The sequence below is a fragment of the Streptomyces capitiformicae genome (assembly GCF_002214185.1).
Lineage (GTDB): Bacteria > Actinomycetota > Actinomycetes > Streptomycetales > Streptomycetaceae > Streptomyces > Streptomyces capitiformicae.
Genome location: NZ_CP022161.1, coordinates 1,432,187 through 1,489,857, shown reverse-complemented (window position 1 = coordinate 1,489,857; position 57,671 = coordinate 1,432,187). Strand labels below are relative to the sequence as shown.

Below are 57,671 nucleotides of genomic sequence, written 5' to 3'. Positions count from 1 at the left end.
GGGTCCTGATGGAGACGTTCTCCGATGCCGTCCACCTGCGCAACGACCTGTTCTCGTACCAGCGGGAGGTCGAGGACGAAGGGGAGAACAGCAATGGCGTACTCGTCCTGGAGACCTTTTTCGACTGCGGCACGCAGCGGGCCGCGGAGACGGTCAACGACATCCTCACCTCCCGTCTGCACCAGTTCGAGCACACCGCGCTCACCGAAGTGCCCGCGCTGGCCCTGGAGAAGGGCCTCTCCCCGGCCGAGGTCGCGGCCGTAGCGGCGTACACGAAGGGGCTGCAGGACTGGCAGTCCGGCGGCCACGAGTGGCACATGCGGTCCAGCCGCTACATGAACAAGGGGGCGGCGGGTGCGCGGGGCCCGCTCGACCTCGGCGGCGCGGTGCTGTCCGGCCCCGCGCTCGTCACCCGGGCCGGGTTCGGCACGTCCGCCGCCGACATGGGCGCGTTGCTCGCGTCGGCCGCCGCGGAGCGACTGCGTGCCCACAGTCATGTGCCGTACCAGAAGGTCGGACCGTCCCTGCTGCCCGACTTCTACATGCCCTTCCAGGTGGAGCTCTCCCCACACCTGGACGGTGCGCGCGACCGCCTCGTCGGCTGGACGCACGCGATGGGCATGCTGAGCGAGGGAGTCTGGGACGAGGAGAAGCTCGCCGCCGCTGACCTCCCGCTCTGTGCCGCCGGCATCGACCCGGACGCGACCCCCGAGGCGCTCGACCTGAGTTCGCGCTGGCTGGCCTGGGGCACCTACGGCGACGACTACTACCCCCTCGTCTTCGGCCAGCGCCGCGACCTCGCGGCCGCACGCCTGACCACGGCCCGGCTGTCGGACTGCATGCCCGTCGAGGGCGAGGCGGCCCCCGTTCCGGTCAACGGGATGGAACGGGGACTCATCGACCTGTGGGCACTGACGACGGCGCGGATGACCCCCGACGAACGACGCACGCTGAAGGCGTCCGTCGACAAGATGACCGAGAGCTGGGTGTGGGAGGTGATGAACCAGCTCCACCACCGCGTCCCCGACCCGGTCGACTACCTGGAGATGCGCCGCGCCACCTTCGGCTCCGACCTCACCCTGAGCATGTGCCGGATGGGCCACGGCCCGCAGATCCCGCCCGAGGTCTACCGCAGCGGACCCGTCCAGTCGCTGGAGAACGCCGCGATCGACTACGCGTGCCTCATCAACGACGTCTTCTCGTACCAGAAGGAGATCGAGTACGAGGGCGAGGTCCACAACGCGATCCTCGTCGTGCAGAACTTCTTCGGCTGCGACTACCCGACCGCGCTCCATGTGGTCCACGACCTGATGACCCAGCGCATGCGGCAGTTCGAGCACGTCGTCACCCATGAACTCCCCGTCGTCCACGACGACTTCGAGCTGTCCGAGGAGGCGCGCGAGATCATGGCCGGCTATGTGACCGACCTGCAGAACTGGATGGCCGGCATCCTGAACTGGCACCGCCGGGTCGACCGCTACAAGCCCGACTTCCTGGCCCGCCGCGCCCACGGTTTCGTCCCGGACGTGCCCCCGGCTCGCCCCTTCGTGCCGGCTCACGCCGGCTGACGTACCGCCCGGGCCGCGTGCTCGACCGCGGCCCGGGCGAGTGCCCGGACGAACGGGTGCGGGCGGCAGCCGTCGCCGGAGAGCTCGGGCTGGAAGAGAGTCGCGAGGAAGAAGGGATGGCCGGGCAGTTCGACGATCCGCACCTGCCCGCCCTCGTCGTGCCCGGAGAACCGCAGGCCGTGTGCCCGCAGGGTGTCGAGGTGGCGGGACGGGCCGTAGTGACATGAGTACCGCTCGACCGACCGCTCGGCGCCCAGCACGGACTGCGCGAGCGAGCCGGGCTCGACCTGGACCGTCGCCTCATGGCCGGCCAGGGAGCAGGCGAGCGGCTCGATGAGGAAGTCCCCGGCGTCGGGGTCGTTCTCGGCGTGCGCGACCTGGGTGAGACCGCACACGCCGCGGGCGTACTCCAGCAGCGCGTGCTGGAAGCCGCCGCACGTGCCGAGGAACGGGATGCCCCGCTCACGGGCGGTGCGGATCGCGGAGAGGACACCGGCCTCGCTGCGGTACGGGCTGCCCGGCACCACCCACACCGCGTCGAAACCGCGCACGGCTTCCGGGTCTGCCGCGGCGTCCTCGGAGTGGATCCAGTAGGCGTCGAGGACGAGCCGGTCACGCTCCGCGAGAGAGTCCAGGAAACGCGGGATCCGGGTGTGGGACACGACGTCGGGGGAGCGGTCGCCGACCAGGGCGAGCCGGGCGGTGCGGGAGGCGGGTTGGGCCGCGTTGTTCGTCATGTCCGTCATCCTGGGCTCGGACCCGCGATCACGTCCAACGATGATTTATGCACTATCGATAAGCGATGCTGATGGAGTACGCGATCCTGGGCACCATGGATCCGCATCTGCTGCGTACGTATGTCACCGTGGCCCGCCTCGCCTCCTTCTCCGAGGCCGCGCGCGAGCTGGGCTACACCCAGTCCGCGGTGTCCCAGCACATCGCCGCGCTCGAACAGGATCTCGGCGCCCCGCTGCTGACCCGCCGCCCGGTCGTCCCCACGGCCGCCGGCGAGCGGCTGCTCGAACATGCCGGGCCCCTGCTGCTGCGCCTCGACGCGGCCCGCGCCGACGTCGTCCGGATGGCGGCCGCACCCGAGCACGGGCTGACCCTCGCGGTGACCCCTACGGCGCTCGGTCCGCGTACGATCGCCGCGCTGCCCGCCGCCGGCGTGACCCTGCGGATCCTCGCCCGCGACGAGATCCCGGCGGCCGTCGCCACGGGCACCGCGGACCTGGGCCTCGTCGACGGACTCGCCGCCCCCAGCGATCCCCTCCGGCTCCCCGACGTGGCACCCCTGACCACCCGTGGCATCGGCGAGGAACCCGTCTGCGTGCTCCTCCCCGCCACCCACCCGCTCGCCCGCCGCCCGGGGCTCCGCCTCGCCGACCTCGTCGACGCCCGCTGGCTCGACGCCCCCGGCGCGGGCCTCCCGCTGGACCGGCTCCGCACCACGAGCGGCACCGGCGTCGTCCGTACCGCCCTCCGCTACGAGGGCACCGACCTGCGCACCCTCACGACGCTCGCCGCCGCCGGACACGGACTGACCGTCCTGCCCCGCGGCTTCGCCGCCGACGTTCCCGGCGCGGTCGCCGTCCCCCTCGTCGAGCCGCGCCTCGTGCACCGTACGGAACTCGTGTACGGCGGCACGCCGAGCGGCGCGGCGGCGGCACTGGTACGGGAGCTGACCTAGGGGTGTGGTGACACCGAGGCACTGGAGGCACATTGCGCCGAAGCCCTGCGAACCCTACGAAGCCCTGCGAACCCTACGAAGCCCTACGAGCCCTACGAAGCCCTACGAGGCCCTACGAAGGCCTACGAAGCCACCCTGAAGTGGCTCGTCAGCCGTCCCTCGTCGTCGAGCACATGGAACGCGAGTCCGGGCGGCGCCTCACGGTCGGCGATCTGCTCGCCCTCCCAGGGCAGTCGCAGCGTCCACGTCACCCCCGGCCCGACGACGAGCGGGCGTCCGGCGAAGGTGGTCGCGGCGGGTGTGTGCGCGTGTCCGGTGACGATGCCCGCGATCTCCGGTCGGCGCTCCAGCAGCCGGGCCAGTGCGGCGGGCCGGCCCAACCGGTACGCGTCCGGCTGGGGGCACCTCCCACGCCCTTTAGGCAGTGGGGGAGGGTGGTGCAGCGCCACCGGCGGATGGTGGAAGGCGAGCAGTGCGGGCCGGTCGCCGTCGAGGTCGTCGAGGGTCTCCTCGATCCAGGCGTACGTCTGGGCGTCCAACTCGCCCTCGTCCCGGCCGGGAATGCTGGAGTCGCACATCAGTACGGCAGCGTCCGTGAAGACATGCACGCTGTTGACCGGCCCGTCGGCGGCGGGCTCCGCGAGGAGCGCCTTGCGATAGGGCGCCCGGCTGTCGTGGTTGCCCGGGCAGGTGAGCACCGGGAAGGGGGCCCCGCCGTCCCGCAGGCCGAGGACGCGGGCCGCCTCCTCGTACTCGTCCTCCGTGCCGTGGTCGGCGATGTCCCCGGTCACCAGCAGCGCGTCCACCCGCCCCGGCAACCCCCACAGCAGATCCCGTACCCGCTCGGCCCGCCGTGTCGCCCGTTCGGTCCCGTCCAGATGCAGATCACTGATGTGCGCGAGTACGAGCATCGTCGTACGCCTCCTGTTGGCCCGCTGGGGCCGCTTGCCCGGCCTTACTCTAATGGAATGATCGAATCTAAGCATTAGGAATAACGGATGGGCAAGCTTCAACCATTAGGAGGTCGGCAGGTGTGCCGGGTGCGCGGCACACCGCAATCGGCTCGCGTGCGGTGCGGCGGAGGGGCAGGATGCTGCCCGTAGCCACTCCGAGCGCACGGAGGCATGGATGACCGGCACGTCCAGCACGAGGTCCGAGCCACTGGCCGACGGCTCGCCCACACCGCCGTTCACCGTCGACGACTACCGGGCCCGGATGCGGCGCGCGGCACGGGCGGCGACGGACGCCGGGCTCGACGGCCTGCTGGTCGCGCCCGGCCCGGACCTGGTGTGGCTGACGGGGTACCGGCCGCCGGAGACCGAGCGGCTCACCCTGCTGGTGCTGCGGGACGGCAGGGACCCGGTACTGGTCGTGCCCGCCCTGGAGGCCCCGGACGCCGAGGAGGCACCCGGCGGGCCCGCGCTGAGCCTGCGCGACTGGGCCGACGGCAAGGACCCGTACGAGGCGGCCGTCCCCCTCCTCGGCCCGCGCGGCCGCTTCGGCGTCAGCGACAACCTCTGGGCGCTGCATCTGCTGGGCCTGCGGAAACGGCTGCCGGAGACCGGGTACGTCGCGCTCACCGAGGCCCTGCCGATGCTGCGGGCCGTCAAGGACGCGGCGGAGCTGGCGCGGATGGCGGCCGCGGGCCGGGCCGCCGACGCCGCGTACGAGGAGATCCGCAAGGTGCGCTTCGGCGGCCGCCGGGAGACCGAGATCGCCGCCGATCTCGCCGCTCTGCTGCGACGGTTCGGGCACTCCCAGGTCGACTTCACCATCGTCGCCTCCGGCCCCAACGGCGCCAACCCGCACCACGAGGCGGGCGACCGCGTCGTCGAACGAGGCGACATGGTCGTCCTCGACTTCGGCGGCCTCAAGGACGGCTACGGCTCCGACACCTCCCGCACGGTCCACGTCGGCGAACCGACCGCCGAGGAGCGCGAGGTGCACGACATCGTCCGTGCCGCCCAGGAGGCGGGCGTCCGCGCGGTACGGCCGGGCGCCGCCTGCCAGGACGTGGACCGGGCGGCCCGCGCGGTCATCACCGAGGCCGGCTACGGTGACCGGTTCATCCACCGCACCGGGCACGGCATCGGCGTCACCACCCACGAACCGCCGTACATGGTCGAGGGCGAGGAGCGGCCCCTCGTGCCCGGCATGTGCTTCTCCGTCGAACCCGGGATCTACCTGCCGGGCCGCTTCGGGGTGCGGATCGAGGACATCGTGACGGTGACCGAGGACGGCGGCCGACGCCTCAACAACACGCCGCGCGAGATGGCGACAGTGGACTGAGGAGCAACGGCGCGACCATGACCCAGGCACCGACACCCACCGCGGACACCGTCCGCCGACTCGTGCGTTCCCTGCTGGAGAGCGGGAGTGGGGGCGGCGCCGGCCCGGAGGTGCGGCCCGTCACCGAGCAGGGTGGGCTGGACACCTGGTGGGTCGGCACCCGCCATGTGCTGCGCCTCGCCCCCGACCGGCACGCCGTCGTACGGCAGCGGCGCGAGCTGCGGCTGCGGGACCTGGTCCGGCCGCACGTCGGTGTCGCCGTCCCGGTGAGCGTCGCGCAGGGCGAGTGGTCCGGAAGGCTCACCTGCACGCTCGACACCAGGATTCCGGGGACGACCGCCGCGGTGCACGATGTGTCGGCCGTGGGCGAAGACGATCTCGCGGGGCTCCTCACGGGGCTGCGCGAGGTACCGCTGAGGCAGGCGGAGGCGCTCGGCGTGCCACGCCTGGCGGCGCGCTCGCTGGAGGCCCTGCGTGCGGCCGCGGGGCGGGCGGGGCGGCGGCTCGCCGAGGCGGACGAGTTCGACGCCGCGCGGCTCACGCAGCTCACCGCGGCGAATGCCGCGCAGCTGACCGCGCCCGTGGCGGTCCTCGTGCACCACGACCTCAGGGGCGAGCATCTCGTGGTCAGTGCCGACGGGCGGGTACGCGGGGTTCTCGGCTGGGCAGACGCGGCGATCGGTGACCCCGCGGAGGACATCGCCGGCCTCGCCACGGCGGTCGGTTCCCCCGCCGCCGTACGCGCCGCCACCCTCGCGGGCTACGGCGCCCGCCCCTGCCTGCGCGGCCTGTGGCTGGCCCGCGGTGACACTGTCGTTCGACTGGCCGAAGCCCTCGACCGCGGCGGGGCCGCGCCGCTACCGGTGCTGCGGGAACGGCTGCGGCGGGCTTGGGAGCCGATTCTGCTGGAGAGGGTGACGGACGCCTGACAGCTCGGGAGCGCGGGTCGTTCGGCGACTGCGGGTGGGTTGTTGGTTGCTCGCGCAGTTCCCCGCGCCCCTTACGGGGCCCGGCTCGCCGTACCCAGCTGCGGGCAGTCGTGCCGCTGGGGCGATGGGGGAGGGTGCGCACAGCGGCACCCTGCACGCGCCGGTAAGCGAAACCCACCCCCGGCCGGCCCCAGGCGCCGGGTGCCCGGGTCACGCCACCGTCAGCACCACGCACGACTCCCCGCCCAAGGTCAGCACTCCATCCGCCCCCGGCACCGGCACCGGCTCCCAAGCCGCCAGCACGCGCGCGTGGGGCACGCCCACCGGGATCGCGGCCGGCTCCTGGCCGAGGTTCACGGCCACCCGTACATCCCCCCGCCGGAAGCCGATCCACCGGGCCTCCTCGTCGAACGCGACCTTGACGTCGGAGAGGTCGGGGTCGGAGAGGTCGGGATGGGCTTGGCGCAGGGCGATGAGTTCGCGGTACCAGGCGAGCACGCGCGCGTGGGGGGCGCGTTCGGGCTCGGACCAGTCCAGGCAGGAGCGGTCGCGGGTCGCCGGGTCCTGCGGATCCGGTACGTCCTCCTCCGCCCAGCCGTGCGCCGCGAACTCCCGCCGCCTGCCCCGTCGTACGGCGTCCGCCAGCTCCGGATCGGTGTGGTCGGTGAAGAACTGCCAGGGCGTACCGGCCGCCCACTCCTCGCCCATGAACAGCATCGGCGTGAACGGCCCGGTGAGCACCAGCGCCGCCGCGCAGGCCAGCAGCCCGGGGGAGAGGGACGCGGAAAGGCGGTCGCCCTGGGCGCGGTTGCCGACCTGGTCGTGCGTCTGGGTGTAGCCCAGCAGCCGGTGTGCGGAGACGCTCGTACGGTCCAGGGGCCGGCCGTGGTGGCGGCCCCGGAACGACGAGTACGTGCCGTCGTGGAAGTAGCCGCCCGTCAGGGTCTTCGCCAGCCCGGCCAGCCCGGCCCGCGCGAAGTCCTCGTAGTAGCCCTGCGACTCGCCCGTCAGGGTCGTGTGCAGGGTGTGGTGGAAGTCGTCGTTCCACTGCGCGTGGAGTCCGAGGCCGCCCTGGGTACGCGGGGTGACCAGCCGCGGTTCGTTCAGATCCGACTCGGCGATCAGGAACAACGGCCGTTCCACCGCCTCGGAGAGCGCGTCCACGGCCGTCGACAGCTCCTCCAGGAAGTGGCACGCGCGCGTGTCCCGCAGCGCGTGCACCGCGTCCAGGCGGAGCCCGTCGAGCCGGTAGTCCCGCAGCCACGCGAGCGCGCTGCCGAGGAAGTACGCCCGCACCTCGTCCGAACCGGGCGCGTCCAGGTTCACGGCAGCGCCCCACGGGGTGTGGTGCGTCTCGGTGAAGTACGGCCCGAACACCGGCAGATAGTTGCCGGACGGCCCCAGATGGTTGTGCACCACGTCGAGCACGACCCCGAGGCCCAGCTCGTGCGCCGCGTCCACGAACCGTTTCAGCGCCTCGGGGCCGCCGTACGGTTCGTGCACGGCCCACGGCGAGACGCCCTCGTACCCCCAGCCGTGTGTGCCCGGGAACGGGCACAGCGGCATCAACTGCACGTGGGTGACGCCCAGTTCGGCGAGATGTCCGAGCCGCCCGGCGGCCGCGTCCAGCGTGCCCTCGGGGGTGTACGTGCCCACGTGCAGCTCGTACAGCACCGCGCCCGGCAGCCCGCGCCCCGCCCACGGCACGCGCCACGCGTACCGCTCGTGGTCGACGACCGCGCTCAGCCCGTCCGGACCGTCCGGCTGGCGGCGCGAGCGCGGATCGGGCCGTACCGGGCCGTCGTCGAGCGCGAAGCCGTAGCGCGTCCCGTCCGTCGCCTCCGCCTCGGCGATCCACCATCCCGCTCGCTCCGGATCGCGCCCCATCGTGTGCGTGACGCCCGCGCAGTGGAGCGTCACACGGTCGGCCTGCGGTGCCCACACCTCGAACTGCACGGAACGGTTCTCCCTCGGCTGTAGCCCGTCCATCCGGCCCGTCCATCGTGCGGCAAACGAGATCAATTCGCCTTCGGAACGGCGCTTTTGCCGCGCGAGTCGCACTGTTCCTCGGAGTGTCCGAGGATGGTCACCGTTTACGGGATTTCTGGACACCCCGGCCTCGCTGACCGACAATCACGTGCGTGACGTCGTCTTTCGAGTTCCACACATACCCCGCGCGGCTGTCGGACGCGGAGCGCGACCGCGCGCTGAGGGTGCTCCGTGACGGCGTCGCCCTGGGACGGCTGTCGCACGACACGTTCATCCGCCGCATGGAACTCGCGCTCATCGCCCGCCGCTCCGACGAACTCGCCGCGCTCACCGCCGACCTGACCACCGAGAACCGCTGGTCCCGGCTGGTGCTTCGCACCGTCGGCGCGATCTCCGGCTTCGGCCCGAAGCTGCGTCGGGCCTGGCAGGCCGAGCGGCTCCCCAAGCTCCAGCTGCCGCACCCGGCGAGCGGCCACTCACTGCGCATAGGGCGCGACCCGGCGAGCGGACTCCGGCTCACCCACGAGACGGTCTCCCGCGTCCATGCCGAGTTGACCCGGCAGGGCGGCATGTGGATCCTGCGCGACCTCGGCTCCACCAACGGCACCACCGTCAACGGACGGCGGGTGATCGGCGCGGCCGTCGTCCGTGACGGCGACCAGGTGAGTTTCGGCCGCATGGCGTTCCGGCTCTCCTCCGACTGAGCCGACACCGAACCCGCCGCAAAGCTCTGGCCTGGGATTTACGTAGCGAGTTTCTCAACGTCCCTTACCTTCCAAGGTGTTGACGTACATTCTCGGCCATGACTGACTGTGCGTACCGTATGCACAACAGGTGACCGACGGCACCACACAGGGGAGGTGTGCCCTGCCGCCACTTCTCCGCTACCCGACCGTGGACGAGCTGTCCGCCCGCGCCGCGACCCTCGTCGCCCGACATCCGCACCGCGCCCGACTGCGTCGCGTGGGCACCTCACGGGCGGGCACGCCGATGTGGCTGCTGTCCGTCGGTCACGGCAGCCGCCACGCCCTGATCGTCTCCGGTCCGCACGCCAACGAACCCGTGGGCGGCGCCACCGTCCTCCGCCTCGCCGAACGTGCCCTGGCCGACCCCCGGTTGAGTGACGGCGCCGACACCACCTGGAACCTGCTGCTCTGCCTCGACCCCGACGGCTCCCGCCGCAACGAGGGCTGGCTGTCCGGCCCGTACACGCTGCCGCACTACTTCCGTAACTTCTTCCGCCCCGGCTTCCTGGAACAGCCCGAGTGGCTGCCCGACGGCGCCGCCGGGGCCGTCCTGCCGGAGACCCGCGCCCTGCTCGACCTCCAGGACGAGCTGCGGCCCTTCTTCCAGTGCTCGCTGCACGGCGTCGACGTCGGCGGCGGCTTCGTCGAGCTGACCCGGGAACTGCCCGGCCTCGCCCAGCGCGTCGCCGACACCGCCGCCCGCCTCGGCATCCCGCGCGAGCTGAGCCCCTACGACGCCCTGTACTGGCCGCGCCTCGGCCCCGCCGTCTACCGCATACCGCCCCCGCGCCGGGCCGGCCTCGCCGCCGCCATCACCGAGGCCGCCGTCGAGTCCACCTGGTACCACCCGCATCGCCACGGCACGGTCACCGCCGTTGTCGAGGCCCCCATGTGGGGCGTGGCCGCCGTGGAGGACGCCTCCCCGGCCCCCGACGCCGACGCCGTACTGCGCACCATCAGCCGGACGCTGCGCCGCGAGACCCGGCTCCTCGCGGGCCTCGTCGCCCGTATCCGCCCCTCGGCGAGCACCGGCCCGGACGCCGCCCGACTGCTGGCCCCGGTCGACGACTACCTGATGGTCGGCCCCGGACTCGCCGACTCCTGGGACCCCGACGTCCACGACTCGGCCGCCCGGCCGCTGCCCCCGTTCGACACCGCCCGGCTCACCGCCCTCGGCATATCGGCCCGCCGGGTCACCCTGCGCACCGCCGGGCTGCTGCACCAGCTGGTGACCCGCGCCGGCCGCGACCCGGCGGGCGCGCTGCCCGAGTTGAACCGGCTCATGGGGGAGTGGTGTGCCGAGTACCGCGACGGCTACGGGGCACGCTGGATACCCGTCGCCCGGCAGGCGGAGTACCAGGCCCGCGTGGTGCTCACCGCCTTCGAACTGACATCGGCCCGGCACACATGCGACGAGGACTCCCATTCGGGTGAGCCGGAATGGAGTTCCGAGCCCGCCGTGCCGATGCACCGGGAATGACGAACACCACCCGAGCGGTACGAGGCGGTCTGCTGGCGGCGCTCGTACTCCTCCCCCTCGCCTCCTTTGCCCCCGCCCAGGCGACCTTTCCGGACAACTGGCTCTACGTCACCGTCGCCCGCGGCGACGCCCGCTTCGGCGACGCCCGCGGCTCCCTCCTCCTCTGCGACCCGCCCCAGGGCCACACCCGGGCCGCCGAGGCCTGCGCCGAGCTCCGCGCGGCCGGCGGGGACATCACCCGCATCCCCCACAAGGACGGCATGTGCGCGCAGGTCTACGCCCCGATCCGCGCCACGGCACGCGGCGAGTGGAACGGCAGACCGGTCGAGTACGAGCAGACGTTCGCGAACGGCTGCGTGATGACGGCGAGAACGGGAGCGGTGTTCGCCCTGCCGGACTGACGGCTCCCGGAGTCGCCACGCCACCGGAGTCGCTACGTCACCGGAGTCGCTACGCCACCACGTCGTCCCGCGCGTGCAGTGCCGCCGCCAGCACCGTACGGGCCTGGTGCTCGACCTGGTCCGCCAGCGGCACCCAGCGGGCCCGGAAACGGTCGGCGAAAGCCTCGCACCAGTCGGCGACCAGCCCTTCGAGATACGGCACCGCCGGGTCGCCGGCCTCCCGCAGAACCCGTAGCAACATCGCCGCGGCCCGCAGCGGGAGCCGGCGCCCGAAGGCGTCCACACTGGCCACGTACGCCATCGAGACATCCGGCGGCGGCCCCCCGGTCCAGTCCCGGGCGAGCCCCGGCACCAGGTCCAGCGCCCACCGGGCCGCCCGCAGCAGTGGTCCCCGAGGCCCCGGGAGCCGGGGCAGCGCCTCGGCGAAGACCCGCTCCACTTCGCCTGCCTGGACCAGCAGCCGCCGCGCCAGCTGCCGCAGCGCCGCCGCCGGGGCGGGGTGCGGGGCGGTGTCGTCGACGAGGTCGCTCGCCCACATCGGTACCTCGACGACCGCGGTGAGACCGCCGTACCGGTGGGCGTGGAACCAGGTGCTGTCGCGCGCGTCGTCCGGCATGCCGGGGTACGCCGTGCGGTGCTCGGGCCGTGGCATCACATACACGCCGGGTCCGGAGGCGGGCCAGCCCGCGGCGTCGGAGGGGCCCATCTCCACCGGTATGCCCAGCTCCGCCGCGGACTTGGTGAACGGCTCGGCGAGCCCCGGGACGTCCTCGGTGAGCTGCACCCAGCTGCCGCCGAGGTCCGTGCCGTGGAGGGTCACCTGGAGATAGGGCCGCAGCTCGTCGATGACCCGCAGGAGCGCGAGCGTCTCGGGCGGCAGACGGTCCGGCGGCAGCAGGGAGGGGGACCACTCCGGCTGCTCGGGACCGGCGGGCCGGAAGAACCCGAGGTGGTAGTCGAGCAGGGTGCGCGGCGCCGGCGCCGTGTGCAGGCTCGCCCCGTCCGGGTCCGCGCAGAGCAGGAAGTGCCACGAGGTGTCGGCCCGTAACTCCCGCTCCAGGACGACCCGTTCGGCCAGCGCCAGCACCGTCGAGCCGCCGTTCGGCTCGTTGGAGTGGGCGCCCGCGACGACGAGAACGGCACGTCTGGCGTGGCCCACGGACAGCAGGCGCAACGGCCGGCCCTCGCGCGAGACACCGATCCGCCTGAGCGTGCACAGGCGCGAGCCCGGGCCCACCAACGACCGCGCGTACGACTCCAGCTCCGCCACCGTGGGATACCCGAGCTCCATCAGGAGACCACCCGCCGTTCAGTCCGACAGTCCGACTGAATGCAGTGTCCGTCCCTGAAAGGGGCGGCTCCCAGGGGCGCCCAGTGGCATTCGCCGCCATCCCGGGACGGCAGCCGCCGCTACCCCTCGTCGACCCGCTCCAACAACGCCACCGGCAGCCCGTCGAACAGCTCCGCGACCCGCACCTGACCGTCGAACTCCCGCTCCCCACCGAGCACTTCGACCCATCGCCCCTCGGGCAGGACCAACCGCGTCTCCCCCCATCCCCCCGCCTCCGCGAGCCGCAGCGACAACCGCGTGACAGCCGTGACCACCGCCCCCGACCGCACGAACGCCACACAGTGCCCGGCCGCCGCCCCCTCGACCGCCAGCGGCGCATACGTCGCCGCGTCCCCGAAGACCTCGGGCCGCCGCCGGCGCAGCCGCAGCGCGCCCGCCGTGAGCCGGAACTTCTCCGACTCCGCCGCGCCCTCCTCCCGAGGCGCGAAGGGCAGCCGATTGTCCGGATCCACCAGCGCCCGGTACTCGCCTTCCGTCCCCTGGTAGACGTCCGGAACCCCCGGCATGGTCAGCTGCACCAGAGCAGCGCCCAGCGCGTTCGCCCGCACATGGGGCTCCAGCGCGGCCCGCAGCCCCTCCGCCACCCGAGCGTCCACCGCCGGCCCCCGACCGACGAAGTCGGCCACCGCACGCTCGTACGCCGGGTTCTGCTCGGTCCACGAGGTGTGCAGCCCCGCCTCCCGCACATGCTTCAACAGCGCCCCCTGGAGCCGCTCCTCCGCCGCGGGCCCGAGCCCGAACGCCGTCTGCCACGCCGCCCACGCCAACTGCGGATCCGGCACACCCGCACCGTCCCGCGTCACCTCCGCCAGCGCGTCCGCCCACCGCCCCGGGCACTCGCTGAGCACCGCGATCGCCGCCCGCACATCCGCGCTGCGCTTCGTGTCGTGCGTCGACAACACCGTCCCCGTCGCCGGCCAGTCCCGCTGCACACGCGCGCAGTACGCGTGGAAGTCCTCCGGTGACACGGCCGGACTCCCCGGATTCCCGCCCACCTCGTTCGCGCTCAGCAGCGGCACATAGCGGTAGAACGCCGTGTCCTCCACCGACTTGGCCCGCAACGCCGACGACGTCTGCGCGAACCGCGCCCGGAACTCCACCTGCTCGGCCCCGTCACCGAACCGCCCCAGCAGCAGATCCCGTACGGCATCCACCGACCGCGCCTCCTCGGGCACCACGAACGCCGTACGCGCCTCGGCAGCGGCCTCCTCGGTGACGACCAGGGAGGCGTCCTGTGAGGCGTACGGCCGATAGACCTCCATCCGTACGAGGAGCTCGCACAGCGCGGTGCGCAGCGCCCACGGCGCGTGATCGCGCAACGCGAGCTCGGCGGAGCGCTCGCACAACCGGTGCGCCACCCGGGTGAGCCGGTCCACCTCCGTGGCCAGCTCGTGCGTGAGCACCCGGTACGCGGCCCGCCGCACCGTCGACTCCCAGTGCCCGCCCCGGTCGCCCTGCGCGTCCGTGAACCGCCGATACTGCCCCAGCAGCCCCCCGGCCCCCGCCGGATCCACGAACAACCCGTCGACCTGCCGCAACGCGTCGTACCCGGTGGTCCCCGCGACCGGCCAGGCCGCCGGCAGCGGCTCGCCCTCCGCCAGGATCTTCTCGACGACCGTCCATCGCCCACCCGTGGCCTCATGCAGCCGCCGCAGATACGCATCAGGATCGGCGAGCCCATCAGGGTGATCGATCCGCAGCCCGTCGATCACTCCCTCGTCGACCAGTCGCAGAATCTTCGCGTGGGTGGCCTCGAACACCTCCGGCTCCTCCACCCGCACCCCGATCAACTCCGAGATGCTGAAGAACCGCCGGTAGTTCAACTCCGTACGCGCCAGCCGCCACCACACCGGCCGATACCACTGCGCGTCCAGCAGCTGCGGCAACGGCAGCCTCTCGGTGCCTTCCCGCAACGGGAACACATGCTCGTAGTACCGCAGCTCCCGCCCATCGACCACGAACTGCTCGACCTCGTCACCCAGCGGCCCTCCGAGCACCGGCAACAACACCCGCCCGCCCCCGGCCTCCCAGTCGATGTCGAACCACCGCGCGTACACCGACCCCGGCCCCTCCCGCAACACCTCCCACAGCGCCCGGTTGTGCCGGGGCGCCATGGCCATGTGATTGGGCACGATGTCCACGACGAGCCCAAGCCCGTGCTCCCGTGCGGTCCGGGCCAACCCTCGCAGCCCTTCCTCACCGCCGAGTTCGCCCCGCACCCGCCCGTGATCGACCACGTCGTATCCGTGCGCCGACCCGGGCACGGCCTCCAACACGGGGGAGAGATGGAGGTGCGAGACCCCGAGAGAGGCGATGTATGGCACGGCAGCCGCGGCGGCGGCGAAGGGAAAGGAGGGCTGAAGCTGAAGCCGATAGGTGGCGGTAGGCACGACAGGCGTCATGCAGACCTACGTACCCGCCGCACCGCGTTTCGTGCGCTGTGACACGCAAGGGCACCGCCCGCTCTTGAGGGGCGTGCTCATGCCGGCCGCTGCAATACCGCCAGACTCCGATCCACCAACCTCACCCGATCGCCGGCCTGCACCTTGGGCCCGTCATCAGGCACCGGATCCCTAGCCCCCGTATCCACCACGACCTGCCACTGCCGCCCATGGTTGACCGGAACCACGAACTCGAGCGGCAGCGCCGACGCGTTCACCATCAACAGAAACGAGTCATCGGTGATCCGCTCGCCGCGCGAACCCGGCTCGGAAATCGCGTTCCCGTTGAGAAACACACTCAACGCCCCCGCCTGCGCGGAATCCCAGTCCCGCTGAGTCATCTCCCGCCCCTCGGGCGTGAACCACGCGATGTCGGACAGCTCGTCATGCGTCCCCTCCACGGGCCGCCCATGAAAGAACCGCCGCCGCCGAAAAACGGGATGGTCCTTCCGCAGCCACACCATCGCGCGCGTGAACTCCAGCAGATCTCCGAAGGTCTCGCTGTCGTCGTCGGCGGCGGGCCAAGGAACCCAGGACACCTCGTTGTCCTGGCAGTACGCGTTGTTGTTGCCGCCCTGCGTCCGCGCGAACTCGTCCCCATGGCTGAGCATCGGCACACCCTGCGACAGCATCAACGTGGCGATGAAGTTCCGCATCTGCCGGACCCGCAGCGCCAGCACATCGGGGTCGTCGGTGTCGCCCTCGGCCCCACAGTTCCAGGACCGGTTGTGGCTCTCCCCGTCCCGGTTGTCCTCCCCGTTCGCGTGGTTGTGCTTGCCGTTGTAGGAGACGAGATCCCGCATCGTGAAGCCGTCGTGGCAGGTCACGAAGTTGATGGAGGCGAGCGGGCGCCGCCCGTCGTCCTGGTAGAGGTCGGACGAGCCGGTCAGCCGGGACGCGAACTCCGCGAGCGTACGCGGCTCGCCCCGCCACAGGTCCCGCACGGTGTCCCGGTACTTGCCGTTCCACTCGGTCCACAGCGGCGGGAAGTTGCCCACCTGGTAGCCGCCCTCGCCGACGTCCCAGGGCTCGGCGATCAGTTTCACCTGGGAGACCACCGGGTCCTGCTGGACGAGGTCGAAGAACGACGACAGCCGGTCCACCTCGTGGAACTGCCGGGCGAGGGTGGCGGCGAGGTCGAAGCGGAACCCGTCGACGTGCATCTCGGTGACCCAGTACCTGAGCGAGTCCATGATCAGTTGCAGGACGTGCGGAGACCGCATGAGCAGCGAGTTCCCGGTCCCGGTCGTGTCCATGTAGTAGCGGGGATCGTTCGTGAGCCGGTAGTACGAGGCGTTGTCGATGCCCTTGAACGACAGCGTCGGCCCCAGATGGTTGCCCTCGGCGGTGTGGTTGTAGACCACGTCGAGGATGACCTCGATCCCGGCCTCGTGCAGCGCCCGTACCGCCGACTTGAACTCCAGCACCTGCTGCCCGCGGTCGCCCCAGGAGGCGTACGCGTTGTGCGGGGCGAAGAAACCGATCGTGTTGTAGCCCCAGTAGTTGCTGAGGCCCATGTCGACCAGACGGTGGTCGTTCACGAACTGGTGAACCGGCATCAGCTCCAGCGCCGTGACGCCCAGCTCGGTCAGGTGTTCGATGATCGCCGGGTGGGCGAGCGCCGCGTACGTGCCGCGCAGTTCCTCGGGCAGGCCCGGGTGCCGCATGGTGAGGCCCTTCACGTGGGCCTCGTAGATGACGGTGTGGTGGTACTCGGTGCGCGGCCGCCGGTCGTCGCCCCAGTCGAAGTACGGGTTGACCACGACCGAGGTCATCATGTGCGGCGCCGAGTCCAGGTCGTTGCGCTGGTCGGGCGCCCCGAAGTGATAGCCGTACACCTCCTCGCCCCACTTCACGGAGCCGCTGATGGCACGCGCGTACGGGTCGAGGAGCAGCTTCGCCGAGTTGCAGCGCTGCCCCCGCTCCGGCGCGTACGGGCCGTGCGCGCGGAAGCCGTACCGCTGCCCGGGCATCACACCGGGCAGATACGCGTGCCGTACGAACGCGTCCGTCTCGCGCAGCTCCACCGCCGTCTCGGAGCCGTCGTCGTGCAGCAGACACAGCTCGACTCGGTCCGCGGCCTCCGAGAAGACCGCGAAGTTCGTGCCGGCGCCGTCGTACGTGGCACCGAGTGGATACGCCTGTCCAGGCCAGACCTGCATGGATACGACTCTTCCAGTTGTCGCGCGCCGCCGGGGCCCACTTCGCGGGGAGTCTCCCCCGAAAGTGATGGAACCACCACTCCCTTCTGCCCAGGGCCATGAACCAGCTCACCCCCGACGCGGTAGCAAACCGGAACGGCCGCGTCACGTGCGGTAGTTGAGAAACGACCTGTCCATCGGGCTGCACCGTCGGCCGCTCGCGGAGTACCCTTCCTTGATCGTTGAGTAGGGGTGAGCTCGGGGGAGCGGAAGGCGGTGCGTGGGTGGGCTCGGGAGGGCTGGAGTTGCCTCCTGGTGACGCGGGCGATGCGGGTCACGAGGGGAACTCCACAGATGTCCCACCCGGCGCGGTGTCCCTGGCACGGCCGATGGAGATGGGTTCCATCGGTCCGGAACTGGACTGGAACGCCGACGCCTGGCTCGAGGTGCGCACGCGCGCCCAGCGGGCCGGCCGCGCCTACATCTGGCTGAACCTGGTGGAGCAGCGGCTGCGCGCGGTGGTGGCCGCCGTACTGCGGCCCGTCTACGAGCCTGTCCACGGCGACGACTGGGTGGTCGCCGCCGCCGGTCCCGCCGGACAGGAGTGGGTGCAGCGCGCGGTCGCGGTACGCGAGGTCAGCCGCCGCAAGGGCTACCTCCTCGACCCGGCCGACGACAACGTCCTCAGCTTCCTCACCCTGCCCCAGCTGCGCGAGCTGATGGTGCAGCACTGGCCGTGCTTCGAGCCGTACGTCGACGAACGGCGCGATGTGGAGCTGGCGCTGGACGAACTGGAGGTCACCCGGAACGTCGTCTCCCGCAACCGGGCCCTGTCCGAGGCCGTCCTCGCGCAGGCCGAGCGGGCCGCGGCGAAGCTGCTGGAGATCCTCGGCGCGGGCAGTGACGTCCCCTCCGCGCGCCGGCTGCCCGTCGACGCGGTCGAGGACCTGGTGGGGGACCGGTACGCGGACGTCGTCGGCGTCCACCCCGACCGGGTACGGCTGCTGCGGCAGTTCCCCGCCGAGGACCTCTTCGGCGGCGCCCGCCGCCTCGACGCCATCGGCATAGGCCTGAACCTGCTGGTGCAGAACTTCTCCGGGCGACGGCTGGTACGCCTCGCCGAGTCCGGCTGCCGGGTACGGCTGCTCTTCCTCAACCCCGCGTCCAGCGCGGTGAAGCGACGCGAACGGGAACTCGGGATAAAGCGGGGCGAGTTGAGCCGGGCCGTCGAGATGAACATCCTGCACATGCGCCGGGTCCGCTCCCGGCTGCGCGACCCGGGCGCCTTCGAGATCCAGGTCTTCGACGAGACCCCTCGTTTCACCGCGTACTTGGTGGACGGCGACGGCTCGGACGGCGTCGCGGTCGTCCAGACCTATCTGCGGCGGACGCGGGGCATGGAGGCGCCGGTGCTGGTGCTGCGCGGCGGCCACCGGGTACTCAAGGCGGACGAGAACGGCGAAGTCGGGCTGTTCGATACATACCGCGAGGAGTTCGAGGTGGCGTGGGCGGACTCGAGGCCGGTGTCGTGATGGGTGTGGTGATGGGTGTGGTGACCTGGGCTGAGCCCGGTTGTGTGGCCACTAAGCGGAATGCAGTCCTCTGATTGTCAGTGGGGCATGGGAGGGTGGTGGTCACTGGGGGAACGCACCACCAAGAAGGGGGGCCAGCATGGGTTGGCACCGGCAGCTGCTGATCGGCTTCGACCTGGAGACGACCGGGACGGATCCGCGTGAGGCGCGCATCGTCACCGGGGCGGTGATCGAGGTCAGGGACGGGGAGCCGGTCGGACACCGGGAGTGGCTCGCCGACCCGGGCATGGAGATCCCGGCCGAGGCCGTCGCGGTCCACGGCATCACCAACGCCCGCGCGGCGGCCGAGGGCAGACCGGCCGACCAGGTCGCCGACGCGATCGCGAACGTCCTCGTCTCCTACTGGAAGACAGGCGTCCCGGTGGTGGCGTACAACGCGGCCTTCGACCTCACCCTGCTCTCCGCGGAGCTGCGCCGCCACGCTCTGCCGTCCCTGAGCGAGCGCCTCGGCGGCCTCGCCCCGGCCCCGGTCATCGACCCGTACACGATCGACCGCTCCGTCGACCGCTACCGCCGCGGCAAACGCAACCTCGAAGCGGTCTGCGCCGAGTACGGCGTCTCTTTGGACGCCGCCCACAACGCCTCGGCCGACGCCTTGGCCGCGGCCCGCCTCGCCCGCGCGATAGCCGAGCGCCACCCCAAGGTCGCCGCCCTCGGCCCGGCCGAACTCCACCGCCGCCAGATCGACTGGTACGCCGAATGGGCCGCCGACTTCCAGGCCTTCCTCCGCCGCAAGGGCAACCCGGACGCGGTGGTCGACACGATATGGCCACTCCGGGAGCTGGCAGACGCGGGCGCCTCATAGCTCGGGGGGACGCGTTGTGGGGCGACTGCGGGCGGTAGGTGGCTGATCGCGCAGTTCCCCGCGCCCCTTACGGGGCGCGGCCTGCCCGCATCCATAGCTGCGGGCCGTCGTGTCAGAACGGATACCACCGCACCGTCTCGTCGCCGCCCCGCAGCGAGGCGACCCGTCGCTCGAACTCCGCCAACGCTTTCGGGTTGCTCGGCGCATGCTGGGCGACCCACGCGCAGCTCGCCGTCTCCCGGGCGCCGCGCAGCACGCCGCACCCCTCCCACTCCCGCACATCCCACCCGTACGCATCGACGAACGCGCCGTACTCCTCGTCCGACAACCCGTACCGGTCATGGGACAGCGCCATCACCACCAGGTCGTGCTCCCGCAGATCGCCGGAGAAGGTCTCCAGGTCGACCAGGACGGGGCCATCCGGCCCGACGTGCACGTTACGGGGAAGGGCGTCCCCGTGGATCGCCCCGGCAGGCAAGCGCGGCGTCAACGCGGCCGCGGCCGCCGCGAACCCGTCCCGGCGCGCCCGCAGATACGCCGCGTCCGCCGGATCGATCGCGTCCCCGGCGAGCCGCAGCCACCGCTCGACACCACCCAGCAGTTCACGACGAGGGAGTTCGAAGGAGGGAGACGGCAGCGCATGGACCAGCCGCAGCAGTTCGGCCAAATCGCGAGCCCCGGCGGTACGTACGGGATCGGCCAGCCGGTGCCACACGGTCACCGGGTGCCCCTCCACGAGCAGCGCCTCGGCCCGGGCGGCCCGCACCGCCGGCACACCCGCCTCGGCGAGCCAGACCGCGATGCGCAGTTCACGCCGGGCCCGGTCGAGGAGCTCGGCGTCGCGCCCCACCTTGACGACCAGGTCACCGGCGGCGAACACCGCGTTCTCACCCAGGGCGAGCAGCCGCGCGTCCCCGGCCGCACCGGGCAGCACATCGGCCGCGGCCAGTACGTTCCGCGCCCGTGCCTCGTCCATCCTTCGCCTCCGAGTCCGTACGACCGACCCCCCTCACCGGAGCGTCAGGTTCACGCCATACACCGGCCAGTCTCGCATTCGCACAGGTCGGACGGTGTGCGCGGTGCCTTGACGACCCGTCTTGCCCTCAGCACCATGACGGAGGCCGCATGGGGCGACCACACCGTCACAAGCCACACATCGCACGTCACACGTCACGCAAGCACTGCCGAAGGAGCGGATTGCATGACTTTGGTGACCGCGACGCCCCGGCGGCGCCTCGTCGACCACGGTGCCTGGTTCCTGGTGCTGCCCGCGCTGATCCCGATACTCGTTCTGAGCGTCGGACCGCTGCTCTACGGGATCGCGCTGGCGTTCACCGACGCCCAGTCGGGACGGACCGAACCCACCCAGTGGATCGGCACCCTCAACTTCCGGGACCTGCTGCACGACACCCTGTTCTGGGACTCGTTCCGGATCGGCCTGCTGTGGGCGGTCGGCGTGACCGTGCCGCAGTTCCTCCTCGCACTCGGCCTCGCCCTCCTCCTCAACCAGCGGTTACGACTGCGTTGGCTGGCCCGCGCCCTCGCCATCGTCCCGTGGGCGATGCCCGAGGTGGTGGTCGGCATCATGTGGCGGCTGGTCTACAACCCGGACGCGGGCATCCTCAACGAGACCATCCGCGACCTGGGCCTCGGCGACGGCCGCGACTGGCTGAGCGGGCTGGCGACCGCCCTGCCCGCCGTCGTCGTGGTCGGAGTCTGGGCGGGCATGCCCCAGACCACGGTCGCCCTGCTCGCCGGTCTGCAGAACACGCCGCGCGAACTGCACGAGGCCGCCGCGATGGACGGCGCGGGCGCCTGGCGGCGCTTCCGCACGGTCACCTGGCCCGCCATCAGACCCATCGCCCTCGCGATCACCGCCCTCAACTTCATCTGGAACTTCAACTCCTTCGCCCTGGTGTACGTCCTGACCAACGGCGGCCCGGGCGGCCGCACCCGCCTGCCGATGCTCTTCGCGTACGAGGAGGCCTTCCGCTACGGGCAGTTCGGATACGCGGCGGCGATGGGCTGTGCGATGGTCGCGGTGATCTCGATCATCCTCGCGTTCCATCTGGCCGGCCGGCTGAGGCGGGGCGGTGATGAGACATGAGGACCAGCAGGGCGGCCCGCGTCGGCCAGTACGCGGCCCTGCTCGCCTATCTCGTCTTCCTCGCCTTCCCCTTCCTCTGGCTGATCTCCACCGCCTTCAAACCGGCCCGCGAGCTGGGCAGTCTCCACCCGACCTGGATCCCGGAGAACCCGACCCTCGCCAACTTCCGGCAGGCCTTCGACGAGCAGCCCTTGTGGGACGCCGCGCTCAACTCGCTGGTCGCGGCGCTCGGCGCGGCCGTCGTCGCCGTACTGATCGCGACCCCGATGGCGTACGTCATGGCCCGGCGCCGTACGACGCTGTCGCGGATGGCGACCGGGTGGGTCGTGGTCAGCCAGGCGTTCCCGTTCGTGCTGGTGATCATCCCGCTGTTCCTGGTGCTCAAGAACCTCCGGCTCATCAACTCCGTGCCCGGCTTGATCATGGTGTACGTGGTGTGGGCGCTGCCGTTCGCGCTGTGGATGCTCGTCGGCTACGTACGGGCCGTGCCGGCCGAGTTGGAGGAGGCGGCGGCGGTCGACGGGGCCGGGAAGGTGCGGACGCTGGTGTCGGTGACGGCGCCGCTGCTGGCGCCGGGCATCGTGGCGACGGCGCTGTTCGCGTTCATCACCGCGTGGAACGAGTTCTTCTTCGCACTCGTGCTGCTCAAGACCCCGGAGAAACAGACCCTGCCGGTCGTCCTCACCCACTTCATCGGCGCGGAGGGCGTGGCCGACCTCGGCCCGCTGGCCGCGGCGGCGTTCCTCGCGACGCTGCCCTCGCTGGTCGTCTTCGCGATCATCCAGAAACGGATCACGGGCGGCATGCTCGCCGGGGCGGTGAAGAGCTGATGCGCACACGATGGCTGATCGCGGCCCTGCTGCTGTGCCTCCTCGCCACCGGCTGTACGGGCGACGGCGGCGGCTCCGACGACGGCCGTATCACTCTCCGCTTCCAGTCCCTCGCCTGGCAGGAGGAGTCCGTCGAGGCCAACAAGGATCTGGTCGAGGAGTGGAACGCCACCCACCCGGACATCGAGGTCGAGTACGTACAGGGGAGTTGGGACAGCGTCCACGACCAGCTGCTCACCTCCTTCGAGGGCGGCGAGGCGCCGGACATCATCCACGACGCCTCCGACGACCTCGCGGACTTCGCCTACGGTGGCTACCTCGCCGATCTGCGCGAGCTGCTGCCCGAGCGGCTCAAGTCGGACATCCCGCGGCGCAGCTGGGAGACGACGACCTTCGGGGACGGCATCTACGGGGTGCCGTTCCTCCAGGAGCCGCGGGTCCTGATCGCCAACGCCACATGGCTCCGCGAGTCCGGTGTGCGCATCCCGACCCCCGAGGACCCGTGGACGTGGGAGGAGTTCCGGGACGCGGCCGAGGAGTTGAGCGGCGACGGCAGGTACGGCGTCGCCTGGCCGCTGAAGGAACCGGTGTCGGCCACGCTCAACCTGTCGCTGTCGGCGGGCGGGCAGCTGTTCCACCGGGACGCGGACGGCAAGGTCGAGGTCCGCTTCGAGGCCGCCGACGCGGTCGTACCGAAGACCGTGCACGACGAGGTGAACACCGACGAGAGCGCGCCCGGCACCACGCTCGGCATGGGCGGCTCCGACACGCTGCCCGGCTTCTTCGGCGGCAGGTACGCGATGGTCCCGCTCGGCTTCTCCTACCGTCAGCAGATCGTCCAGCAGGCCCCCGAGGGCTTCGACTGGCAGGTGCTGCCCGCCCCGGCCGGCGCCGAAGGACTCACCCAGGGCGTCAGCCCGCAGACCCTCTCCATCGCCGAGGACAGCCCGCACAAGGAGGAGGCCGCCGCGTTCGTCGACTTCCTCCTCCGCCCCGAGAACATGGTCCGCCTCGCCCTCGGCGACTGGATGCTCCCCACCGGCACTGAGGCCCTCAAGGACCCCGACCTGCGCACCACCGAGCACGACTGGGCGACCGGCACGGCCCTCGCCGAACACCTCCGCTCCGCCCCCGCCCAGTCCGTACGCGGCTACCCCGAGTGGAAGGACAAGGTTGCCACCCCCGCCTTCCAGGAGTACTACAGCGGCGCCATCGACCTGGACGAACTGCGCGAACGGCTGGAGGAGGACGGCAATCTCGTGCTGGCCCGCTATCAGCGCTGAGCGGCACGCAGAGCCAGAGCCTCCTGGAAGTCGGGGTGCGCCTCGGCGAACCGCTGACCCGCCGTCAGGGCGCTCGCCCGGTCGAACAGCGCTCGGGCGAGCGGTGCGCTGCCGGCCGCCGCGTCCTCGGCGTACAGCCTGCGGGCCAGCGCCACACCCTCCTCGAACAGCGGCAGCACGGGCTCCAGGAAGAGATAGCCGCGCCGGTGCACGGCGTGCAGTGCGGACCGGACCGTCAGCCGACGGTGCGCCAGGACGCGCTCGGCGAGATCCGCGTCCAGAGCCGGCGCGTCCACGGCGGCACGCAGCGCGGGCAGTTCGGCGAAGTAGCGCTCCCGGACATCGGGCGTCGTCTTCCCGATCTCCGCGCCGAAAGCCGGGGCCGAACGGCCAGGCGCCGGCAGTTCCGGGGCGCGGCCGGACAGCCCGAACAGGACCGCCCAGTACGGGAACAGATACGCACCTGGGCTGAGGTCACCGCTCGCGGCGAACCCGGCCAGCAGTTCCCCGGCCTCGTCGTACGCGGCGGAGGCGGCCTCGAACTCCCCGTATCCGTCCAGCAGTTCCGCGAGCCGGAGCAGGGCGAAGAGCAACAGCGACCGGGATGTCCGCCGGTCGGAGGAGAGTACGCTCCGCTCCATCTCGACCAGCTCCCGCGTGGCGGCCTCGGCCCTGTCCCGCAGCCCGGCCGCCTCCGCCTCGGCCATCCATTCGAGCACGGCCCAGGCGGCGCCTCCGCTCTGCGGCCCGTACGGCCGGGCATGGCGGACGATCTCCTCGTGCAGCGCGGCGGCCTCACGGTGCCGGCCCTCCTCGGCCAGGGCCCGCGCCCACAGTTCGAGCGCGGACCACGCCGGACCTCCCCGACCGTCCTCCAGGTCGCCACGGCCGATCTCCGCCATCTCCTCGCGCAGCGCCAGCCCCTCAGCACGCCGACCGATGACGAACAGGTGGTTCTGGAGGCTGTCCAGTGCCTTGAGCAGCACCTCCGTACGCATCGGATCGGACGCGTCCAACGCGTACGCGGCCTCCGCCGCCTCCTCGAACAACGCCAGCCGGGCCTGTGGCAGTTCGTCGAAGACGTCGCCGTAGCCGAGATGCACCAGGGCCCGCGACAGCCGGGGCAGATAGGCCGCCGGGCTCACCCGGGCCAGCACCCGGCATGCCTCGACCTCCTCCCGCGGTGTCGGTCTGCCGGAGCCCAGCAGCACGTTCCTGGCCCGCAGCACCGCGTCCTGATCCACGTCGCCGGTCATCGTCCCCCCGTCTGTTGTCACCCTGCGCGTCTGTCACCCGATCGCGCCCGAACGTTTATATGGCATCCGGTGCTCGCGGAAGCGAAAGCGGGTTGCACGAGACGTCTCGTCTCGCGTATGGTCTCGCCCATGACCTCCCACATCGCCATGTTCTCCATCGCCGCCCACGGCCACGTGAACCCGAGCCTCGAAGTGATCCGGGAACTGGTCGCCCGCGGGCATCGCGTCACCTACGCGATTCCGCCGGCCTTCGCCGAGAAGGTGGCGGAGACCGGTGCCGAGCCGAAGCTCTGGCGCTCGACGCTGCCCGGCCCTGACGCCGACCCCGAGGCATGGGGGAGCACGCTCCTCGACAACGTGGAGCCGTTCCTCGACGACGCGATCCAGGCCCTGCCGCAGCTCATCGAGGCGTACGAGGGTGACGAGCCGGACCTCGTGCTGCACGACACCGCCTCCTACCCGGCCCGTGTCCTCGCCCACCGCTGGGGCGTCAAGGCGGTCACGCTCTCCCCGCACATGGTCGCCTGGGACGGCTACGAGGAGGAGGTCGCCGAACCCATGTGGGCCGAGCCGAAGAAGACCGAGCGCGGCAAGGCGTACTACGCCCGCTTCCAGGCCTGGCTGGACGAGAACGGGATCGACCTGGACCCCGACTCCTTCGGCGGCCGACCCGACCGCTCGCTCGTCCTCATCCCCAAGGCGCTCCAGTGGAACGCCGACCGGGTCGACGAGAACCGCTACACCTTCGTCGGGGCCTGCCAGGGCGACCGCGCGGCCCAGGGCGACTGGCACCGGCCGGCCGACGCGGAAAAGGTCCTGCTCGTCTCCCTCGGCTCCGCGTTCACCAAGCAGCCCGACTTCTACCGCGAGTGCGTCAAGGCCTTCGGTGACCTGCCCGGCTGGCACATGGTGCTCCAGGTCGGCCGGCACGTCGACGCGGCCGAGCTGGGCGAGATCCCCGCCAACGTGGAAGTGCGGGACTGGGTACCGCAGCTGGCCATCCTCAAGCAGGCCGACGCCTTCATCACCCACGCGGGCGCCGGCGGCAGTCAGGAGGGGCTCGCGACCGCCACACCGATGGTCGCCGTACCGCAGGCCGCCGACCAGTTCGGCAACGCCGACGTGCTCCAGACCCTCGGCGTCGCCCGCCACGTCCCCATGGACGAGGCGACGGCCGAGACCCTGCGCGAGGCGGTGCTCTCCCTCGTCGACGACCCCGAAGTGGCGCGCCGCCTCAAGGAGATCCAGGAGGGAATGGCGGGCGAGGGCGGCACCCGACGGGCCGCCGACCTGATCGAGGCGGAACTTCAGTAACGGCCCCATAACGGCAGGGGGGCGCGGGAAGGTCATCGACTTGGTTGCATGGTTCGACCGTCACCCCCTGTGAAAGGTTGCGTCGGCCGCTTCTTGTGCCTTGGGTGAACGGCTCTCAAGCTGAGTATGAACTCAATTCGAACGCCAGGAAGTTGAGTCATGCGCCGAGACATACCCGACCTCGCAGAGGTGCGCCGCGTCACGCAGAAGAAGCGCGACGCGTGGTGGACCGTGCTGCTCGTCGACCCGGTCGCCACACCGCTGGTGCGGCTGACCGCGAAGTACACGAGGATCACGCCCAACCAGCTGACCTGGGGCGCCTTTCTGCTGGGCCTGGTCTCGGCCGCCTGCTTCGCGCTGGGCGACTGGCGCTGGCTGATCGCCGGCGCGGTCGTCTACCACCTGAGCTTCGTCCTCGACTGCATGGACGGCAAGGTCGCCCGGCTCACCGGCCAGGGCTCGTTGTTCGGCGCCTGGCTCGACTTCGTCTTCGACCGTATCCGGGTGGCGGCGTGTGCGGTGGCCCTGATGGCCGGGCAGTACTACCGCACGGGCGAGACCCTCTACATCTGGCTCGCCGCCGCCGTCATCGGCTTCGACGCGCTTTGCTACATCAACTCCCTGGAGACCTTCAAGGTCCGCCACACCATGCGCAAGCAGATCAAGGCCCGGCTGCGGGCGGCCCGCCGCGCCGAGAACGAACGCGAACTCACCTTCATGGAAGACCTGCTGCGCGACAACCCCGAGGCGGACATCGAACAGGATCTGCGCACGGTCGCCGCCGAGGTCACCGAGGCAGCGCCGCAGGCCCAGGTCGTCGACCTGCACCAGGAGTTCCGCCGCCGCTTCCCCCTGTATCTGCGGGCCCGGTCCTTCCTGCTGCGCCACCGCGTCCGCCCTCATCTGATCAGCGGTATCGAGTTCCAGATGGGCGTCTTCATGATCGGCCCGTTCCTCGACTCGGTACTGGCCGCGACCGTCGTCTCCGGCGCCCTGCTGCTCGTCTTGGAGCTGACCATCATCTACAAACTGCTGCTGTCGACCCGCGACTTCACCCGCACTCTCGACTCCTTCGACCGCGAGACGGTCGCCAAGGCGGCCTGAGCCCGCACACACGACCGTGGCCGGAGCGGACAACCACCCCCGGCCACGCCCGAATCGGTCCACCCGATGACCCCGCCAAAGCGGGGCTCCCCTCGCCGGATGTCGGATGATGTCGCCATGACGACGTACGCGGCGCTGTTGCGCGGAATCAACGTGGGCGGCAGCAAGAAGGTCCCGATGGCGGACCTCCGCGCCCTGCTGAACGACCTCGGCCACGACGCGGTGGCCACCTACCTCCAGAGCGGCAACGCGGTCTTCATCGCCGACCACGGGGACGAGGACTCCCTGGCGGCGGAGATCACGGCGGCCATCGAGAACCGCTTCGGGTTCACCGTCGACGTCCTGGTCCGCGACCACGCCTACCTGGAAGCGGTACGCGAGGCCTGCCCGTTCCCGGCGGCGGAGCTGGAGGGCAAGCAGCTGCACGTCACGTACTTCTCGGCGGCCGTGACCCCCGACCGCTTCTCCGCGATCGACCAACAGGCCTTCCTGCCCGAGGAGTTCCGGCTGGGCGACCGCGCCCTCTACCTCTACGCCCCCGAGGGCCTGGGCCGTTCCAAGCTCGCGGAGGCCCTGGCCAGGCCGCGCCTGACGAAGGGCCTGATCGCCACCACCCGCAACTGGAACACGGTGGTGAAGCTGGCCGAGCTGACCCGGCCCCACTGAGGCGCGCCTCCGAGGGGCGTCGCGTTTGTTCAAGAACCCGGCGCGCGCCGTCCCTAGCGTGAGGCGCATGAAGAACCACGACTCGTACCCGTACATGGTCGAATGCGCCGCGGAGGCGGCCCGCGTCGCCCGCGGCGTCACGGCGGCCCACCTTCCCCTCCCCACCCACTGCGGCGACTGGGACGTCCGAGCCCTGGTCAACCACTGGGTCCTCTACACCTCGCACGGCCTCGAACACCGAGCCCTGCGCAAGCCCCTCCCCGAGGAACTGGCGAAGCGCGACTTCACCGCCGACCCGGACTGGGCCGAGGCCTACGCAACCCAACTGGACCGCGCGGTCGCCGCCTGGGCCGACCCCGCGCTGTGGGAAGGCGAGATCGACCTCGGCATGGGCTTGCTCCCGGCCGCCGATCTCGCCGGCATGATCATCAAGGAGATGGCCGTCCACGGCTGGGACGTCGCCACCACCACCGGCCAGGATTTCCGTGTCTCGGAGGAAGCCGCCCGCTTCGTCCTCGGCGTCGTCGAAACCCACGCCGACCTCTACCGCCAGTACGACGGCTTCGCCGACCCGGTACCGGTACCGGCCGACGCGCCGACGTTCGACCGGGCGCTGGCATCGAGCGGCCGGGACCCGCGACAGCGCGCGTCGCACTGAGGGCGAGGGGGTGTGGTGAAAGTCCCGCACAGCACCCACGGCGCCCGGCACGCTGGGGGCACGCACCGGCTGTGACATCCGCCGCTGTCGCGGCGGGCGCGGGCACCGCACAGGACTTTCACCACACCCCCCAGGCTTCAGGCCCCCACCACCGCCCGCACCGGAACCGACGCCTCGTCGTACCGCCGGAGCAGGACTCGTGCCACCTCCGGTGCCGGGCCCAGTACGTCGGCGAGGATGTCTGCCCGCGCCGCGCCCCGGGCGATGCGGTCCGGGAGGAAGCCGGGGGCGAGGACGTACGGGGCCACGGCGACGCGTTCGCAGCCGAGGGCTCGCAGTTCGCGGACGGCGTCCTCGGTGCGCGGAAGGGATGCGGAGGCGAACGCGGGTCGCACGGCGCACCAACCGGTGTGCCACCACTCCCGCGCGATGTCGGCGATCACCGCGATCGCCTCCGGGTCGGTGGACCCCGCCGAGGCCAGCACGACCCCGGTCGAGGACTTGTCGGCGGGGCTCAACCCCGCCTCGTACAGACGGCGTTCGAGGGCGGCGAGCAGCAGCGGGGAGGGGCCGAGGACCTCCGCCTGGCGGATGCGCAGCTGCGGCGGAGCGTCCCGCAGGACCGCCGGGATGTCCGCCTTGGCGTGGAAGGCCCGGGTCAGCAGCAGGGGCAGGGCCACGACGTCCCGTACGCCCTCCGCCGCCAGGTTCTCCAGCACGCCCTGCACGGACGGGATGTTGAAGTCCAGGAAGCCGGTCTCCACGCGCAACCCGGGGCGCATCGCCCGTACCCGCCGTACGAGGGCGTGCACGGTCGCGGCGTGCCGCGGGTCGCGGCTGCCGTGGGCGATGACGAGGAGGACGGGGCTGCGCATGGGGTCGACTCTCTCCCAGCTCTCTCAGCGGTACGAGCTCAGCGGGTCACGAACTCAGCGGTTCACCAGCAGACCGCGGCTGCGCAGGACCCACCGCTCCAGCGGGCTGAAGATCAGCAGGTCGATGGCGATACCGACGATCAGGATGAGGATGATGGCGAAGAAGACCTGGGACATGCTGCTGTTGGTGCGGCCCGCCTCCAGCAGCTGGCCGAGGCCCGTGCCCATGTCCGGTGCCTGCGCGATGATCTCCGCGGCCATCAGTGAGCGCCACGAGAACGCCCAGCCCTGCTTCAGACCGGCGACGTAGCCGGGCAGCGAGGCGGGCATCACGATGTGCCAGGTGCCCTTCAGCCCGGTCGCGCCCAGGGTGCGGCCGGCCCGCAGGAACAGCGGGGGCACCTGGTCGATGCCGGAGACCAGGCCGTTGGCGATGGAGGGGACCGCGCCGAGCAGGATCACCGCGTACATCACCGAGGGTTCCAGGCCCAGCCAGATCACCGCGGGCGGCACCCACGCCACCGACGGCAGCGACTGCAGACCGGAGAGGATCGGGCCGAGCGCCGCGCGGACGATCCGCACCCGGGCCACCAGCAGACCCAGCGGCGTGCCGATCACCAGGGCCAGCAGGAAGCCGAGCAGACCGCGCGAGACGGACGTCCAGATGTACTCGTGGAGCGTGCCCTGCAGCCAGGACTGCCGCAGCTCCTCCCACACCGCGGACGGCGCGGGCAGCTTGTAGCTCTCGGTGACCTCCGCCGAGACCAGCAGCTGCCAGACCACCAGCACCAGGGCGACGGCGATGACCGGTGGCAGCACCTTCTCGACGAGGACCTGCCTGAGCGGCGGGCGCCCGGTCTGCACCGACTCCAGCGCGTCGAGGCCCGCCTCCAGGCCGGCGAGGTCGTCGGAATCCTTCCCGGGACCGGGACCCGGAGCGGCGTCGGCCGTGGTCTCAGTGCTGGCCATGGCGGCGGATCTCCTTGCGCAGTTCTTCGGTGATCTCGACGGAGAGCTCCGCCACGGCCGTGTCCTCGATACGGCGCGGCTGCGGAATGCCCACCGTCCACTCGCGGGCCACCCGGCCGGGGCGCGAGGACAGCAGTACGACGCGCTCGGCGAGCCGTACCGCCTCGCGCACGTTGTGCGTCACGAACAGCACCGACAGCCTCGTCTCGCTCCAGATGCGGGTCAGCTCGTCGTGCAGCACGTCACGGGTGATGGCGTCGAGCGCGGCGAACGGCTCGTCCATCAGCAGCAGCTTGCTCTCCTGGGCCAGCGCGCGGGCCATGGCGACCCGCTGGCGCATACCGCCGGACAGCTCGTGGACGCGCTTGCCGTACGCGCCCTTGAGCCGGACCAGCTCCAGCAGCTCCTCGGCCCGCTCGCGCCGCTCGTTCTTCGGAACCCCCCTGAGCTTCAGGGCGAGTTCGACGTTCTTGCCCGCGGTCAGCCACGGGAACAGAGCGTGCTCCTGGAACATCAGGGCCGGACGTCCATCGGTCGTGATGCTGCCCGAGGTCGGCCTGTCCAGCCCTGCGACCAGGTTGAGCAGCGTCGACTTGCCACAGCCCGAGGCACCCAGGAGGGTGACGAACTCGCCCGGAGCGACATCGAGGCTGATGTCGTCCAGGACGAGCTGCTGCCCGGCAGGCCCGGGGAAGGACTTCGAGACATGCTCGATACGGGCGGCGTGCTCGACCGCGAGAACGCTGTCGGCGGCCTTGGCGAGGGCGGTTGCCATGGTCGTCACCTCCTGGGAATCACTGGGAACTCATCGGACTCATCAGACTTCTCTGGCTTCTCGGTCACTTGACGCCGAGCCCGGCGTCGTCGACCTCGGGTTCACCCGCGGCCTTGAGGACCTTGTTGAGCGGCCTCACGTCGTAGATGCCGTCCAGCTTCGGCTGCTCCAGCAGCCCGGCCTTGACCGCGTGGTCCGCCTCGGTCCGCAGGGTGGACGCCAGCGGGTCGTCGACGAACTGGATGGACTCCCACGCCGGGCCGAGCACGTTCGCCGGGAGTTCCTTGCCGGAGTCGGCCTTGAGCTGGGCGTTCGCCGACGCCTTCGCCTTGTCGGGGTTGGCGGCGATCCACGCGTTGGTCTCCACCGAGCCCCGCAGCACGGCCTCGACGACCTTCGGGTACTTCTTCAGGAAGTCCTGCCGCACGATGATGTTCGTGATCACGAACTTCTTGTCCGGCCACAGGTCCGCCTCGTCCAGCAGCACCTTCGCGCCCTCGGCGACCAGCTTGGACGCGGTCGGCTCCGGCACCCACGCGCCGTCGATGGAGCCGGACTTGTAGGCGTTCGGCGCGATGGCGTTGTCCGTGCGGACCACCGACACATCGCCCTGGCCGCTCTGCGCGTCGACCTTCCAGCCCTGCTCCGCGATCCAGTTGAGGAAGGCCACGTCCTGCGTGTTGCCGAGCTGCGGGGTGGCGATCTTCTTGCCCTTGACGTCCTTCAGGGTCTTGATCCGGTCCGGGTTCACCACGAGCTTGACCCCGCCGGACGCCGCACCGCCGATGATGCGCAGGTTCGTGCCGTCCGCCTTGGTGTAGCCGTTGATCGCCGGAGACGGGCCGATCCAGCCGATGTCGATGGACCCGGCGTTGAGCGCCTCGATCTCCGAGGGCCCCGCGTTGAAGGCCGTGTACTCGGCCTTCGTGGCGCCGAGCTCCTTCTGGAAGAACCCCTGGTCCTGCCCGACCAACGCGGTCGCGTGCGTCAGATTGCCGAAGTAGCCGATCTGCACGGCGTCGAGACCGTCGATCTTCTCGGCGCCGGCGGCGATCCGCTGCCTGCCGTCGCTCTTGGCCTGGGAGCCGTAGCCGCAGGCGGCGAGCGTGAGCAGGGGGAGCGCGGCGAGGACCGCGAGGGTACGGCGTACGGCGGGTGCGACAGGCACGGGAGGGGTTCCTCTCGTAGGCCCGGCGGTCACGGTCTTTCAGGTCGTGGCCGGGAGATCGGCAGGTCGTCGTCTACGGCGGGCATGTGGGCCGGGCCCGTACGGCATCACGCACATCGGGCGACTCCGCCCTGCCCTCCCCCAAACTCCGTTCGGGGGCACCCCCAGCCAAGGGCGCCGCTGCCGACCCGGCCGCCCTCCTTCGCGAACGTCGCGTAGTAGTCCAGGGAGTTCATGTCAGAAGTCCCACCCGTCGTCCTCGGCCTCGTCCTTGACGGGCTCGGGCGAGGCGAACGACTCGCCGACCATGCCGGCGGTCAGCGTCGTACCGTCGGCCGGGTCGATCAGGATGAACGAACCGGTGCGGCGGGAGTCGGCGTACGAGTCGACCGGCAGCGCCTCAGCGGCGCGGATCTTCACCCGGCCGATGTCGTTGGCGACGAGCTGCCCGGGGTGCGGGTGCAGGGACAGGTCGTCGAGCGTGAGCCGCGACGGGATGTCCTTGACGATCGCCTTGACCGTACGGGTGCCGTGCTTGAGCAGCACCCGGTGGCCCACGGTGAGCGGCTGGTCGGCGACATGGCAGACGGTCGCCTCGATGTCCTGCGTGGTCGAGGGCGCGTCCTTGCTCGGCACGATCAGGTCACCGCGCGAGATGTCGATGTCGTCCTCCAGCAGGAGCGTCACCGACTGCGGGGTGTAGGCCGCCTCGACCGGCTTGCCGAGCAGGTCGATGCCCGAGACCTTCGTCGTACGGCCGGAGGGGAGCACCGTCACCGGGTCGCCGACCCGGAACGTACCGGCCGCGATCTGACCCGCGTACCCCCGGTAGTCCGGGTGCTCGGCCGTCTGCGGACGGATCACGAACTGCACGGGCAGCCGGGCGTGGCAGTGCGCCATGTCGTGGCTGACCGGCACGGTCTCCAGGTGCTCCAGGAACGTCGGCCCGCCGTACCAGTCCATGTTCGCGGACGGCTCCACCACGTTGTCACCGGCCAGTGCCGAGATCGGGATGGAGGTGACCTCGGGGACGCCCAGCTCGGTCGCGTACGCCGTGAACTTCTCGGCGATCGACGCGAAGACCTGCTCCTCGTAGCCGACGAGGTCCATCTTGTTGACGGCGAGGACCACGTGCGGGACGCGCAGCAGCGCGGCGATCGCGGCGTGCCGGCGGGTCTGCTCGACGACACCGTTGCGGGCGTCGACGAGGATCACCGTCAGCTCGGCGGTGGAGGCGCCCGTCACCATGTTGCGGGTGTACTGCACATGGCCGGGCGTGTCGGCGAGGATGAACCGGCGGCGGGCGGTGGCGAAGTAGCGGTACGCCACGTCGATGGTGATGCCCTGCTCCCGCTCGGCCCGCAGACCGTCGGTGAGGAGCGCCAGGTCCGGGCCCTCCTGGCCACGGCTCGCCGAGGCGCGCTCCACGGCCTCCAGCTGGTCGGTGAGGATCGACTTGGAGTCGTGCAGCAGCCGGCCGACGAGCGTGGACTTGCCGTCGTCGACCGAACCGGCGGTCGCGAAACGCAGAAGGGTCGTCTCGGTGAGTTCCGTGGTCGTGCTCATGCTTAGAAGTACCCCTCGCGCTTACGGTCTTCCATCGCGGCCTCGGACAGCTTGTCGTCGGCGCGGGTCGCGCCCCGCTCGGTGAGCCGGGACGCGGCGATCTCGGCGATGACCTGATCGAGGGTCACCGCGTCGGAGTCGACGGCCCCGGTACAGGACATGTCACCCACGGTCCGGTAACGGATGAGGCGCTTCTCGACGGCCTCGCCGTCCTTGGGGCCACCCCACTCGCCGGCCGTCAGCCACATACCGGCCCGCATGAACACCTCACGCTCGTGCGCGAAGTAGATCTCCGGCAGCTCGATGCCCTCACGGGCGATGTACTGCCAGACGTCCAGCTCGGTCCAGTTGGAGAGCGGGAAGACGCGGACGTGCTCGCCCGGCGCGTGGCGGCCGTTGTAGAGCTGCCACAGCTCGGGCCGCTGCCGGCGCGGGTCCCACTGCGAGAACTCGTCCCGCAGCGAGAACACCCGCTCCTTGGCGCGGGCCTTCTCCTCGTCCCGACGGCCACCACCGAAGACGGCGTCGAACTTCTCCGTCTGGATCTTCTCCGTCAGCGGCACCGTCTGGAGCGGGTTGCGGGTGCCGTCGGGGCGCTCCTTGAGGACTCCGCGGTCGATGTAGTCCTGCACGGAGGCCACATGCAGCCTGAGGCCGTGCTTCTCGACGGTCCGGTCGCGGTAGTCGATGACCTCGGGGAAGTTGTGCCCGGTGTCCACGTGCAGCAGCGAGAAGGGGATCGCCGCCGGGGCGAACGCCTTCAGCGCCAGGTGGAGCATGACGATGGAGTCCTTGCCGCCGGAGAAGAGGATCACCGGCCGCTCGAACTCGCCCGCCACCTCGCGGAAGATGTGGACGGCCTCCGACTCCAGGGCGTCCAGGTGCGAGAGGACGTACGGGGTGCCGGTCTCCTCGGAGACGGTGGCGACGGTCGTCGTCATGCCAGACCCCTCTCGGTGAGCAGCTTGTGGACCAGCGCCGCGGACTCCCGCACCGTCTGGTCCTGCGACTCGATACGCAGATCGGGGTTCTCGGGCGCCTCGTACGGGTCGTCGACCCCGGTCAGCCCGGAGATCTCACCGGCGGCCTGCTTGGCGTACAGCCCCTTCACATCGCGTACGGAGCACACCTCGACCGGCGTGGCCACATGCACCTCGAGGTAGGCGGCGCCGCTCGCGTCGTGCCGCTTGCGGACGGCCTCGCGGCTGTCGGCGTACGGCGCGATGACCGGCACCAGTGCCTTGACGCCGTTACGGGCGAGCATGTCGGCGAGGAAGCCGATGCGCTGCACGTTGGTGTGCCGGTCGGCGCGGCTGAAGCCGAGGTCGGCGGTGAGGAACTCACGGATCTCGTCGCCGTCGAGCACCTCGACGAGGTGGCCCTCCTCGCGCAGCCGGCCCGCGAGCTCGTACGCGATGGTGGTCTTGCCGGCGCTCGGCAGACCCGTGAGCCAGACGGTGGCTCCGGTCGTCACTTGGTTCTCCTGGTTCGTCACAGGCACAGTGATGGCGGTCACAGGTGCAGTCCGCACTCGGTCTTGGCGCTGCCTGCCCAACGGCCGGCACGCGCGTCCTCGCCGTCGGCGACACGGCGGGTGCAGGGGGCACAGCCCACGGATGTGTAACCGTCCATGAGCAGGGGGTTGGTGAGCACACCGTGCTCAACGACGTAGGCGTCCACGTCGTCCTGGGTCCAGCGCGCGATCGGGGAGATCTTGACCTTGCCGCGCTTCTCGTCCCAGCCGACGACCGGGGTGTTCGCCCGGGTCTCGGACTCGTCGCGGCGCAGACCCGTCGCCCACGCGTCGAACCGGGTCAGGCCCTCTTCGAGCGGCTTGACCTTGCGCAGGAAGCAGCACAGGTCCGGGTCGCGGTCGTGCAGCCTGGGCCCGTACTCGGCGTCCTGCTCGGCGACCGTCTGACGCGGGGTGATCGTGAGGACGTTCACATCCATCACGGCCTCGACCGCGTCCCGGGTGCCGATCGTCTCCGGGAAGTGGTAGCCGGTGTCGAGGAACACCACGTCCACACCGGGCCGGGCCCGGGAGGCGAGGTGCGCGACCACGGCGTCCTCCATCGAGGAGGTCACACAGAAACGCTTGCCGAAGGTGTCCACGGCCCACTGGAGGATCTCGAGCGCCGAGGAGTCCTCCAGATCACGGCCGGCCTGCTCGGCGAGCGCCTTGAGCTCCGCGCGCTTCGCCGCCTCGGGGTCGGCCGGGTTCTCGTCCTCCAGGGATGTATCCGAATCCGCCTGAACGGTCGTCATATGTGATCCCCTCCGCTGTCGGCTCGTTGCAGCCCTCGGGCCAGCAGCCCGAGGAACTTCAACTGGAAGGCTCGATTGCAGGCTCCGCATTCCCACGCGCCATGACTCTCTTCGCTCGGGCGCAGGTCTTCGTCACCGCAGTAGGGGCAGTAGAAGGGGGCGGCCCGCTCGCTCACGACAGTGCCTCCTCGCTGGCCCGGGTGACCCAGGTGGCGAACCGCTCGCCGTCCTCGCGCTCCTCCTGGAACCGCTTCAGGACGCGCTCGACGTAGTCGGGCAGCTCCTCGGAGGTGACCTTCAGGCCGCGCACCTTGCGGCCGAACCCGGCCTCCAGGCCGAGCGCGCCGCCCAGGTGCACCTGGAAGCCCTCGACCTGCTCGCCCTGGTCGTTGAGGACGAGCTGGCCCTTGAGACCGATGTCCGCCACCTGGATACGGGCACAGGCGTTCGGGCAGCCGTTGATGTTGATGGTGATCGGCTCGTCGAAGTCCGGGATACGGCGCTCCAGTTCGTCGATCAGCGAGGCGCCGCGCGCCTTCGTCTCGACGATCGCGAGCTTGCAGTACTCGATGCCGGTGCAGGCCATCGTGCCCCGCCGGAACGGGGACGGGTGCACCGTGAGGTCCAGGGCCTCAAGACCCGCGACGAGCGAGTCGACCTGGTCCTCGGTGACGTCCAGCACGATCATCTTCTGCTCGACGGTCGTACGGACCCGGCCCGAGCCGTGCGCCTCCGCGAGGTCGGCGATCTTCGTGAGCGTGGTCCCGTCGACACGGCCGACCCGCGGGGCGAACCCGACGTAGAACCGGCCGTCGTTCTGCTGGTGCACACCGACGTGGTCGCGCCAGCGCGCCACCGGCTGGTCCGGGGCGGGGCCGTCGATCAGCTTGCGCTTGAGGTACTCGTCCTCCAGCACCTGACGGAACTTCTCCGTGCCCCAGTCGGCGAGCAGGAACTTCAGGCGAGCGCGCGTACGAAGGCGCCGGTAACCGTAGTCACGGAAGATCGAGATGACGCCCTCGTAGACGTCCGGGACCTCGTCCAGCGGCACCCAGGTGCCGAGCCGCTGCCCGATCTTGGGGTTGGTGGACAGACCGCCGCCGACCCAGACGTCGAAGCCGGGGCCGTGCTCGGGGTGGCGGACACCGACGAAGGCGATGTCGTTGATCTCGTGCGCCACGTCGAGCAGCGGGGAGCCGGAGATGGCGGACTTGAACTTGCGGGGCAGGTTCGAGAAGTCCTTGTTGCCGACGATCCGCCGGTGGATCTCGTCCATGGCCGGGGTGCCGTCGATGATCTCGTCCGCGGCGATCCCCGCGACGGGCGAACCGATGATCACACGCGGCGTGTCACCGCAGGCCTCGGTCGTGGACAGCCCCACGGCCTCCAGCCGCTCCCAGATCTCGGGCACGTCCTCGACCCGGATCCAGTGGTACTGCACGTTCTGCCGGTCGGTGATGTCGGCCGTGCCCCGCGCGAACTCCTGCGAGATCTCACCGATCACCCGCAGCTGCCGTGTGGTCAGCCGACCGCCGTCGATGCGCACCCGCAGCATGAAGTACTTGTCGTCCAGCTCCTCCGGCTCCAGGATGGCGGTCTTACCGCCGTCGATCCCGGGCTTGCGCTGGGTGTACAGCCCCCACCAGCGCATCCGGCCGCGCAGGTCGTTGGGGTCGATCGAGTCGAAGCCGCGCTTCGAGTAGATGGTCTCAATGCGTGTCCGCACATTGAGACCGTCGTCGTCCTTCTTGAACTGCTCGTTGCCGTTCAGCGGGGTGAAGTGTCCCGCGGCCCACTGTCCTTCGCCACGGTGACGGCTCACCTTGCGGCGGGGCGTGGCGGAGTTCTGCGGGGTGGCGGCCATGGTTTGTACGTCCTTCGGGACAGCGACGGGAGGGGTCGGCGCCCAGCGCCGTCGATGAGGGGCGGTGGTCGGGTGGCGGGCGGGAGGCTCTTACCTGCGCGTGCACGTGGGCATACGTGCGCGGCGTTGCGCGGCAGAGGAGATGCGAGGAACAGGAAGCGGCTGTGCTGCAGGTCTCAGCTCGCCGGACACATGGCGCTGGAGACGCGGCCGAGGTCGACGTGCCGCCGACTCACCAAGGCAATTCCAGTTCCAGACATGACGGAAGCGTGGCACGGCTCTTTAGACTCAGTCCACCATCATCCACATTCCGGACAGGGTTGTCTCGCATCGCGAGACGATGTGATGTGGGTCATGGCGACTCCGGGAATGATTCCCGATCCGGACGACGGGACTTCCGCAACACGCCCTAGGCCCCGGGCCAAGGTCCGGGCGCGGCCACGTCCGCCTCCTCGGTCACCTTGGTGTCGAACAGCTTGAACCCCCGCCGCAGGTAGTTGCCCATGGCGTGCTCCCCGTCCCGGGTGCAGGTGCGCAGCCAGACCCGCTTGGTGGGCGGCAGCCCCGGCCAGCGGTCGGCGAGGTCCCAGGCCCGGGCGGTCGCGTACGACAGCAGATGCCCGCCGATGCGCCGGCCCCGGAAGGCCGGGATCAGCCCGAAGTACCCGATCTCCACCGCCCCGGCGTCCTGCGGCTCGAACTCCACATACCCCGCGGGCGTGCCCCGGTCGTACGCGACCCACGTCTCCACGCCGGGCCGGTCCAGGTACTCCTGCCAGCGGGCGTACGACCACGGCAGCCGGTCGATCCAGCGGATGTCGCCGCCGACAGAGGCGTAGAGGAACCGGCTGAACTCGGGGGAGGGGACCTCGGAGCGGACGATACGGACGCCGTCGCCGTCGGGGGCGGCGGCGGGGAGGAGGTCGCACGGGGACGTCTGCTCCAGGGACCACGTGGTGACCGTACTGCTGCTCATGAGGTCAGAAAATCATCAGCCCAGCGCGCTGTCGACCTTCGACAGCCTCACCGCGTACAGCACGCGCGCGGGGATCGGATCGGTGAGCGTCCACACTTCGCCGGTCACCGGCGAGTACGAGAGGGAGGCGGTGTGCCGCCCCCAGCAGGCGTACGCCTTGCTCCCCGCGACGTCGCCCGCGCACTTGGCGGCCCGCGCGCCGTCCTCGTCCTGACGCCACAACGTGCCGCGCACCTCGCGGTCCCGGCCGGCCTGACCGACGTACCAGTCGCCCTTGTGGGAGAGGACACCCTGGACACCCGCGGCCCCGGTCTCGTACGCCTGAACCGCGTCGACGTCGGCCCGGGCGCCGGAGGCGGTGAGCAGGCCGACGCGCTCGGGGGTGATGTCGAGGGCGTAGCGCCAGACGCGGGCAGGCTCCTCACTGCTCGGCCGGAACCACTCGTTCGCGACGACGCTGGGCGGGGTCGATGTCCGGTCGAGCGAGAGGGAGCCGAAGCAGGGCACCCCGTCGTTGTCACGCGCGTCACAGCCGCCGCCGGACGACGGGCTGTACGAGGCGACCGCCGGTAGCACGTACCGGTAGTGATGGGCCGACCAGCCGTCGCCGACCTTGCCGATGACATCACTGCCGGTCACATCGGCGCGGAGGAACCGGCGGAGGTCGAAGACATAGAGGGAGTCGTCCTGCCGTCCGGTGCTCTCGGGGCTCCGCGCGGTGACGATCAGCTTGTCCTCGTACCAGGCCATACCGCCGAGCCCGGAGCGCACGGCCTCGAATCCGTCGCCGTCGGCCTTCGGGACGACGAGAAGGGTCCACCGGTACGTGAGGTTCGCCGGATCACTCGCGTCGACGAAGGCGACCCTGGCGAGCCCCTCGTCGTCCGCGCCGCCGGTGCGCGCCGTGTGCGTCCATCCGGAGACGATGACCCGGTTGTCGCGGGAGGTGGTGACGGACTGGGGAAGCCAGTTGTCGTTGACGGCGTCGCCGGACTCCCAGCAGTACGCCCGGGCGACCGCCGGCTCGACGGGCAGGGCGGCCTTTTCGGTGTCGTAGCAGTCGGCCTCGGTGCGCATCGTGTGATTGGCGCTGCCCAGCACCTCGTCGACACCGACACCGCCGCCCATCTCCGAGGTCAGCGCGTCGAGGGCGGTCTCGTCGACGAGGCTCTCACGCAGCTGGAACTCACGCAGTTGGGAGGAGGAGCCGATCGAGGACAGGGCGCCCGGCGTGCCGCTCCCCGTCGCCTGGGACGTACTGATCAACGTGGCCGCCGCCGTGAGCGCCAGCGCGGTCCCCGCCAGAGACGCGCGCAGCGCACGCCCTCTCCTGCGCCGACGGTGCCTGCCGCGGTGCTTCATACAACCAACCTCCCGGGGTGGCGCGGGCCAACTGCTTCCCGTCATCAGGATCTTGACGGAGGGGCAGGTGGGGTGGCCTGGAAGGGATGCTACGTCAGTGGGCCACGGGTCACCCCGTTGACGCGGGAAATACAGGGAGATCCCTCACCTCCGTTCCAGCCACGGCTGACCGCCCGAGGCCGCTCGGGCGCGTACCACCCCCGGTGCCAGCGAGTGCGGCAGCAGGTCCAACGGGCTTTCGGGGAGGCGGACTTCGACCTTGGCGCGTTCGGTGAAACGGTACGGCCGGTGGTCGAGGAAGGCGCCGAGGTAGCGGCGTACGCGGGACATCTCGGCGCGGACGGTGACGGTACGGGTGGGGTCGCCGAACATGTCGTCGGCCAGGGCGGAAGCACTGCGGCCGCCGCGATGGAGGGCGAGGAGGTAGAGGAGTTCGGCGTGGCGGGGGGTGAGGTCATGGGTCCAGGAGCCGGTGCAGCTGGTGACGGTGACTGTCGAGCGGCGCGGGTGCGCGAGGTCGAGGGTGATGTGGGTGGCGGTGGAGGCGGGGGGCGGGTCCGCCGTGGGGCGTATCAACCAGCCGGAGGGGAGGGGTTCGACCCAGCAGAGGCCGAGCGTGGGCAGCCAGCAGCGGCCCGGCGAGACGGGGTCGGGCAGGGCCAGACGGTTGGTGTACGGCATGCCGGTGACCGCGGCCGTCCAGCCGTCCCTGTCGACGGCGATCGCGCGGCCGTCGATACGGGCCAGCACCGGGGCCGCCACCGCCCGCAGTTGCTCCAGCGAGGTCAGGTGGAGGTCACGCAGACGGGCCTGGGCGAGTTTGGCGACCGAGTCCACCAGCGCGAGGGTGAAGGGGTGCAGAGTCTCCAGAGGGCCGCTGATGTCCACCGCGCCGAGGAGCCGGCCGTCGCGCGGGTCGGTGATGGGGGCTCCGGTGCAGGTCCAGGAGTGCAGGGCGTGCACGAAGTGCTCGGCGGAGAAGACCTGTACGGGGCGGCGGGACACGAGGGGAGTGCCCACGCCGTTGGTGCCCACCGTCTCCTCCCGCCAGTCCGCGCCGATCCCGAGTCCCTGCCCGTCGGCCTTGCGGAGCACCGCCGTGCTGCCCTCCCGCCACAGCACCCGGGCGTCGGCGTCCGCGACCATCATGATGTGCTGCGAGGTGTCCGCGAGGGCCAGCAGGCCTTCGCGCAGCACCGGCAGTACATGGCGCAGTGGTGACGTCTGGCGGCGGCGCTCCACCTCGTCGCGGCTGAGCAGGTCCACCCGGAAGTCGTGGTCGGGGTCGATCCCGCTGTGCAGCATGCGGTTCCAGGACTCCCGGATCGCCGGGCGCGGGACGGGTCTGGGACGTCTGCCGGATTCGGAGTCGGAGTCCGGGCCGGAGCCGGAGAGGGCGGAGGCGCGTATGCCGCCGAGCACCCGTGACGCCCGGGCGGCGTCCGTGGCGATGAGCCGCGTGACATCCATCGGCGAGTGCGCCACTCGTTCCTCCCCTTGACGCGGGTTTCATAGTCTGCCGTTCCTCGGCCACGGAGGGGCACACTTCGGCCACAGAGCGCAGACGACTTGCAACCCCCTGCAACCCTGGCGAACGGCCGTGTGGTCCTTGACACTTGTCCAACGTCGCCCCAGTGCGGCGTGCGCTCCGATCATCGGGGCCGGACAGGACGGGGGTGGTGCCGTGTCGGCGCAGCACCACTCCCGTGCCGCACCACTCGAAAGAGGTCAGTTCACCGGGCGTGCCCGTTCCACCACCGACGCCAGGTCCAGGGTGTGCGGCAGGGTTCCGAAGGCCGAGCCCCAGTCGCCGCCCAGCCGGGAGGCGCAGAACGCGTCGGCGACGGCCGGGGGCGCGTACTGGACGAGGAGGGCGCCCTGGAGGACGAGGGCGAGGCGTTCCACGAGGCGGCGGGCGCGGGCCTCGATGCCGTCGAGGTCGGCGAGTTCGGTCAGCAGGTTCTTGATGGCGCCGTCGAGGCGGTGATCGGCGCCACGGGCGCGGCCGACCTCCCTCAAGTAGGCGTCGAGCGCGCGCGGTTCGCGCTGGAGGGCGCGCAGCACGTCGAGGGCCTGGACGTTTCCGGCGCCCTCCCAGATCGAGTTGAGCGGCGACTCGCGCAGGAGACGCGGCATGCCGGACTCCTCGACATAGCCGTTGCCGCCGAGGCATTCGGAGGCCTCCACGACCGTCGGGGTGCAGCGCTTGGTCACCCAGTACTTGGTGATCGGCACCGCCAGCCGCAAGAACGAGCGTTCGTTCTCGTCGCCCGCCCCAGCCGCAGCCCCTTCTCCTGCTCCCGCCTCAGCCGCGTCGTACGCCGCCGCCAGCCGCATCGCCAGCGTCGTCGCCGCCTCCGACTCCAGCGCCAGATCCGCGAGGACATTGCGCATCAGCGGTTTGTCGATCAGCTTCCCGCCGAACGCCTCCCGGTGCGCGCAGTGGTGCGCCGCCTGCGCCACCGCCTGCCGCATCAGCGCGGCGGCGCCCAGCGCGCAGTCCACCCGGGTCGCGGCCACCATCTCGATGATCGTCCGCACGCCCCGGCCCTCGTCGCCGACCCGCTGCGCCCAGGTCCCCGCGAACTCGACCTCGGCGGAGGCGTTCGACCGGTTGCCCAGCTTGTCCTTGAGCCGCTGGATCCGGAACACGTTGCGCGTGCCGTCCGCCAGCACCCGCGGCACCAGGAAGCACGTCAACCCGCCGGGTGCCTGGGCCAGTACCAGGAAAGCGTCCGACATCGGTGCCGAGCAGAACCACTTGTGCCCCGTCAGCTCGTACGTCCCGTCCTCCGCGAGCGGCCGTGCCGCCGTCGTGTTGGCGCGTACGTCGCTGCCGCCCTGCTTCTCCGTCATGCCCATCCCGAAGAGCACACCGGCCTTCCGCGCCGGGGGCCGCAGGTCCTCGTCGTAGACCATGGCCGTCAGCCGTGGCTCCCACTCGGCGGCGAGCGCCGGGTCGGTGCGCAGGGCGGGCACCGCCGCGTGGGTCATCGACAGGGGGCAGCCGTTGCCCGCTTCGGCCTGGCTCCAGAGGAGGAACCCGGCGGCGCGTCGCACATGCCCGCCGGGCCGACCCCAGGCCGCCGTGAGCCCTGCCGACACACCCTTGCCGAGGAGCCGGTGCCAGGACGGGTGGAACTCGACCTCGTCGATCCGGTTGCCGTACCGGTCGTGCGTGCGCAGCTTCGGGGGGTTGTCGTTGGCCAGCCTGGCCCACTCCTGCACCTGCGCGGAGCCCGTCGCGCGCCCGAGCCCTGACAGCTCCGCGCGCGCCTCGTCGACGAGATCGGCGGCCAGGTGCCGCTCGACCGCCTCGACCAGGACCCGGTCGGTGGTGAAGACGTCGTAGCCCACCAGCGGCGGAGCCTGATTGGTCACTTCGTGGGTGCTGGGTGCCATGTCTGGAACCTACCCGCGCACGGCCTGCCACGCGCGGGCGGGACCGGCCGGGTGTGACGGTGTTCAGCAGGCCTTGGTTCCGTCAAAATGGGGCGACCCGTGCGCGCCGTTGCACGGGGGAACGGGGAGCACGGGGAGCACGGGGAGGTGCGGCGATGCCGCGCAAGGAACGCCCGCTGGATGCGGGGAACGGCCCCTTACTGGAGTTCGCCGCGGGTTTGCGGCGGTTACGGAAGCAAGCCGGAAATCCGCCGTACCGGAAACTGGCGGAGCAGGCGCACTACTCGATCTCCACCCTCTCGTCCGCCGCCTCGGGGCAACGGCTTCCGACGCTCGCGGTGACACTCGCGTACGTACGCGCCTGCGATGGCGATGTGCGGGAGTGGCAGCGGCGTTGGCGGGAGACGGCGGAGGGCCTCGGTGAGGGGGAGGCCGGTCCGGGGCCGGGGGAGGACAACGGCGTACCCGCGCCGTACGCGGGTCTGCGGCCGTTCCGTGAGCAGGACGCGGAGTGGTTCTTCGGCCGGGAACAGCTGGTGGAGGACCTGACCGAGCGGCTGGAGCGACAGCGGTTCGTGGTGGTGATCGGGGCCTCCGGCTCGGGCAAGTCGTCGCTGTTGCGGGCGGGGCTCGTGCCACGCCTGCGGGCCGCCGCGACGACCGTCGTGCTGACGCCGGGGCCACGGCCGCTGGAGGAGTGCGCGGTGCGGCTGGCGGCACTGGCGGGGGTCACGCCCGGCGGGCTGTACGGCGAGCTGCGGGAGGACCCGGGGAACCTGGGACGGGTGGCACGCCAGATCACCGCAGGCTCTTCTTCGGAGCACGGCGAACTGGTGCTGGTGGTCGACCAGTTCGAGGAGAGCTTCACGCTCTGCCGGGACGAGGCGGAACGGGACCGCTTCATCGAGGCCCTGGTCACCGCCGCCACGGCCGAGACCGGCGGCTGCCGCGTGGCCTTGGGAATACGGGCCGACTTCTACGCCCACTGCACCCGCCATCCCCTTCTCGTGACGGCGATGCGCGACGCACAGGTCCCGGTCGGGCCGATGAGCGTGGACGCGCTGCGCCAGGTGGTCGTAGGGCCCGCCCAGCGCGCCGGACTGACCGTCGAGGGCGCCCTGCTGGCGACGCTCACGGCACAGGCGCACGGCCAGGCCGGCGTCCTTCCCCTGCTGTCGCACGCCCTGCTGCAGACCTGGCACAGGCGGCGGGGCAACGCGCTGACGCTGGAGGCCTTCGAGGCGCTCGGCGGCATCGAGGGCGGCCTGGCGCGCACGGCGGAGGAGTTCTACCAGCGGCTGGACGAGGAGCAGCGCAAGCTGGCCCGGCGGGTGTTCGTGCGGCTGACCGCGCTGGGCGACGGCACGGAGGACACCCGCCGGCCGGCGCCACTGGCGGAGCTGGAAGGCCTGGCGGGGGTCGACGGCGCCCCCCTCGACACCGTACTCGAACGAGCGGTCGAGGCACGGCTGTTGATCCGGGACCGGGAGCGGGTGGAGCTGGCCCATGAGGCGCTGATCCGCTGCTGGCCCCGGTTGCACGGCTGGCTGACCGAGGACCGCGAGGCCGCGCGGACCCTGCGCCGGCTCACCGACGCGGCCGAGGCCTGGGCGGCGCTGGGCCGGGATCCCGGCGCCCTGTATCGGGGCACCCGCCTCGACATGGCCGCCGGCCTCGCCCGTACGACCCTGTCCGGCAGGGAGCGGGAGTTCCTCGACGCGAGCCTGGCCGCGCGTACGGCCGAACACATGGCGGCGCGGCGTCGCTCCCGGTTCCGCAACCAGATGGTGGCGCTGCTGAGCGTCCTGCTCGTCCTGGCGAGTACGACCGCTGTCGTCGCCGTGCGCGCGCAGCGGGCCGCCGACCGACAGCGGGACGTCGTCAGCTCCCAGCGGGCCGCCGAACGCGCCGCCGCGCTACGCCCCGTCACCCCCGCGCTGGCCGCCCAGCTGAGCCTGGCCGCCTACCGCCTCTCCCCGACCCCCGAGGCACGCGGCAGTCTGCTCAGCACCTTCGCCACGCCGTACGCCACCCAACTGCCCATCCGGCCGGGCGCGGTCACGGCGCTGGCGTTCGGCGCCGACGGCCGCGTCCTCGCCACGGGCGACACCGACGGGGCCGTACGGCTGTGGCGGGTCACCGATCCCCACCGGCCCCGCGAGCTGAGCGCACCGGCCGGCCTGGACGGCCCCGTTCGCACGGTCGCCATCGCCCCGGACGGCCGGCTGCTGGCCGCGGGGGACGACGGCGGCGCGGTGGCGGTCTGGGACATCGACGACGTACGACGGCCCCGGCTCCTGGCCCGTCTGCCCGCCGGTACCGGTCCGGTCGTCGGAGTCGGGTTCGGACCCGGCGGGCACACGCTCACGACGGCCGTCCGTGACGCGATCCGGGTGTGGGCGCTGCCGGACTCCGCCCGGCCGCACGCCCTCTCCGTGCTGAAGGTACGGGAGACGGTGACGGCGGCGGCGTTCACCCGGGACGGGCGGACGCTGGCCACGGGCCACACCGACGGCACCGCCCGGCTCTGGGAGTTGACCGCCGAGGGAGGGCGGCCGCACGAGCGGTCCACCGCGGTCGGGCATGACGGCACGGTGAACGCGATGGCGTTCACCCCGGACGGACGTGGCCTGGCGACCGGCGGCGCCGACCACACGGTCCGCCTGTGGGACGCGGCCACGCCGCACGACCTCCGTCCCGGTCGGGTGCTCGGCGGCCCCACCGACGAGGTCGACGCCGTGGGCTTCGGCCCGGACGGCCGCACCCTGGCCGCCGCCGGAATGGACGCCAACGTACGCCTGTGGGAGGTGGCCGGTCCCGGGGCGGCCCGCGAACCGGCGGTGCTGGCCGGCCACACCAACAGCATCGGAGCGCTCGCGCTCAGCCCCGACGGCCGTACGCTCGCCACCGGCAGCCTCGACGAGACCACACGGCTGTGGGACCTTCCCGGCCCGGCCCTGACCGGCCACAGCAGTTCGGTCTACTCCGTCGCCATCAGCCCCGGCGGACGGCTGCTGGCCACCGGCAGCTACGACCGCACGGTACGGCTGTGGCGGCTCACGGACCCCCGCCGACCCCGGGCCCTGCCCCCGCTCACCGGCCACACCGGACCGGTCAACTCCGTGGCCTTCCGCCCGGACGGCCGCGCCCTGGCCAGCGCCAGCGCCGACGGAACCGTACGGCTCTGGGATCCGGCTGTCACGCGCCACCCCCGGTTACTGGATGCCCTCCCCGCCCGCGTCGGCAACGTCAACACGGTCGCCTTCAGCCCCGACGGCCACACCCTTGCCACCGGCGGCGAGCAGGGCACCGTACGACTGTGGGACGCGACGGACGTACGGCGGCCGCGCCCGCTGGCCGCGCTGGAGGCGGCCGGCGCGGTGGACTCCGTGACGTTCGCCCACGACGGCCGCACCCTGGCCGTGGCCGACCGCGGCCGTACGGCCACCTTGTGGAACGTGGCCGTACGGCGTCACCCCACCCGCCTGGCGGTGCTCACCGGCCATGCGGGCGCGGTGAAGTCCGTGGCGTTCGGCCCGGACGACCGGGTCCTGGCCACCGGCGGCGAGGACCGCACCGTACGGCTGTGGGACATCGGCGACCGGCACCACCCGGTGCCGCGCGAGCGGCTCGCGGGCTACACCGACGGTGTCATGTCGGTCGCCTTCGCCCCGGACGGCCGGAGCCTGGCCGCCGCGAGCTCCGACCACACCGTACGGTTGTACGAGCTGAGCGAGCGCGGCGACGCCGGGGAGCCGGCCCTGCTGACCGGCCACACCAAGGCGGTCGACGCGCTCGCGTTCAGCCCGGACGGCCACACGCTGGCCACCGGCGGCGAGGACTGGACGGTGCTGCTGTGGGACCCCGACGTCGGGCGGGTCGCGTCCCGGATCTGTGAGACGGCCTCTCCATCCCTGACCCGCGCCGAATGGCGGGAGTACTTCTCGCAGCGGACCTATCGGCCGCCCTGCCGGAGGGCCGACAGGTGACCGGGAGGGTCGGGAACGGGGTCAGACCGGCGCCGCCAGCTCCCCCGTCCCCAGTTCCCCCGTGCCCCACCCGTCCGCCCCCAGGAAGGCCTCCCCGTACTGCTCCAGCGGCCAGCCCGGCCGGTAGATGGTGTCGAGGTAGCGCTCGCCGAGGTCGGGCGCGATGGCCACGGCGGTGAGGTCGGGCGTGCCGTGCCGGTCGAGCCAGTCGGTGGCGCCGCTGACGACCGTCCCCGTGGAGCCGCCGAACAGGAAGCCGCGCCGGGCCAGGCGGTGGCAGGCCCGTACGGTGTCGGCCTCCTCCACGCGGACGACGTCGTCCACACAGGACGGGTCGAGCAGCGCCGGTGTCACACTGGTGCCGAGGCCCGGGATCATCCGGCGGCCGGGCGCCCCGCCGAAGGCGACCGAGCCCACGCTGTCCACCGCCACGATCCGCACCCGGCGCCGCCGTTCCCAGAACCAGTGCGCGCAGCCCATCAGCGTCCCGGAGGTGCCGACCCCCACGAACAGCACGTCCAGGCGCGGGAACTGCCGGGCGATGGCGGGCGCGGTGGTGCGGTAGTGCGCCCGCCAGTTCGCCTGGTTGGAGTACTGGTCGAGCCACACGTACCGCTCGTCGGCGGCGCACAGCGCGCGTACGTACGCGATCCGGGCGCCCAGGAAACCGCCGGTCGGGTCCGGTTCGGTGATGACGTGCACCCGGCTGCCGAGGGCTTCGATGAGCCGGCGGGTCTGCGGATTGACGCGGGAATCGGTCACACACAGAAACCGATAGCCCCGGCTCGCCGCGATCATGCTCAGCGCGACGCCCAGATTGCCGGACGAGGACTCGACGAGGGTCGAGCCCGGCCTGAGCCGTCCGTCCCGTTCGGCGGCGCGCACCATCTCGGTGGCCGCCTTGAGCTTGATCGAGCCGGCGAAGTTGAATCCCTCGCACTTCAGGAAGAGCTTGTGTCCGACGACCTGTCGCAGATCGACGTACAGCTCCTCCTCGTTGAAGTCCGTGGGCACGGATATGACTGGCACTGCGGCCCCCCTGGTTGTGCAATGTGCGCAATGTCGTGCGACGTGCGTCCGGCCGGTCAGCCGTACCGGCGCAGTTCGTGGAAGAAGTCGTCCACGATCCGCAGCCCGCCCGTGCGGGCGACCTCGTCGTGGACATAACCGCCGACCGCGAGGTCGAGGACGCCGAGGCCGAAGGGCGAGAACACCACCGGACGGTCCGCCGGCACGGTGGCCCGGCCGGTGAGCACGTCGTGGAGCGTTCCGTCGAGGAAGTCCCGGGCTCCGGTGAGCTGTTCGGTCAGATGCGGGGATGTGCCGGCCTTCAGGCAGTGCTCGACGTCGTCGACGAAGTTCGCCGACGCGAGCAGCACCTCCGGCGCGAGGTCGCGCAACGACACGTGCAGTACCAGCGGGTTGTGAGCGAACCACTTGGGTTCGTGGATGTGCGGCTCGCCCGCGATCGTCGCGAAGACCACCAGGTCGCTCGCCCGGATCACGTCCTCCGCGTTGTCGGACACGGTCACCCGCCCGCTCGCGTCGGACCGCTCCAGGTATCCCCGGAACCCGGCCGCGCTGTCGGCGGACAGGTCGTGCACGCCGATCTCCTCGAACGAGAAGCCGGTCGCGGCGAGGAAGGTGTGGAGGTAGCGGGCGATCAGGCCCGTGCCGAGGAAGCCGACCCGCACCGGGCGTGGCGCTTCCCGGCCCGCGCTCAGCCGGTCCGCTGCCAGCGCCGCCGACGCGGCCGTCCGCGTCGCGCTGATGATCGAGGCCTCCAGACAGGCGAACGGATACCCGGTGGCGTGATCGTTGAGGATCAGCACGGCGGAGGCGCGCGGAAGCCCGCTCGCAGTGTTCTCCGGGAAACTGGAGACCCACTTCAGGCCGTCCACCCGGAACTCCCCGCCCAGCGAGGCGGGCAGCGCGATGATCCGCGAGGACGGACGGTCAGGGAAGCGCAGGAAGTACGACGGCGGGTTGACGGTGTCACCCGTGTCACCGGCGCCGTGCAACAGATAGGCCGATTCGACCAGTTCGACGATCTCCCGTTCGCGGCCCCGCAGGGCCTCTTGGACCTGGGCGCCGGTGATCACGGCGAAACCCGGAACCTCGGTCATACGAAATGCACCTCGTCCTTCGTGTCGCGGCCGGTCCGCCGTACCGGGTCCGCCAGGCCCACCACCACCTCGCGCGCCCCCTCGAAGGGCTCGCGGCTGTGGGCGGAGCGGATGTTGTCGACGAGCAGGAGGTCACCCGGCCGCCATGGTTCTCGGACGGTGTGCGCCTCGTAGACCTCGTTGAGGGTCTGGACGACGTCCTCGCCGATCGGATCGCCGTCGCCGTAACGGGTGGTGAAGGGCAGCCTGTCGACATCGCCGCCGTACATGTCCACCAGGTACTCGCGCACCTCGGGGTCCATGGTCCACTCGCTGAGGAACGCGATCTGGTTGAACCAGCAGCGGCGGCCGGTCACCGGATGACGCAGTACGGCGGAGCGCCGCTGCCGGGTGTGCAGGGAGCCGTCGGGCCGCCAGGCGAAGTCGATGGCGTGCGCGCGGCAGTAGGCCTCGACGACGGTCCGGTCGTCGGTGCCGAACGCCTCGCCGATCGACGCGCCGATCTCGTCGCTGTACGAGCGGGTCAGCAGCCAGCCGTCCCGCTCGAACCGCTTGGTCAACTCGGGCGGCAGCGCGGCGAGTACGGCCTCGGCGTCGGCGACCCCCGTCGCCCCGCCCTCCTCGGCGGCCCGCAGACAGGCGAAGAGCATCAGGCCGGGGAACTCCAGCGTGTAGCTCGACTCGTGGTGCATGCACATCGGTTGGTTCGGCGGCCAGGCCGTCGAGGAGTACACGCCGTTCGCGTACGTCCGCCGGGGCGCGAAGACCTCCCTCTCGGTCATCAGGGTGTCGGTCAACTGGCGGAAAACCGCGCCGACCCGGTCCGGATCCCGCAGTCCGAGCCCGCGCACGAGGACCGCCCCGTGCTCGGCGATGACGGCCCGCAGGGCGTCCCGGTGTCCGGCCGCCCAGCGGACCGGATCGGCGCCGGGGGAGACGGACAGCAGGGGAGGCCTGCCGGGCGAGAGGTCTGTCGCCGGTATCGGTACGGGAGTCGGGGCGGACTGCGGCATCTCGACGTCCTTTCGGTGGCGGTTCCCGAAGCCGCGGCGGCCGAGGAAGCTCATGACGACGTCCTCCGTTCGTCGATCAGCGCGGCCAGGTCCGACAGGACCGGATGCCGGGCCACGTCCTTGAGGGACACCGCCCGGTCCAGGGCGATGGCGAGCTTCACCGCGGACAGCGAGGTGCCGCCCCGGTCGAAGAAGTGGTCGTGACGGCCGACCCGCGCCCGTGGCACACCGAGCACCTCGGCCCACGAGGCGGCCAGCCGCTGCTCGGTCGGAGTGACCGGCCGTGCCCCCGACTCGCCCTCCGCGGCGTCGAGCTGCCCGGCCAGCGCCGTGAGCGTGCGCCGGTCGGTCTTTCCGTTGGCGGTCAGCGGCAGGCTCTCGCGCCAGTGGAACACCGACGGCACCATGTACGCCGGCAGCGAGGCCGCCAGCCGCTCCCGCAGCACCTCACCGGCGAGCGGCCGCCCGGAGTGGAACGCCACCAGGTGCGTCGCGCCGTCGGCGACCACGACCGCGCCGTCGCGCACGCCCTCGAGCCGCAGCAGCGCGTTCTCCACCTCGCCGATCTCGATGCGGAAACCGCGCACCTTGACCTGCGTGTCCCGGCGGCCGAGGAACTCCAGCTTGCCGTCGGGCCGCCAGCGCCCGTGGTCCCCGCTGCGATAGAGCCGCTCGCCGGGGTGGTACGGGTCGGTGGTGAAGGCCCGCCGGGTCCGCTCGGGATCGTTGACGTACCCCCGGCCGACACAGACCCCGGAGAAGACGATCTCCCCCGGGGCGCCGAGCGGCACGAGGGAGAGGTGTTCGTCGACGACGTACACCCGTACGTTGCCGACCGGACGGCCGAGCGGCACCCGGTCCCCCTCCGGAGCCCGGTGCATCACCTCGTGGTTGGTGTCGTCCGACGTCTCCGTCAGCCCATAGGCGTTGACCAGCGGTATCCCCGGCTCGGTGGCGAACCAGCGCTCAGCCAGCTCCCGCTTCAGCGCCTCCCCGGTGACGGACACCCGGCGCAGGTCGGGCAGCTCGCGCGGGCGCTGCTCCAGCTGGGCGAGGACGGCTTCGAGGTACGACGGCACCACCTGGAGCACGTTCACCCGGCCCTCGGCGATCCGGTCGACGAACCGCTCGACGTCCAGGATCACCTCCTGCTCCACAAGGAGGGTCCGGCCACCGGCCAAGGGTCCGGCGAGCAGCTGCCACAGCGAGATGTCGAAGCACTGGGGCGCGGTCTGCGCGACCACGTCCCCCTCGCCGATGCCGAGGTCGTCGAGCTTGGCGTAGAGGTGGTTCACCATGCCCGCGTGCTCGCACATCGCGCCCTTGGGCTCGCCCGTGGACCCGGAGGTGAAGTAGATGTACGCGAGCCGCTCCGGGGCGATCTCCATGCCGAGGTCGGAGTCGGCGTGGGCCTCGTCGTACGCGTCCTCGACGAGCAGCCGCTGCACCCCGGACAGTGGGGGCGAGGACAGGGCCTCGTCCAGCGTGGCCGTGCCGCCCCGCTCGGTGAGGACCAGCTCGCATCCGGCGCGGGCGAGGGTGCGGGCGATGCGCTCGGCCGGGAAGCGCGGCTCGATCGGCAGGTACACCCCGCCGGCCTTGAACACCGCGAGGACGGCGGCCATCCAGTCGAGGTTCCGCTCGGTCACCACGGCGACGACGCCCTCACGGCCGAGGCCGCGCACCAGCAGCGCTCGACTGAGCTGGTTGGCACGGGAGTTGAGCTCACGGTACGTCCACCGCCGGTCGCCGTACACGGCCGCGACCGCGTCCGGGTGCGCCACGACCCGCTGCTCGAACAGCTCATGCACCCGGCTGTCGGGCAGTTCGCGCCGCGGCCCCGCCAACCCGTCGAGTTGGAAGCGGAGTTCGGTGCACGACAGCAGACTCTGCCGCCCGTACTCGGCGTCCGGATCGACGGCGAGCGAGGTGAGCGCGGTGATGTGGTACCCGGCGATCCGCGCCGCGCCGGACTCGTCCAGGACGTCGGTGCGGTACCGCAGCCGCAGCGCCGGCCCGTCGACGCCGTGCACCAGCCCCACCCGCAGGACCACGTCCTCGTCGAGGTCGCCGTCCGCCCCGGTCGTGTCGAGCACGGTCTCGAACGGCGGCTCGTCGAGGCCGAGTTCGCGCCGCAGGGCGTCGACCGGGAAGTCGGCGTACGCGAGCGAGTCCGAGGTGACGCGGTGCGCCTGCGCGAGCAGGTCCCGCCAGGTGTCGCCGGGCGCGGTCGTGATCCGGCACGGCAGCAGCCGTCCGTCCTCCCGCCGGCCGGTGGTGACCTCGTGCTCGCCCGACAGCGCGGCGAGCACCTTCGCATGTGCGGCGAGCAGCACCCGCGTCGTGTCCGAGGCCGTCAACTCCGAGGCCGCCAACAGCCCGTCCGGCAACGCCACTTCGTACGCGGCGACCCCCTTCACCGGATCGGCGCTCCACCGGGGTATCGCGGTCCGCCCTCCGGCGGTCAGCACCCCGTGCCAGTACTTCCGGGCAGCGGCGCCCTTCGCGGCTTCCATCTGATCCATCTGATCCAACTGATCCATCGTTTCCCCCGATTCACCGTTCTCCGGTGGTCTCCGTCGCCGGATTCCCGCCCCACCGCGCGTACGGCGGCACCTCCTCGCCCTTCATCAGGAAGGAGTCGGGGGCGAGCTGGGCGCCGTCGCCCATGGTCACGCCGTAGTGGACGAGCGCCCCGACGCCGAGCGTGCAGCCCGCGCCGATCGTGATGAGGTCGGACTTGAACGTGCCGTCCTCCTGCGAATGGCTCTGGATCTTGCTCCCCGCCGCCAGCGTGCAGTCGTCCCCGACGGCCGCCAGCGTCCGCTCGGTGATGGTCACCCCGTCGTCGAAGACCCGCCGTCCGATCCGCACTCCCATCAGCCGCCAGACGACGTTCTTGAACGGGGTGCCGTTCAGCAGCTGCAGATACCGGTCCGGCAGCTTCCACAGCCGCTCCTGCCGCCAGAAGACCGGGTCGTAGATCGAGCACAGCTGCGGCTGAAGCGGCCGGAAACGGGTGAGACACCGCTCCACCAGCACGTAGAACAGCACCGAGAAGACGAGTCCGACGAGCGGGGCCGCGGCGAGCGCGAGCAGCCCGGCGGTGCCGTACTGCCCGTACAGGTCGTAGGCCGCGAAGCCGAGCACGGTGAGCCCGAACGCGTGCAGCCAGCGCAGGAACAGGAACAGCCCCATCGAGCGCAGGTTGTAGTGGTTCTTCGCGACCAGCCGGCGCTGGAACTCCTCGCCCTCGCGCAGATGGTCGAAGCGGCTGTCGCGCTCCACCGAGCGGGGGATCTCGAAGGGCGGTGAGCCGAGCAGTCCGACCCCTTCGCGGATCTCGCCGTCGAGCGGGACCAGCACCTTCGTGGCCAGCAGACAGTTCTCGCCGGTGCGGCCGCCGACCGGGTAGGCGATGAAGTTGCCGAGGAAGTTGTGCCCGCCGATCGAGGTGTGGGACACCCGGAACGACGTCCCCGAGTAGTCGGCGTTCATGACCGACAGCCCGTCCGCGACCATCGTGCCGCTGCCGACCTCGGTGAGGTACGGCGTCTCGTGCTGCACGGCCGTACCGAAGTTCGACCCACTCTGCTCGACGCGGCACAGGTCGTACCCGAGGGCCTTCAGATACGGAACGATGTACGAACTGTCGCCGCACAGCCACGTGAAGAACTTGATGTTGGTGAACCGGGCGATCGCGCGGTGCACCGAGTAGTGGAAGCCGTACAGCGGATACGTCCGGTCCGGCGCGATCAGCGGGCGCAGCAGACGCGGCACGACGAACACGGACACGGCGCCTACGACGATCGCGCCGAGGAACAGCACCACCGACAGCACCAGCGCCGCCAGGTAGAAACGCACCGAGTCGAGGTGCCGCGACGCGGGGTCGAGGAGTACGTCCAGCGAGGGCGCCGCGGTGAGCAGAAGATACGCGCCGCCGACCGTCAGCGGCACATGCAGCAGGAACACCTGGAGCAGGGTGGCGATCCCGTATCCGGCCCGCCGGATCGTGCCGCAGGGGGCCGGGCCGACCCGGATGTGGTCCACCTCCGTGCGGCGGGCCGGGGAGCCGTGCCAGCTCTGCCCGGCCGGGACCGACTCGCCGGTGCGCAGCCCGGAGGAGTGGCCGAGCTGGGAGCCGTCGCCCAGGGCGGTGCCGATGTCGAGCACGGTGTGCTCGCCGACGAACACGTCCCGGCCGAGGGTCACCGGACCGGTCCGGATCCGCCCGGCGGTCGCCGTGTAGCAGAGGAAGAAGGAGTCCTTGCGGATCACCGTGCCCGCGCCGATCGTCAGCAGGTCGGTGCAGACCGGGACGCTACGGCTCAGGATCGTGACGCTCGGCCCGATCCGGGCGCCGAGGGCCCGCAGATACAGCACATACAGCGGGTTGCCGACGAAGAGGATCATCGGGCTGGTGTGCAGCAGCGCCTTGACGACCCAGAACCGCAGATACGTCAGGCCCCACACGGGGAACTCCGCCGGCTTCCACCGCCCGATCAGCAGCCACTTGGCGGCGACCGGCACCAGGCACAGCGCGACGAGGCCGAGCCCGCCGAAGACCGCCGAGCGCAGATAGACCTCGACGAGGCCCGACCCGTCCGCGACCCACTCGTACCCCTGTACGGAGGCGAACACGGTCAGCAGACAGTGCGCGGCGGACAGGAGCGACTGCAGCGACCCGCACAGGACGTACCGGGACGTACTGCCCGGTGGTGTGACCTCGGCGGGGGGTACCGGAGCGGCGGCCGGCGGCTCGGGGGCCCGGGCCAGCGCGGTCGCCAGGCTCCGGATGGTCGGGTGGCCGTAGACGTCCCGAATGGACACCGACGGCAGATCCGGATGCTTCCTGACGCGGGCGCAGAAATGAGCCATCGTCAGTGAGTTGGCGCCGAGATCGTCGAAGAAGTGGCTGTCGGCGGGCACGTGTTCGAGGTGTGCGACGCCGGCCAGGACTTCGGTGAGAAGTTGCTCGGTGGCGGTGTACGATTCCGCCGCGTCCGGCACTGGCAATGTCATTGAATTTCTCCGCGACAGGTATTGCGATGGAAGGCGCCCGGGGGTGAACGGACGGCGCGCGGAATGACGGAAGAAAAGAGAACGTAGAGCGGTGACGGATGTGGCGGAATTGGTCGGGTCTTGGTCGGAGCCCCGGTGAATCCCCCGATGTGCGCTGTGCCGGAGCCTGATCCAGGTCGGCCCAACGGAATGCAATCCGGATTCTTTCGGTACATTCGGGAACAGGTCAAGGGAGGTCGGGTAATTGACGCTTTCCCGCCTCTTTTCCGATCTCTTCCGATCTGTCGGACCTCGCCCCGTCAAGGGCGTCAGCGGGGAACTTTCCAAAGGGCGGGTACAAACATGCCCGCGCGTTCCGCTTCCGACCCCTCAATGATTCGGCCAGCACGCTCATGACAGAAAAGGCGATTCGGAATCACCTTTGTTTTCTGCTGGGTTTCCCTTCGATTTCTGCCCCGTGACGCGACCGGAGGGAAGGGAGCGGCGCACGTGGACCCTGCCGCGGTCAGCGGCGCCAGGAGGTGAGGACGGCACGCGCGGACGGATACCTTTAGGGCGTGCAGCCAGCAAGTCAGTCACCCCAACGACCCGAGAGCCCCCATGGGCGTCTCCATCGCGCGCGTGTCCTCTACCGGAACGTCTCCAAGCGCAGGACCGCCTGGCTGCTCCTGAAGGACACCGTCAACTCCTGCATCGAGTACCGCATCCTGGGTCTGGCCGCGGAGGCGGCCTTCTTCACCCTGCTCTCCGTGCCCCCGCTGCTGCTCAGCATGATCGGCCTGCTCGGCTACGTCGACGACTGGACCGGCGCCGACACCATCGCCAGCCTGGAGCTCAACCTCCTGGAGGCCTCGCGCACCGTCCTGTCCGACAAGGGCGTCGCCCAGATCGCGCAGCCGATCCTGGACGACGTGATGAAGGGCGGCCGACCCGACGTCATCTCCATAGGGTTTCTGTTCGCCCTGTGGTCCGGCTCCCGCGCGGTGAACGTCTTCATCGACACCATCACCGTCATGTACGGCCTCGACGGCGTCCGCGGCATCGTCAAGACCCGCCTCATGGCCTTCCTGCTCTTCATCGTGGCCCTGCTCATCGGCTCGATCGCCCTGCCGCTGATGGTCGCGGGCCCCGACGCGGTCGTCCGGATCGTCCCCTGGTCCGCGACGGTCGTCCAGGTCCTCTACTGGCCGGTCGTCATCGTCCTCTCCATCGTCTTCCTCACGACGCTGTACCACGTGTCAGTCCCCGTCCGTTCCCCGTGGGTCGAGGACGTCCCGGGCTCCCTCGTCGCCCTCGGCATGTGGGTCCTCGGCAGCTTCCTGCTCCGCATCTACCTCACCAACACGGTCGAGGGCGCTACGATCTACGGCTCCCTCGCCGCAGCCGTGGCGGTCCTGCTCTGGATCGGTGTCTCCGCCTTCGCGGTCCTGGTCGGCGCGGCCGTCAACGCCGCGATCGACCGCGTCTGGCCGGCCGCCGCGACCGCCGCGGCCCGCGCCGCGAACGAGCGCCTCCGTGAGGAACAGGCCGCCGAGTACGTGGCCCGCGCGGCCGCGGCGCGCTCCTACGATCCCGAGGACCCGGACATGCCGTCCGAGTTCCCGGAGCGGTGGTCGCGCTTCCTGCCGCCGGAGGATGTGACGTCGAGACTGCGGT

45 protein-coding genes and 1 pseudogene (2 of these 46 running past the window's edge) are annotated in these 57,671 nt (G+C 71.3%); 18 read left to right on the top strand and 28 right to left on the bottom strand.

Annotated elements, in window-relative coordinates:
• Positions 1 to 1,568 carry the 3' portion of a germacradienol/geosmin synthase Cyc2 gene (gene cyc2 / locus CES90_RS06610; RefSeq protein ID WP_189780422.1) on the top strand. 640 nt of this gene lie to the left of the window's left edge, so the window shows 1,568 of its 2,208 coding nt (coding positions 641-2,208); its start codon lies beyond the left edge, outside the window; the stop codon is at positions 1,566 to 1,568.
• Here cyc2 and CES90_RS06605 read toward each other — a convergent pair.
• Positions 1,556 to 2,305 carry a CTP synthase C-terminal region-related (seleno)protein gene (locus CES90_RS06605; protein WP_189780421.1) on the bottom strand — a complete coding sequence of 250 codons (750 nt, stop codon included), beginning with the start codon at positions 2,303 to 2,305 and terminating at the stop codon, positions 1,556 to 1,558. The two genes, cyc2 and CES90_RS06605, sit on opposite strands and share 13 nt — an antisense overlap.
• Positions 2,306 to 2,400: 95 nt before the next feature.
• Between CES90_RS06605 and CES90_RS06600 the strand changes: the two genes are divergently transcribed.
• Positions 2,401 to 3,258, top strand: a complete 858-nt coding sequence (locus CES90_RS06600; RefSeq protein ID WP_189780697.1) for a LysR family transcriptional regulator — start codon at positions 2,401 to 2,403, stop codon at positions 3,256 to 3,258.
• A 122-nt stretch (positions 3,259 to 3,380) separates the two neighbouring features.
• On the opposite strand, the gene CES90_RS06595 is transcribed toward CES90_RS06600, so the two are convergent.
• Positions 3,381 to 4,169, bottom strand: coding sequence for a metallophosphoesterase (locus CES90_RS06595; protein WP_189780420.1), 789 nt, complete (start codon positions 4,167 to 4,169; stop codon positions 3,381 to 3,383).
• A 217-nt stretch (positions 4,170 to 4,386) separates the two neighbouring features.
• Here CES90_RS06595 and CES90_RS06590 point away from each other — a divergent pair, with 217 nt between their 5' ends.
• Together CES90_RS06590 and CES90_RS06585 are read left to right on the top strand one after the other, a co-directional pair.
• Positions 4,387 to 5,547, top strand: coding sequence for an aminopeptidase P family protein (locus CES90_RS06590; RefSeq protein ID WP_189780419.1), 1,161 nt, complete (start codon positions 4,387 to 4,389; stop codon positions 5,545 to 5,547).
• A gap of 17 nt (positions 5,548 to 5,564) precedes the next feature.
• Positions 5,565 to 6,476 (top strand): aminoglycoside phosphotransferase family protein, encoded by a 912-nt coding sequence (locus CES90_RS06585; protein ID WP_189780418.1) that lies wholly within the window; start codon positions 5,565 to 5,567, stop codon positions 6,474 to 6,476.
• Positions 6,477 to 6,686: 210 nt separating this feature from the next.
• On the opposite strand, the gene treZ is transcribed toward CES90_RS06585, so the two are convergent.
• Positions 6,687 to 8,432 carry a malto-oligosyltrehalose trehalohydrolase gene (gene treZ / locus CES90_RS06580; RefSeq protein WP_189780417.1) on the bottom strand — a complete coding sequence of 582 codons (1,746 nt, stop codon included), beginning with the start codon at positions 8,430 to 8,432 and terminating at the stop codon, positions 6,687 to 6,689.
• Positions 8,433 to 8,617: 185 nt separating this feature from the next.
• Between treZ and CES90_RS06575 the strand changes: the two genes are divergently transcribed.
• From CES90_RS06575 to CES90_RS06565, 3 genes are all read left to right on the top strand, one after another.
• Positions 8,618 to 9,169: a DUF1707 and FHA domain-containing protein gene (locus CES90_RS06575; protein ID WP_189780416.1), complete on the top strand. Its 552-nt coding sequence runs from the start codon at positions 8,618 to 8,620 to the stop codon at positions 9,167 to 9,169.
• Positions 9,170 to 9,299: 130 nt separating this feature from the next.
• Positions 9,300 to 10,691 carry a M14 family zinc carboxypeptidase gene (locus CES90_RS06570; RefSeq protein WP_229913526.1) on the top strand — a complete coding sequence of 464 codons (1,392 nt, stop codon included), beginning with the start codon at positions 9,300 to 9,302 and terminating at the stop codon, positions 10,689 to 10,691.
• Positions 10,688 to 11,092 carry an SSI family serine proteinase inhibitor gene (locus tag CES90_RS06565; RefSeq protein WP_189780415.1) on the top strand — a complete coding sequence of 135 codons (405 nt, stop codon included), beginning with the start codon at positions 10,688 to 10,690 and terminating at the stop codon, positions 11,090 to 11,092. Before CES90_RS06570 ends, CES90_RS06565 begins: the two co-directional genes overlap by 4 nt.
• A gap of 49 nt (positions 11,093 to 11,141) precedes the next feature.
• Here CES90_RS06565 and CES90_RS06560 read toward each other — a convergent pair whose 3' ends face one another.
• The 3 genes from CES90_RS06560 to glgX all read right to left on the bottom strand — a co-directional run bounded on the left by CES90_RS06560 (position 11,142) and on the right by glgX (position 17,046).
• A complete protein-coding gene (locus tag CES90_RS06560) occupies positions 11,142 to 12,383 on the bottom strand; it encodes a M14 family zinc carboxypeptidase (RefSeq protein WP_189780414.1) in 1,242 nt (413 codons plus the stop codon).
• A gap of 119 nt (positions 12,384 to 12,502) precedes the next feature.
• The gene (gene treY, locus CES90_RS06555; protein ID WP_189780413.1) at positions 12,503 to 14,845 is read right to left on the bottom strand and encodes a malto-oligosyltrehalose synthase; all 2,343 of its coding nucleotides are present in this window, start codon (positions 14,843 to 14,845) and stop codon (positions 12,503 to 12,505) included.
• A 77-nt stretch (positions 14,846 to 14,922) separates the two neighbouring features.
• Entirely contained in the window at positions 14,923 to 17,046 is a 2,124-nt protein-coding gene (gene glgX, locus CES90_RS06550) for a glycogen debranching protein GlgX (RefSeq protein ID WP_189780412.1), read from the bottom strand.
• Between the two features lie 263 nt (positions 17,047 to 17,309).
• Here glgX and CES90_RS06545 point away from each other — a divergent pair, with 263 nt between their 5' ends.
• Positions 17,310 to 18,557, top strand: coding sequence for an SAV2148 family HEPN domain-containing protein (locus tag CES90_RS06545; protein WP_189780411.1), 1,248 nt, complete (start codon positions 17,310 to 17,312; stop codon positions 18,555 to 18,557).
• Positions 18,558 to 18,696: 139 nt separating this feature from the next.
• Positions 18,697 to 19,422, top strand: a complete 726-nt coding sequence (locus CES90_RS06540) for a 3'-5' exonuclease (RefSeq protein ID WP_189780410.1) — start codon at positions 18,697 to 18,699, stop codon at positions 19,420 to 19,422.
• A gap of 112 nt (positions 19,423 to 19,534) precedes the next feature.
• Here the strand turns inward: CES90_RS06540 and CES90_RS06535 are convergent, their stop codons facing one another.
• Positions 19,535 to 20,398 (bottom strand): phosphotransferase enzyme family protein, encoded by an 864-nt coding sequence (locus CES90_RS06535; protein WP_189780409.1) that lies wholly within the window; start codon positions 20,396 to 20,398, stop codon positions 19,535 to 19,537.
• A gap of 225 nt (positions 20,399 to 20,623) precedes the next feature.
• Between CES90_RS06535 and CES90_RS06530 the strand changes: the two genes are divergently transcribed.
• The 3 genes from CES90_RS06530 to CES90_RS06520 are packed head-to-tail and all read left to right on the top strand — an operon-like array spanning position 20,624 to position 23,642.
• Positions 20,624 to 21,529: a carbohydrate ABC transporter permease gene (locus tag CES90_RS06530; protein WP_189780408.1), complete on the top strand. Its 906-nt coding sequence runs from the start codon at positions 20,624 to 20,626 to the stop codon at positions 21,527 to 21,529.
• Positions 21,526 to 22,359, top strand: coding sequence for a carbohydrate ABC transporter permease (locus tag CES90_RS06525; RefSeq protein WP_189780407.1), 834 nt, complete (start codon positions 21,526 to 21,528; stop codon positions 22,357 to 22,359). The genes CES90_RS06530 and CES90_RS06525 overlap by 4 nt, the downstream gene beginning before the upstream one ends.
• Positions 22,359 to 23,642, top strand: a complete 1,284-nt coding sequence (locus CES90_RS06520) for an ABC transporter substrate-binding protein (protein ID WP_189780406.1) — start codon at positions 22,359 to 22,361, stop codon at positions 23,640 to 23,642. Before CES90_RS06525 ends, CES90_RS06520 begins: the two co-directional genes overlap by 1 nt.
• Here CES90_RS06520 and CES90_RS06515 read toward each other — a convergent pair.
• Positions 23,633 to 24,898 carry an ATP-binding protein gene (locus CES90_RS06515; protein ID WP_189780405.1) on the bottom strand — a complete coding sequence of 422 codons (1,266 nt, stop codon included), beginning with the start codon at positions 24,896 to 24,898 and terminating at the stop codon, positions 23,633 to 23,635. The genes CES90_RS06520 and CES90_RS06515 overlap by 10 nt on opposite strands.
• 59 nt (positions 24,899 to 24,957) lie before the next feature.
• On the opposite strand from CES90_RS06515, the pseudogene CES90_RS06510 reads away from it, so the two are divergent.
• From CES90_RS06510 to CES90_RS06495, 4 genes and pseudogenes are all read left to right on the top strand, one after another.
• Positions 24,958 to 26,212 (top strand): annotated as a pseudogene (locus CES90_RS06510) (glycosyltransferase).
• A gap of 159 nt (positions 26,213 to 26,371) precedes the next feature.
• Positions 26,372 to 27,316 (top strand): CDP-alcohol phosphatidyltransferase family protein, encoded by a 945-nt coding sequence (locus CES90_RS06505; protein ID WP_189780403.1) that lies wholly within the window; start codon positions 26,372 to 26,374, stop codon positions 27,314 to 27,316.
• A 117-nt stretch (positions 27,317 to 27,433) separates the two neighbouring features.
• Positions 27,434 to 27,982 carry a DUF1697 domain-containing protein gene (locus CES90_RS06500; RefSeq protein ID WP_189780402.1) on the top strand — a complete coding sequence of 183 codons (549 nt, stop codon included), beginning with the start codon at positions 27,434 to 27,436 and terminating at the stop codon, positions 27,980 to 27,982.
• Between the two features lie 67 nt (positions 27,983 to 28,049).
• Positions 28,050 to 28,640, top strand: a complete 591-nt coding sequence (locus CES90_RS06495; protein ID WP_189780401.1) for a TIGR03086 family metal-binding protein — start codon at positions 28,050 to 28,052, stop codon at positions 28,638 to 28,640.
• Between the two features lie 137 nt (positions 28,641 to 28,777).
• Here the strand turns inward: CES90_RS06495 and CES90_RS06490 are convergent, their stop codons facing one another.
• From CES90_RS06490 to CES90_RS06425, 15 genes are all read right to left on the bottom strand, one after another.
• Positions 28,778 to 29,515, bottom strand: coding sequence for a sirohydrochlorin chelatase (locus tag CES90_RS06490; RefSeq protein WP_189780400.1), 738 nt, complete (start codon positions 29,513 to 29,515; stop codon positions 28,778 to 28,780).
• Between the two features lie 54 nt (positions 29,516 to 29,569).
• A complete protein-coding gene (locus CES90_RS06485) occupies positions 29,570 to 30,484 on the bottom strand; it encodes an ABC transporter permease (protein ID WP_189780399.1) in 915 nt (304 codons plus the stop codon).
• Positions 30,471 to 31,259, bottom strand: coding sequence for an ABC transporter ATP-binding protein (locus CES90_RS06480; protein WP_189780398.1), 789 nt, complete (start codon positions 31,257 to 31,259; stop codon positions 30,471 to 30,473). The genes CES90_RS06485 and CES90_RS06480 overlap by 14 nt, the downstream gene beginning before the upstream one ends.
• A gap of 64 nt (positions 31,260 to 31,323) precedes the next feature.
• On the bottom strand, positions 31,324 to 32,427 hold the full coding sequence (locus CES90_RS06475; RefSeq protein ID WP_189780397.1) for an aliphatic sulfonate ABC transporter substrate-binding protein: 1,104 nt from the start codon (positions 32,425 to 32,427) through the stop codon (positions 31,324 to 31,326).
• A gap of 237 nt (positions 32,428 to 32,664) precedes the next feature.
• Positions 32,665 to 33,993: a sulfate adenylyltransferase subunit 1 gene (locus CES90_RS06470; RefSeq protein ID WP_189780396.1), complete on the bottom strand. Its 1,329-nt coding sequence runs from the start codon at positions 33,991 to 33,993 to the stop codon at positions 32,665 to 32,667.
• Between the two features lie 2 nt (positions 33,994 to 33,995).
• Complete coding sequence (gene cysD / locus CES90_RS06465; RefSeq protein ID WP_189780395.1) at positions 33,996 to 34,934, bottom strand: sulfate adenylyltransferase subunit CysD; 939 nt, start codon at positions 34,932 to 34,934, stop codon at positions 33,996 to 33,998.
• Positions 34,931 to 35,467, bottom strand: a complete 537-nt coding sequence (gene cysC, locus CES90_RS06460; protein ID WP_189780394.1) for an adenylyl-sulfate kinase — start codon at positions 35,465 to 35,467, stop codon at positions 34,931 to 34,933. The genes cysD and cysC overlap by 4 nt, the downstream gene beginning before the upstream one ends.
• Before the next feature lie 38 nt (positions 35,468 to 35,505).
• Positions 35,506 to 36,261 (bottom strand): phosphoadenylyl-sulfate reductase, encoded by a 756-nt coding sequence (locus CES90_RS06455; protein ID WP_189780393.1) that lies wholly within the window; start codon positions 36,259 to 36,261, stop codon positions 35,506 to 35,508.
• Positions 36,258 to 36,437: a hypothetical protein gene (locus CES90_RS06450; RefSeq protein WP_189780392.1), complete on the bottom strand. Its 180-nt coding sequence runs from the start codon at positions 36,435 to 36,437 to the stop codon at positions 36,258 to 36,260. The genes CES90_RS06455 and CES90_RS06450 overlap by 4 nt, the downstream gene beginning before the upstream one ends.
• Positions 36,434 to 38,125: a nitrite/sulfite reductase gene (locus CES90_RS06445; RefSeq protein ID WP_189780391.1), complete on the bottom strand. Its 1,692-nt coding sequence runs from the start codon at positions 38,123 to 38,125 to the stop codon at positions 36,434 to 36,436. Before CES90_RS06445 ends, CES90_RS06450 begins: the two co-directional genes overlap by 4 nt.
• A 176-nt stretch (positions 38,126 to 38,301) precedes the next feature.
• The gene (locus tag CES90_RS51575) at positions 38,302 to 38,385 is read right to left on the bottom strand and encodes a putative leader peptide (RefSeq protein WP_332836426.1); all 84 of its coding nucleotides are present in this window, start codon (positions 38,383 to 38,385) and stop codon (positions 38,302 to 38,304) included.
• A gap of 149 nt (positions 38,386 to 38,534) precedes the next feature.
• Complete coding sequence (locus CES90_RS06440) at positions 38,535 to 39,101, bottom strand: GNAT family N-acetyltransferase (protein WP_189780390.1); 567 nt, start codon at positions 39,099 to 39,101, stop codon at positions 38,535 to 38,537.
• Between the two features lie 15 nt (positions 39,102 to 39,116).
• Positions 39,117 to 40,463, bottom strand: coding sequence for a hypothetical protein (locus tag CES90_RS06435; protein WP_189780389.1), 1,347 nt, complete (start codon positions 40,461 to 40,463; stop codon positions 39,117 to 39,119).
• Positions 40,464 to 40,607: 144 nt separating this feature from the next.
• Entirely contained in the window at positions 40,608 to 41,933 is a 1,326-nt protein-coding gene (locus CES90_RS06430; RefSeq protein ID WP_189780695.1) for a helix-turn-helix domain-containing protein, read from the bottom strand.
• A 258-nt stretch (positions 41,934 to 42,191) separates the two neighbouring features.
• Positions 42,192 to 43,865: an acyl-CoA dehydrogenase family protein gene (locus CES90_RS06425; RefSeq protein ID WP_189780388.1), complete on the bottom strand. Its 1,674-nt coding sequence runs from the start codon at positions 43,863 to 43,865 to the stop codon at positions 42,192 to 42,194.
• Between the two features lie 155 nt (positions 43,866 to 44,020).
• On the opposite strand from CES90_RS06425, the gene CES90_RS06420 reads away from it, so the two are divergent.
• Positions 44,021 to 47,854, top strand: a complete 3,834-nt coding sequence (locus CES90_RS06420; RefSeq protein ID WP_189780387.1) for an nSTAND1 domain-containing NTPase — start codon at positions 44,021 to 44,023, stop codon at positions 47,852 to 47,854.
• A 21-nt stretch (positions 47,855 to 47,875) separates the two neighbouring features.
• Here the strand turns inward: CES90_RS06420 and sbnA are convergent, their stop codons facing one another.
• Genes sbnA through CES90_RS06395 form a run of 5 tightly spaced genes read right to left on the bottom strand, consistent with a single transcriptional unit; the run spans position 47,876 to position 56,015 of the window.
• A complete protein-coding gene (sbnA, locus tag CES90_RS06415) occupies positions 47,876 to 48,883 on the bottom strand; it encodes a 2,3-diaminopropionate biosynthesis protein SbnA (protein WP_189780386.1) in 1,008 nt (335 codons plus the stop codon).
• Between the two features lie 56 nt (positions 48,884 to 48,939).
• Positions 48,940 to 49,980, bottom strand: coding sequence for a 2,3-diaminopropionate biosynthesis protein SbnB (gene sbnB, locus CES90_RS06410; protein WP_189780385.1), 1,041 nt, complete (start codon positions 49,978 to 49,980; stop codon positions 48,940 to 48,942).
• Positions 49,977 to 50,993, bottom strand: a complete 1,017-nt coding sequence (locus CES90_RS06405) for a TauD/TfdA family dioxygenase (protein WP_229913564.1) — start codon at positions 50,991 to 50,993, stop codon at positions 49,977 to 49,979. Before CES90_RS06405 ends, sbnB begins: the two co-directional genes overlap by 4 nt.
• 50 nt (positions 50,994 to 51,043) lie before the next feature.
• Positions 51,044 to 53,518, bottom strand: a complete 2,475-nt coding sequence (locus tag CES90_RS06400; protein WP_189780383.1) for a non-ribosomal peptide synthetase — start codon at positions 53,516 to 53,518, stop codon at positions 51,044 to 51,046.
• A gap of 31 nt (positions 53,519 to 53,549) precedes the next feature.
• Positions 53,550 to 56,015, bottom strand: coding sequence for a Pls/PosA family non-ribosomal peptide synthetase (locus tag CES90_RS06395; protein WP_189780382.1), 2,466 nt, complete (start codon positions 56,013 to 56,015; stop codon positions 53,550 to 53,552).
• A 557-nt stretch (positions 56,016 to 56,572) separates the two neighbouring features.
• Between CES90_RS06395 and CES90_RS06390 the strand changes: the two genes are divergently transcribed.
• On the top strand, positions 56,573 to 57,671 hold the 5' portion of the coding sequence (locus tag CES90_RS06390) for a YihY/virulence factor BrkB family protein (RefSeq protein ID WP_189780381.1). It continues 26 nt past the right edge of the window; the window shows 1,099 of its 1,125 coding nt (coding positions 1-1,099); its start codon is at positions 56,573 to 56,575; its stop codon lies off the right edge, out of view.

Bases quoted from the DNA above. Each gene is read 5' to 3' on its own strand.
- CES90_RS06480 (WP_189780398.1), bottom strand. From the start codon at position 31,259: ATGGCAACCGCCCTCGCCAAGGCCGCCGACAGCGTTCTCGCGGTCGAG.
- CES90_RS06420 (WP_189780387.1), top strand. From the start codon at position 44,021: ATGCCGCGCAAGGAACGCCCGCTGGATGCGGGGAACGGCCCCTTACTG.
- CES90_RS06520 (WP_189780406.1), top strand. From the start codon at position 22,359: ATGCGCACACGATGGCTGATCGCGGCCCTGCTGCTGTGCCTCCTCGCC.
- CES90_RS06590 (WP_189780419.1), top strand. From the start codon at position 4,387: ATGACCGGCACGTCCAGCACGAGGTCCGAGCCACTGGCCGACGGCTCG.
- CES90_RS06500 (WP_189780402.1), top strand. From the start codon at position 27,434: ATGACGACGTACGCGGCGCTGTTGCGCGGAATCAACGTGGGCGGCAGC.
- sbnB (WP_189780385.1), bottom strand. From the start codon at position 49,980: ATGACCGAGGTTCCGGGTTTCGCCGTGATCACCGGCGCCCAGGTCCAA.
- CES90_RS06525 (WP_189780407.1), top strand. From the start codon at position 21,526: ATGAGGACCAGCAGGGCGGCCCGCGTCGGCCAGTACGCGGCCCTGCTC.
- CES90_RS06430 (WP_189780695.1), bottom strand. From the start codon at position 41,933: ATGGATGTCACGCGGCTCATCGCCACGGACGCCGCCCGGGCGTCACGG.
- CES90_RS06535 (WP_189780409.1), bottom strand. From the start codon at position 20,398: ATGGACGAGGCACGGGCGCGGAACGTACTGGCCGCGGCCGATGTGCTG.
- CES90_RS06425 (WP_189780388.1), bottom strand. From the start codon at position 43,865: ATGGCACCCAGCACCCACGAAGTGACCAATCAGGCTCCGCCGCTGGTG.
- CES90_RS06515 (WP_189780405.1), bottom strand. From the start codon at position 24,898: ATGACCGGCGACGTGGATCAGGACGCGGTGCTGCGGGCCAGGAACGTG.
- glgX (WP_189780412.1), bottom strand. From the start codon at position 17,046: ATGCAGGTCTGGCCTGGACAGGCGTATCCACTCGGTGCCACGTACGAC.
- CES90_RS06585 (WP_189780418.1), top strand. From the start codon at position 5,565: ATGACCCAGGCACCGACACCCACCGCGGACACCGTCCGCCGACTCGTG.
- CES90_RS06395 (WP_189780382.1), bottom strand. From the start codon at position 56,015: ATGACATTGCCAGTGCCGGACGCGGCGGAATCGTACACCGCCACCGAG.
- CES90_RS06455 (WP_189780393.1), bottom strand. From the start codon at position 36,261: ATGACGACCGTTCAGGCGGATTCGGATACATCCCTGGAGGACGAGAAC.
- CES90_RS06600 (WP_189780697.1), top strand. From the start codon at position 2,401: ATGGATCCGCATCTGCTGCGTACGTATGTCACCGTGGCCCGCCTCGCC.
- CES90_RS06530 (WP_189780408.1), top strand. From the start codon at position 20,624: ATGACTTTGGTGACCGCGACGCCCCGGCGGCGCCTCGTCGACCACGGT.
- CES90_RS06605 (WP_189780421.1), bottom strand. From the start codon at position 2,305: ATGACGAACAACGCGGCCCAACCCGCCTCCCGCACCGCCCGGCTCGCC.
- treY (WP_189780413.1), bottom strand. From the start codon at position 14,845: ATGACGCCTGTCGTGCCTACCGCCACCTATCGGCTTCAGCTTCAGCCC.
- CES90_RS06400 (WP_189780383.1), bottom strand. From the start codon at position 53,518: ATGGATCAGATGGAAGCCGCGAAGGGCGCCGCTGCCCGGAAGTACTGG.
- CES90_RS06495 (WP_189780401.1), top strand. From the start codon at position 28,050: ATGAAGAACCACGACTCGTACCCGTACATGGTCGAATGCGCCGCGGAG.
- CES90_RS06560 (WP_189780414.1), bottom strand. From the start codon at position 12,383: ATGGAGCTCGGGTATCCCACGGTGGCGGAGCTGGAGTCGTACGCGCGG.
- CES90_RS06490 (WP_189780400.1), bottom strand. From the start codon at position 29,515: ATGCGCAGCCCCGTCCTCCTCGTCATCGCCCACGGCAGCCGCGACCCG.
- CES90_RS06505 (WP_189780403.1), top strand. From the start codon at position 26,372: ATGCGCCGAGACATACCCGACCTCGCAGAGGTGCGCCGCGTCACGCAG.
- CES90_RS06485 (WP_189780399.1), bottom strand. From the start codon at position 30,484: ATGGCCAGCACTGAGACCACGGCCGACGCCGCTCCGGGTCCCGGTCCC.
- cysD (WP_189780395.1), bottom strand. From the start codon at position 34,934: ATGACGACGACCGTCGCCACCGTCTCCGAGGAGACCGGCACCCCGTAC.
- CES90_RS06470 (WP_189780396.1), bottom strand. From the start codon at position 33,993: ATGAGCACGACCACGGAACTCACCGAGACGACCCTTCTGCGTTTCGCG.
- CES90_RS06440 (WP_189780390.1), bottom strand. From the start codon at position 39,101: ATGAGCAGCAGTACGGTCACCACGTGGTCCCTGGAGCAGACGTCCCCG.
- CES90_RS51575 (WP_332836426.1), bottom strand. From the start codon at position 38,385: ATGTCTGGAACTGGAATTGCCTTGGTGAGTCGGCGGCACGTCGACCTC.
- CES90_RS06540 (WP_189780410.1), top strand. From the start codon at position 18,697: ATGGGTTGGCACCGGCAGCTGCTGATCGGCTTCGACCTGGAGACGACC.
- CES90_RS06435 (WP_189780389.1), bottom strand. From the start codon at position 40,463: ATGAAGCACCGCGGCAGGCACCGTCGGCGCAGGAGAGGGCGTGCGCTG.
- CES90_RS06405 (WP_229913564.1), bottom strand. From the start codon at position 50,993: ATGCCGCAGTCCGCCCCGACTCCCGTACCGATACCGGCGACAGACCTC.
- CES90_RS06565 (WP_189780415.1), top strand. From the start codon at position 10,688: ATGACGAACACCACCCGAGCGGTACGAGGCGGTCTGCTGGCGGCGCTC.
- CES90_RS06445 (WP_189780391.1), bottom strand. From the start codon at position 38,125: ATGGCCGCCACCCCGCAGAACTCCGCCACGCCCCGCCGCAAGGTGAGC.
- CES90_RS06595 (WP_189780420.1), bottom strand. From the start codon at position 4,169: ATGCTCGTACTCGCGCACATCAGTGATCTGCATCTGGACGGGACCGAA.